We start from the raw sequence: 57,307 nt of genomic DNA on the forward strand, positions 1-57,307 counted from the left end.
GTGATCGACTGGTCCAAGTACTGCAACCGGCTGGAGTCCGTGGACCCGGACGCCCGCACCTGTGTCGTCCAGCCCGGCATCGTCCTGGACGACCTCAACCGCCGACTCGCGCCGCACGGGCTGCGGTTCGGCCCCGAGCCCGCGACCCACGCCAACTGCTGCCTCGGCGGCATGATCGGCAACAACTCCTGCGGCGCCACCGCGCAGGCGTACGGCAAGGTCGTCGACAACATCGCCCGCCTGGAGGTGCTGCTCTACGACGGCACCCGCTTCTGGTGCGGGCAGACCAGCGACGAGGAGTACGCCGAGATCGAGCGGCAGGGCGACCTGCGGGCCGCCGTCTACCGGCGGTTGAGGGCCTTGCGGGACCGGTACGGCGACGAGGTGCGCCGCCGCTACCCGGACATCCCGCGCCGGGTCTCCGGCTACAACCTGGACTCGCTGCTTCCCGAGCACGGCTTCGACGTGGCCGGACTCCTCGTCGGCAGCGAGTCGACGCTGGTCACCGTCCTGCGGGCGGAGCTGGAACTGGTGCCGGTGGTGCGGGAACGGACGCTGGTGGTCCTCGGGTTCCCGGAGATCTCCGTTGCCGCCGACGCCGTACCGACGATCCTGCCGTACGAGCCGATCGCGCTGGAGGGCGTCGACGCGCTGCTGCTGAAGGACGAGCGGATCAAGGGCCTCAACCCGAAGGCGCGCGCCGAACTGCCCAAGGGGAACGCCTTCTTGATGGTGCAGTTCGGCGGGGACACGGCCGAGGAGGCCGACGAGGCGGCACACCGGATGCTGGAGGGACTGCACGAGTCCGAGCACGACGCCGACGTCGCCTTCCTCGACGACCCCACCCACGAGGACGAGTTGTGGCAGGTCCGGGAGGCCGGACTCGGCGCCACCGCGCACATCCCCGGCAGGCCGGACACCTTCGAGGGCTGGGAGGACTCGGCGGTGCCGCCGGACCGGCTCGGCGACTATCTGCGCCGACTGCGCCGCCTGTACGACGAGTTCGGCTACCTCAGCGACACCGGGCCCAGTCTCTACGGCCACTTCGGGCAGGGCTGCGTGCACACCCGTATCCCCTTCGACCTGTACAGCGCGGACGGCGTGGCCACCTACCGCCGGTTCATGGAGCGGGCTGCGGACCTGGTCGTCGAGTTCGGCGGGTCCTTCTCCGGGGAGCACGGCGACGGACAGAGCCGGGGCGAGTTGCTGGGGCGGATGTTCGGGGACGATCTCGTCGAGGCGTTCGGGCGGCTCAAGGCCGTCTTCGACCCGCTCGACCGGATGAACCCCGGCAAGGTGGTGGCCCCCTACCGGCTCGACGAGAACCTCCGCCTCGGCGGCGACTGGGCGCCGTACGTCGAACGCGACCTGCACTTCCGCTTCCCCGGCGACGGCGGGACGTTCGCGCAGGCCGCCAACCGCTGCGTGGGCGTGGGCAAGTGCCGGCAGCTCACCAACGCGGGCGGCTCGGTGATGTGCCCCTCCTACCAGGTCACCCGCGAGGAGGAGCACTCGACGCGGGGCCGGGCCCGGCTGCTGTTCGAGATGCTCGACGGGCACGGGGACAGCGCGATCCGGGACGGCTGGCGGTCGGAGGCGGTACGGGACGCGCTCGACCTCTGCCTGGCCTGCAAGGGCTGCAAGAAGGACTGCCCGGCCGACGTCGACATGGCCACCTACAAGGCGGAGTTCCTCTCCCACCACTACGCGGGGCGGCCCTGGCGCAGGCCGCGCTCCGACTGGTCGATGGGCTGGCTGCCGGCCGTGGCCCAGGCCGTCGGCCGCGCCCGGCTCGGGCCGGCCGTCAACGCGCTCACCCACACGCCGGGGCTGTCCAGGGCCGCCGTCGCCGTCGCCGGGGTCGAGAACCGGGAGGTGCCGCTGTTCGCGCGCCGGACCCTGCAGCAGTGGTTCGCGGGACGGCGGGAGACCTACGGCGACGGGACGCGCGGGAGCGTACTGCTGTGGCCGGACACCTTCACCAACTTCTTCCACCCGCACATCGGTCAGGCCGCCGTGGAGCTGATGGAGCGGGCCGGATGGCGGGTGGTGCTGCCGCAGGAACCGCTGTGTTGTGGCCTGACATGGATCTCGACCGGTCAACTAAGCGTTGCCGAGCGGGTGTTGAAGCGGACCGTGCGGGCGCTCGCGGGGCATGTGCGGGCCGGCGGACTCGTGGTCGGGATGGAACCGAGCTGCTCCACCGTCTTCCGGTCGGACATGGGCGACCTGTTCCCCGGCGACCGGGACGTGCGCCGGCTGAGTGATCAGACGGTGACGCTCGCGGAACTGCTCGTCGACCACAGCCCCGGCTACGAGCCGCCCCAGGTGCCGGACCGGTCGGCGCGGGCGGTGGCCCAGGTGCACTGCCACCAGCACGCGGTGCTCGGCTGGGACTCCGACCAGGAGTTGCTGCGGCGGGCCGGCGTGGACGTCGAGCGCCTGGAGTCCGGCTGCTGCGGGCTGGCGGGCAACTTCGGCTTCGAACGAGGGCACTTGGAGGTCAGCGAGGCGTGTGCCGAGCGGGTGCTGCTGCCGCGGCTGCGAAAGGAGGACGCGTCGACCGTGGTGCTCGCGGACGGGTTCAGCTGCCGCACCCAGGTGCACGAGTTCGACAGCGGCGGCCACGAGGCGGTGCACGTGGCGGAACTGCTCGCCTCGGCCCTGCCGGACGGGCGGTACGGCAGCGCGTACGGCGTCGGTCCCGAGACCCGGCCCGCCCCGCCGGGGCGCCTGGGCAGGACCCTGGCGCTCGGCGGGGTCGGCGCGGGCGTCGCGGGAGTCGCGGCGGGCCTGGTACGAGGCCTGCGCCGGTGACGTGACCCGAGGAGGCGGCGGCTAGGCGAGCTGCAGCTCACCCGCCAGGGTGGCCCGTGCTCTGGCCACCCTGGAGCGGACCGTTCCCTCCGGGCAGCCGCTCAGCGCCGCCGCCTCCGCGTACGGCAGTCCCAGCAGCTGGGTGAGGACGAAGGCCTGGCGCCGTTCGTCCGGGAGGGCGGCGAGCAGGTCCAGGAGGACGATGCCGTCGTCGAAGCCCGGCAGGCCCCTGGGCTGGGCGTGTTCGGCCGCCAGCTGCCAGTCCGGGCGGTCCGCCAGGCGGGGCCTGGCCGAGGCGCGGCGGTAGCCGTCGATCACCGCGCGGCGGGCGATGGACAGCAGCCAGGCGCGGGCCGAGCAGCGGCCCTCGAAACGGTGCAGGCTGCCGAGGGGGCGCAGGAAGGTCTCCTGGGCCAGGTCGTCGACGGCCTGCGGATCGGCGCACAGGTGGGCGACGTAGCGCAGGACGTCGCGGTGCAGCGCGCGTACGAAGTGCTCCACGGCGTCCGGGTCACCGGCTCGCGCGGCCAGCGCCCAGGCCGTCGTCGCCTCGTCGAGCGCGGCCGACTCGGCACGTGGGCTGGTTCTTTTCGGGCATGCCGCAGGCAGGGCAGGGGTGATCATCCGATGTCCTTCTCGGGTGAGTGGGTGGGAGGTTCCGGCTGTCGTCAGGCGACAGCGGTCCCCACCGGTGGTCCCCGAGAGGTGATCGCGTGGACGAGGAGAAGCAGGCGCGGCGCCCGGTCGGAGCGTGGGCGGCCGAAGCGCGGGAGGGGGTGGTGCGGGGTCGGCGGCGGGGCGAGCGGCAGTCGCAGGGGTGCGGCCAGCCGGGCCCCGACGGCGCGCAGGACGCGGAAGGCGGCCCGCTCGCCGTGCGCCAGCCACAGACCGCACAGCAGGGCGGCCAGCAGGTGCGCGGCGAGCATGCCGAGGGACGGGGAGCCGCCGACGGCGTGGTCCATGTGCATCCCGCCCATGGAGCCCTGGCTGCTCATGTCCATGGCGCCCATGGGGGCCGCGGAGTTCCCGCCGCTCATGTCCATCGCGCCCATGACGGCCGCGGACTTCCCGCCGCTCATATGCATGGCGCCCACGGAGACCGCGGAGTTCCCGCCGCTCATGTGCATGGCGGCCACGTAGTCCGCCGCGTGGCCGCCGCTCTCCGGCGTCGCCGACCGCGCGTAGGAGAACGCCGAGTGCAGGACCGCCTGGGCGCCGACGACGACGGGCACGATCAGCGCGGGGCCGCGTTCCCGGCCCGCCAGGCACCAGCCGGCGGCGCCGGTCGCGGCCGCGCCGGCGGCCAGGGCCCACCCGGGCACCCGGCCGCCGGACATCAGCTCGTGCGCCAGGGCGGCGAGCAGCACGCAGACGGCCGCGAACACCGCGGCCCGTGACGTGCGTGCACACCACCCTGCTGTCATGGCGCCTCATCCTCGCACCGGGAATCCGGCCGTCGGCGGAAGGTACGGAAACCCACAGGCATCGCGCTCAACTCACAGCCTGACTCCGGGCCATGAGGAAGAGGCGACGCGTTCGCTACTCGGGACGAGCACCGCCGTTGCGGCCGCGTGCGAGCGCGAAGCCGGCCGCCGCCAGCCCCAGTACGCCGACGACGAGTCCGGCGACGCCGAGTCCGCGCGCGGTCGAGTCGGTGGCCGACGCCTTGGACTCGGTGCTCGCGGAGCTCTTCGAACTCTCCGGCAGCGGGGTCGTGCCACTGGCGCCCACGTCGGTGCCCTTGGCGGTCAGCTTCAGCACCGGTGCCGGGCTCTCCGGCTCCTCGTCGCCCTGCGCGGGCTGCTCGATCCAGCGGGTGGTCTTGCCGTCGGAGTAGGTCTGCAGCGTCTTGAAGACCAACTGGTCCGTGTCATCGGGAAGTTGACCGAAGGCCACGTTGAAGTCCGCGTAGTGGCCGGGGTCGATCCTGCCGCCGGTCCAGGTGATCTCGGAGACGGCGTCGGTGATGGTGCCGTCGTCGGTCTTGACCGGCTTCTTGAGCTTGGTGTTGGTGACCTTCGCCGTCCAGCCGTCCTGCGGGGAGACGAGCACGCCGAGCAGCGGGTGGTCGGTGGGCAGATAGACCTGCACCTTGGTGGTGCCGGCACCGTCCTCCTCGTTGGGGACGCGGAAGGTCAGGACGCCGTCCGTGGCGCCCTTGGCGTAGCTCTCGGGGTGGACGGTGACGTGCGCGGAGGCGATGCCCGCCGCGGCGAGCAGCCCGGCGGCGGCCAGGGCGGTGACGGTTCCGGCGCGGCGCAGGGTGGCGCGTACTGAGGACATGGGTGGGTGAATCTCCGTACTGGGGAAGTGGGTCGGTGATCAGATCGGGTACGGAGTCCCCGGTGGCGGCCCGCGCCGCTGCACCGTGTGCCGCAGCGGCGTCCGCCGCGGCGGCCGCGCGTCCCACGTGTACGGGCGTACGACGTCCCGCGGGTCCGGCACGAGACCGGCACCGCCGCGCACCCGCCACCAGGCCCGCAGGCCCGGCACCAGTGCGGCGGTGCGGCGGAGCAGCGACCACACGGCGGCCTCGCCGCGTCCGAGCCACCAGGTCAGCACCAGGGCGGCGACGACGTGTGCGGCGCCGGCGTGCGGTGTCACGGTGTGCGCGTGGGACATGCGCATGCCGTGCATGATCATCGTCGGGTGCGGTGCCACGGCGTCGAAGGCGAGGTGCAGCCCGCCCTGGGCGAGGAGCGTCCCGGCGCCGATGGCGCCCAGGGACCGCTGCCGGCCGCCCAGCAGGCACCCGGCGGCGAAGACCGGCGCGAATCCGGCGGCCTGCACCCACACGGGTGGCGTCGTCCCGATCGCCAGCGCGTGCCCGCCGACGGCGAGCAGCACGCACAGCGCGGCGAACACCGCCGCGCGCAGCCCGCGGACCGGAGCAGACGCCGTCATGGCGCCCGATCCTGTCACGCGACGCGCCGGGCCTGCCGGGCGGATCCCCGAGCCCACAGGTATGGGCCGGAAATCCACAGGCGGACGGCCTGTGCGGGGACCGCGGCGGCGGTCGGCTCGGTCGAACGGCCTGATGGGCAAGGGGAGTTCCGAAAGGGTCGGTCTGCTGTCCGTCGTATGGATACGGCCGGCTTCACCGGTGCGTTCATCCCGCGGTGCCCTTTCGGCCGATCATGGGTCACCGTCCGCGCGGCCGCGGCGGTCTGCGTAACATGAGCGCCGTGACAGCCCGCGCACAGCAACGCCCCACGCCACCGCCCTCCGTGCGGTGGCGGGCGTTTGTGGTGCTCGCCCTGCTGGCCGGGCTGTTCGGCATGCACGGCCTGGCCCCCGGCGGCTCCGTCGAGGCGCACTCCGTCTCCCGGCACATGACGGTGACGGCCGTCTCGCACGACAGCTGCGTGGACGACGACTGCGGCGGCGGCCATGCCCGGCACGCCGACCAGATCTGTGCGTCGGCCGCGGTGAGCGGCGGACCGACGCTCCCGGCACTGGCACCGGACCCGATGGCCGCCCCCGGGCCCGCCGACATCGTTCACCCGTACGCGGGGACGGCACCGGACGCGGCACGCGCCCCGCCCTCCCTGGCGGAACTCCAACTCCTGCGGATCTAGACGCGCCCCGTACCGCGACCGCGAACCGGCGCCGCGGTGCGCTCCGGCACGTCAGCACTCACTTCGCACAGCAGGAGTTCCAGCATGCGCAACACTCGTACGTCTCTGGTCCGCCGTACCGCCCTGGTGGCCACGGCCGTCACCGCGGCCCTCGTCCTGGCCGGCTGCGGCAACGACGGCGGCGGCGACAGCGGGAGCGGCGGCCACCACGCCTCCGCCTCGGCCTCGGCCTCGTCGGGCGCCGCCGCTCACAACGACCAGGACATGGCCTTCGCGCAGGGCATGATCCCCCACCACCAGCAGGCCCTGGAGATGGCCCGTCTCGCGGCCGGCCGGGCCTCCTCGCCGCAGGTCAAGGACCTCGCCTCGCGCATCGAGAAGGCGCAGGACCCGGAGATCCGCACCATGAACGGCTGGCTGAAGAGCTGGGGCATGGGCATGTCCTCGGGGATGCCCGGGATGGGCCACTCGTCGATGCCCGGGATGATGGACGCCAAGGACATGGCCGGGCTGAAGAAGATGTCCGGCAAGGATTTCGACTCGATGTTCCTGACCATGATGATCGAGCACCACAAGGGTGCCGTGGCGATGGCCGGGACGGAGAAGGCCAAGGGCTCCTACGGCCCCGCCAAGTCCATGGCCGGTGACATCGTCGACGCGCAGACCGCCGAGATCACGGAGATGAACAAGCTCCTCGGCAAGGGCTGACGCATTCCGAGGGGCCGGCACTAGCCGGCCCCTCTTCCTCGCCTCTCGTGCTCGCGGTCACCCGCCGAGCGCCGCCAGTACCTCGGCGCAGATCGCCAGTGCCGTCTCCGCCGGGGTGCGGGCACCGATGTCCAGGCCGATGGGGCCGTGCACCCGGGTCAGATCGGAATCGGTCAGGCCCGTGCGGAGCAGGGCGGCGGCGCGGCGGGCCTGGGTGTGGCGGGAACCCAGGGCGCCGACGTACGGGACGCCCCTGGTCAGGGCGGTGCGCAGGGTGGGCACGTCCACGTCGGGATCGTGACTGAGCATGATCAGACAGGCGGCGGCGGGATGCTCGGCGAGGAGTTCCTCGGCGTCGCGCCCGACGCCCGTCACGGTGGCCTGCCAGCCGAGCAACCCGGCCTGGGCGACGAGGAGTTCGGCGAGCTCGCCACCGCCCACGACGACGAGGTGCGGGACGGCCGGGCAGGTCTCGACGAGGACGAGCCCGGCGTCGGCCGCGTGCACCTCGCGTCCGGCGCGATGACGGCCGAGCAGCGAGCGCGCCTGCACGGCCGCCTGCGGCGGGACGTCCGGCCCGTCGACCGCCTCCTGCGGTGTCACTACGGTGCTGACTGCGTGCGTGCGCCCCTCGTCCAGCCAGGTCACCAGCGCCACGTCGGCCCCCGCCGCGAGCAGCTGCCACCAGCGGGGCGGGACGGCGCCCAGCGGCTGGAGCAGGATCTCGGCCTGTCCCCCGCAGGTCAGCCCCGCCCGCGCCACGCCCTCCTGGTGCACGCCCACCTCGCACACGCGGGCGGTGTGGCCGGGCGGCACCGCGCAGGCCTCGGCGACGATCCGCTGGTCGAAGGCGCCCCGGTACAGCCGCCCGGTGTACTGCCCGTCCGAGTCGATCAGCATCGCGTCGGCCGGCTGCCGCGCCCCGAACCCGCGCTCGGTGAGGGGCCGCGCGAGCACCGCCGCCCGGCCTTCGGCCGCCCACCGCCGTGCTGTCTCCGCCAGGTCACGCATGCACCCAGCGTAGTCAGTAGACGTCCCGGACGTACCTCTTGTCGGCCGCGAGCTGCTTGACGTACGCCGCCGCCCCCGCCTCGTCCAGTCCGCCGTGCACCTGGGCGATGTCCCGCAGCGCCCGGTCGACGTCCTTGGCCATGCGGGACGCGTCGCCGCAGACGTAGAAGTGGGCGCCGTCCCGCAGCCACGACCACAGCAGCGGCCCGTGTTCGCGCATGCGGTCCTGGACGTAGACCTTGACGCGCTGGTCGCGGGAGAAGGCGGTGTCGAGGCGGTCGAGCGTGCCGTCGGCCAGGAACGCCGTGAGCTCCTGCTCGTAGTAGAAGTCGGTGGCCCGGTGCTGCTCGCCGAAGAACAGCCAGTTGGGGCCCCGGTGGCCGAGGGCGCGGCGCTGCTCCAGGAAGCCCATGAAGGGGGCGACGCCGGTGCCGGGGCCGACCATGACCATCGGGGTGGCGGGGTCGGCCGGCGGGCGGAAGTGGGCGGAGCGCTGGACGTGGACCGGAACCGGGGTGCCGGTCTCGGCGTCGGCCAGGAAGGGCGAGCAGACGCCCTGGCGGGGGCGGCCGGCCAGGTTCTCGTAGCGGACGACGGAGACGGTGAGGGAGACCAGGTGGGGGTCGGTCAGCGGGCTGGACGATATGGAGTACAGGCGCGGCTGGAGGCGTCCCAGCACCTCGGCCCACTCCTGCGCGGTGGCCCGCACCCCGTGCTCGGCGATCACGTCGACGGCCTGCCGGCCCCAGGACCACCGGGCCAGCTCACCCTTGTTGTCGGGACGCAGGAGCTTCTTCAACTCCCGTGAGTCGCGCGCGCGTTCGGCGGCGAAGCGGAGCAGTCCGGGCGTGATCCGGGTGATGTCGAGGTGTCGTGAGAGGGCTTCGCCCAGGGCGACCTCGCCGACGCCGCCGACCTCGACGGCCGCGTCCGCGTCCAGTCCGGTGACCGTCAGCCACTCCGCCACCAGCGCACGGGAGTTGAGCGGCTGTACGCCGAGTGCGTCGCCCGCTTCGTACAGCAGCGGGATCTCGCTGTCGCGGGTGTCGAAGGTGAACCGGCGGACCTCCTTGCCGGCACCGGGGAGGCTCAGGAGACGGTTGCCGGTGAGGCGGGCGACGACGGGGGCGGGCTTCCTCACGCGCGCCGGGCGGGGCGCGGCGGACGGCGGGGCGAGGGTGGACGCGGGGGCCGGGGCGGGCACCGCCGCGGGGGCGGGCGCCGGGGCGGGTGCTTCGGACAGTGCGGTCAGGATCCGGTCGAGCCAGGCGTGGGCCGTGTCCTCGTAGTCGGGCTCGCAGTCGGTGCGCGGGGCGAGGCGCAGCGCCCCCAGTTCGTCCAGCCGCCGGTCGAGACGGCGGCCGTGGCCGCAGAAGTCGTCGTAGGAGGAGTCGCCGAAGGCCAGGACGGCATAGCGCCGTCCCTCCATGCGCGGGGTGTCGGCGGCGGCCAGGGTCTCCCAGAAGCCGGCGCCGTTGTCCGGTGCGTCGCCGTCGCCGAAGGTGCTGGTGATCAGCAGCAGGTCCGCGCCGGCGGGCAGCAGCGCGGGGTCGGCCTCGTCCATGCCGAGCACGGAGGCGGCGTGGCCGTCGGTCTTGAGCCGCTCGGCGGTGGCGGCCGCGAAGTCCTCGGCGTTGCCGGTCTGCGAGGCCCAGAGGATCACCACCTCACGGCCGGGCGCCGGCGGCGCCGGAGCGGATGCCGTGCCGCGGGAGTACATGCCGGCCAGCACGCCGTTCACCCACAGCGCGTGCTCGGGGCTGAAGGGCGCCGAGGGCGGCAGCACGGGCACGCCCGGCGCGCCGGCCGGGATGCCGGCGAGGAACCCCACGAGGTACTGGCGTTCCTGGGCGGTGAGCACCGGCGGCGGCGCGGGTTCGAGCCCGAAGGGATCGGAGCCGTAGGCGACGGCGGCGGGTTCGACCGCCGTCCGCACGGCCGGTGTTCGCACCGTGACCGGCGTCGGCACCTTGGTGAGGGACACCGCGCACACCTTCAACTCCGGCTGGAAGGAGAGCGGGTCGACGGCGTCGCCGGTGACGGCGTTGACGCTGAGGTACTCCCCGAACAGGTCGTTCCAGTGGAAGGGCGCGAAGCAACTCCCGGGCCGGACGCGGTCGGTGACGACCGCCGGCAGCACGGCCCGGCCGCGCCGCGAGGCGACCTCCACCGAGTCGCCGTCGGTGATCCGCAGGCGTTCGGCGTCCTGCGGATGCAGTTCCACGAAGGGGCCGGGGTTCAGCTTGTTCAGCTTGGCCACCTTCGCCGTCTTGGTCAGCGTGTGCCACTGGTGCTGCAAACGGCCGGTGTTGAGGACGAACGGGTAGTCGTCGTCCGGCATCTCGGCGGCCGGCAGGTGCGGCCGGGCGAAGAAGGCGGCTCGCCCGCTCGCGGTGGGGAAGACCGGCGAGCCGTCCTCGCCGAGGTACCTGATCGGGTTGCGGTCGGGCCCGTCCTGGCTCGCCGCCGGCCACTGCACAGGGGTCTCGCGCAGCCGCTCGTAGGTCACCCCGCTCAGGTCCCACCCGGTCTTCGGGTTCCGGAACCGCTTGATCTCCTCGAATACCTCCTCGGCGCTGTCGTACGAGAAGTCCTGCTCGTAGCCCATCTCCCGGGCGACGGCCGCGATGATCCGCCAGTCGGCCATGGCCTCGCCGGGCGGGTCGGTGGCGGGCCGGGCGAGGGTGAGGTTGCGCTCGCTGTTGACGAGGACGCCCTCGGTCTCGGTCCACAGGGCGCCGGGCAGGACGACGTCCGCGTACGCGTTGGTCTCGGTGTCGGCGAACACGTCCTGGGTGACGACGAACTCGGCGGCCTCCAGGCCCTCGATGACCGTCCTGCGGTTGCCGACGGAGGCGACGGGGTTGGTGCAGATGATCCAGCAGGCCTTGATCTCGCCGTCGGTCATCTGCCGGAACATCTCGACGGTGCCCCTGCCGACGCCGTCGGCGCGGACACCGCCCGCCTCCAGTCCCCACACCTCCTCGGCGAACGCCCGGTCCTCGTCGACCAGCACGGACCGCTGTCCGGGCAGACCGGGCCCCATGTAGCCCATCTCGCGGCCGCCCATGGCGTTGGGCTGCCCGGTGAGGGAGAACGGGCCGCTGCCCGGACGGCAGATGGCCCCCGTCGCCAGATGCAGGTTGACCAGGGCGTTGGTGTTCCAGGTACCGTGCGTGGACTGGTTGAGGCCCATCGTCCAGCAGCTGGTCCACTCCCCCGCCTCGCCGATCAGCCGGGCGGCCTCGCGGATGTCGTCCTCCGGGATGCCGGTGATGCCGGCGACGACCTCGGGCGGGTAGTCGGCGAGGAAGGCGGGCATCTCCTCCCAGCCCTCGGTGTGCCGCTCGATGAAGTCGGGGTCGGTGTGCCCGTTCGCGTGCAGCAGGTGCAACAGGCCGTTGAGCAGGGCGAGATCGGTGCCCGGCGCGATCTGCAGGAACAGGTCGGCCTTCTCGGCGGTGGCGGTGCGGCGCGGGTCGACGACGATCAGCCTGGCGCCCGCCGACTTCACCCGGTCCATCATGCGCAGGAAGAGGATCGGGTGGCAGTCGGCCATGTTGGAGCCGATGACGAGGAAGACGTCGGCGCGGTCGAGGTCCTGGTACGACCCGGGCGGCCCGTCGGCCCCGAGCGAGAGCTTGTAGCCGGTGCCCGCGCTGGCCATGCACAGGCGGGAGTTGGACTCGATCCGGTTGGTCCGCACGAACCCCTTGGCCAGCTTGTTCACCAGGTACTGGGCCTCCAGGCCCAGCTGCCCGGAGACGTAGAAGGCGAGAGCGTCGGGTCCGTGCTCGTCGACGACGGCGCGCAGCCGCCGGGCGGTCTCGGTGATCGCCGCGGCGACCCCGGTCGGCACGGGTTCCGCTCCCCGCTCGGGCCGGACCAGGGCCGTGGTCAGGCGCCCGGGAGCGGAGAGCAGGTCGGCGGTGGTGGCCCCCTTGGTGCACAGCCGTCCGAAGTTCGCGGGGTGGTCCTTGTCGCCGGACGCCTTCAGGACCGTACGGCGTCCGTCGGGCCCGAGGCAGACGTCGAGGACGATGCCGCAGCCCACACCGCAGTAGGAGCAGACCGTCCGCACCTTCCTCGTGTCGGCGTTCGGCGAGTCCGGCGCGGCCACGGGCACCCCCTGCTTCTCATGATCGTCCCGTACGGGTGGAGCTTCCGTGACGGTACGAAATGCCCATTACACGGGTGTCTCCTGAGCCGGTCATCAGGGGTTACACCGGGCGCACAGGGGTGCGGTGGGCGCTGTGAGAGATCTTGCGGCGGGCCCGCGGCCGGTGTCGGCCCGACGGCACGCCACCAAACTTGCACAGTTCGCTTTCTTGAATCGTTCGTGTTTAAGGCTGTAGGTTGATCCCCATGACTTCACCCCAGCTTCCGACCACCGCCGAGGAGCTCCGCGGTGCCGGCCTGCGGGTGACGGCCGCACGCGTCGCACTGCTCGAGACCGTCCGCGAGGGTGACCACCTCGACGTCGAGACGATCGCCTCGGGTGTGCGCGAGCGAGTGGGCCACATATCCCTTCAAGCGGTGTACGAGGCACTCCACGCACTGACCGGCGCGGGCCTCGTACGGCGCATCGAGCCGCCCGGCAGCCCGGCCCGGTTCGAGGGGAGGGTCGGTGACAACCACCACCACCTCGTCTGCCGGTCCTGCGGCGCCGTCTTCGACGTCGACTGCGCGGTCGGCCACGCACCTTGTCTCACCCCGTCCGACGACCGCGGCTTCGCGCTCGACGAGGCCGAGGTCATCTACTGGGGCCTGTGCCCCGACTGTTCCTCCGCACGCACGGCCTGAGCACCAACCCCGGAAGGATTCCCATGTCTGAGAACAACGCCGCAGAGGCCAAGTGCCCGGTGGCGCACGACCGCGCCCTGCACCCGACCCAGGGCGGGGGCAACCAGCAGTGGTGGCCGGAGCGGCTCAACCTGAAGATCCTTGCCAAGAACCCCGCCGTGGCCAATCCGCTCGGTGAGGAGTTCGACTACGCCGCTGCGTTCCAGAGCCTCGACCTCCCGGCGGTCAAGCGCGACATCGCCGAGGTGCTGACGGACTCCAAGGACTGGTGGCCGGCCGACTTCGGCAACTACGGCCCCCTGATGATCCGTATGGCCTGGCACAGCGCGGGCACCTACCGCATCAGCGACGGCCGCGGCGGCGCCGGCGCCGGCCAGCAGCGCTTCGCCCCGCTCAACAGCTGGCCCGACAACGTCAACCTGGACAAGGCCCGCCGTCTGCTGTGGCCGGTGAAGAAGAAGTACGGCAAGAGCCTGTCCTGGGCCGACCTGATGATCCTCGCCGGCAACGTCGCCCTGGAGACCATGGGCTTCGAGACCTTCGGCTTCGCCGGTGGCCGTGAGGACGTCTGGGAGTCGGAGGACGACGTCTACTGGGGTCCCGAGAAGGTCTGGCTCGACGACCAGCGCTACACGGGCGACCGTGACCTGGAGAGCCCGCTCGGCGCGGTCCAGATGGGTCTGATCTACGTCAACCCCGAGGGCCCGAACGGCAACCCGGACCCGATCGCCGCGGCCCGCGACATCCGCGAGACCTTCCGCCGCATGGCGATGAACGACGAGGAGACCGTCGCCCTCATCGCCGGTGGTCACACCTTCGGCAAGACCCACGGCGCCGGCCCGGCGGACAACGTCGGCCCCGAGCCCGAGGCCGCCCCGATCGAGCAGCAGGGCCTGGGCTGGAAGAGCACCTACGGCACCGGCAAGGCCGGCGACACGGTCACCTCCGGCCTGGAGGTCACCTGGACCGCCACGCCGACCCAGTGGAGCAACGGGTTCTTCAAGAACCTCTTCGAGTACGAGTACGAGCTGACCACCAGCCCGGCCGGCGCCCACCAGTGGGTCGCGAAGGACGCCGAGGCGATCGTCCCCGACGCGCACGACGCGACGAAGAAGCACCTCCCGACGATGCTCACGACCGACCTGTCGCTGCGCTTCGACCCGGTCTACGAGCAGATCTCGCGCCGCTTCTACGAGAACCCGGACGAGTTCGCGAAGGCCTTCGCCCGCGCCTGGTTCAAGCTGACCCACCGCGACATGGGCCCGAAGGCGCTGTACCTCGGCCCGGAGGTCCCGGAGGAGACCCTGCTGTGGCAGGACCCGCTGCCGGAGGCCGAGGGCGAGCCCATCGACGCCGCCGACATCGCGTCGCTCAAGGCCAAGCTGCTCGACTCGGGCCTCACGGTCTCCCAGCTGGTGACCACCGCCTGGGCGTCCGCCTCCACCTACCGCAACAGCGACAAGCGCGGCGGTGCCAACGGCGCCCGCATCCGCCTGCAGCCGCAGGCCGGCTGGGAGGTCAACGAGCCCGACAAGCTGGCTCAGGTCCTGCGCGTCCTGGAGGGCATCCAGGCCGGGTTCAACACCGGCGCCAAGAAGGTCTCCCTGGCCGACCTGATCATCCTCGGCGGTGCCGCCGCCGTGGAGAAGGCCGCCAAGGACGCCGGCTTCGACATCGAGGTGCCCTTCACGCCGGGCCGCGTGGACGCCACGGACGAGCACACCGACGCGGAGTCCTTCGCCGCGCTGGAGCCCTCCGCCGACGGCTTCCGCAACTACCTGGGCAAGGGCAACCGCCTGCCGGCCGAGTTCCTGCTGCTGGACAAGGCGAACCTGCTGGGCCTGAGCGCCCCGGAGATGACCGTCCTGGTCGGCGGTCTGCGGGTGCTGGGCGCCAACTACCAGAGCACCGCCCACGGCGTCCTCACCGAGACCCCCGGCAAGCTCACCAACGACTTCTTCGTCAACCTGCTCGACCTGGGCACGACCTGGAAGTCGACCTCGCAGGACCAGACGACCTTCGAGGGCCGTGACGACGCGACCGGCGAGGTGAAGTGGACCGGCACCCGTGCCGACCTCGTCTTCGGCTCGAACTCCGAGCTGCGCGCCCTCGCCGAGGTCTACGCGGCCGACGACGCGAAGGAGAAGTTCGTCAAGGACTTCGTCGCGGCGTGGGTGAAGGTGTCGAACGCGGACCGCTTCGACATCGCCTGATCCGCACGGTCACCGAGCCGGGCCACTGACGTCCGGGCCGTCCCTCAGGGGGCGGCCCGGACGTCGCCGTTTCCGGCCGTGCGCCCCGCGTCAGGCGTAGGGCAGCCGGACGGTCGACAGGTCGCCGGTGTCCAGCGTGCTGGGGGTGGTGCCCAGGGCGCTCCAGACCCTGACCCGTACGGTTCCGTTCTTCAGGTCGCAGGGGGTGCCGGTCGCCTTGGCCAGGCCGGCGCTCTCGGTGTAGTGCTCCCAGCCGGGGAGCGGGTCGGTCGCGAAGTACCGGTAGGTCTCGACGCGGTCCCATGAGCCCGCGCCCGTGCAGTCGTACGACACCTCCATCTGGACCGCGTTGCCGACGGTCCGCCCGGCGTCGACGGCGAGGTCGAAGCGAAGGGTGCCTCCGGCGTACTTCAGGTCGATCCCGGAGGCCGTGAAGGTCAGCGGTTTGTACGGGCTGCCGTCGTGGTTGACGCCGTCGGCCGACGCCACCGTCACACTGCCCGCGGTCCCGGCGGTAGCCGACAGCGTTCCGTCATCCATCAGGTGCAGGGTGGGGGACGAACCCGTGCCGCCGGACGGCGTGGGGGTCGGGGTCGGCGTGGGGGTGGGGGTCGGCGTGGGCGTGGGGGTGGGTCCTCCCGTGCCGCCGGGTGCGCTGCCTCCGCTCCAGGTGTGGGCGCCGGCGGTCACCGTCCTGCCCGCGGGCACCTGCACGGTGGTTCCGTCGGAGAAGTGCACGGTGGTGTCGGTGGCGGTCGGGTTGGCGGCGACGTAGGTGCGTTCGCCGTTCTTGGTGAAGACCGCGGTCAGCGGATCGTCGGCGGTGACGGCGGTGTCCACGGTGCCGAGGGCGGCGAGGTTGCGGATCCAGTGGAAGGTGTGGGCCTTGCTCTCGCCCTCCTCGGAGGTGAGGGAGCTGTCGGCGCGGAAGTCGGCCAGGGCCGCGTCGCCGTCGCCGAGGGCGAGGTACTCGTACCAGATGTCGGGCCAGATGCCGGGCTTGGTCTTGCCGGCCTGGTCCAGCATCTCCTGGTAATTGGCCCTGACGTAGGCCGGGTTGTCGCCGAGGTAGAGGTGGCCACCGGTCACCGGCAGCAGATTGATGCCCTGGATCTGCTCGGGGGCGCTGGAGAACCAGGTGGAGTAGGCGCCGCCGTTGCTCCAGACCATGCCGACCTCCTTGTGCGGGAAGTCGGCGGGGTAGACCTGGTCGTGGGTGTCGAACCAGTAGTCCTCGATGGCGGCGGCCTGCGTGGTGTACATGTAGATGCCCGCGTCCCGGACGGTCTTGTCGCCGGTGGCGGCGCCCCACTGGATGAGCGCGTTGTCGAAGTTCATGCCCTCGGACGAGGACTCCTGGTTGTTGCCCGCGGCGAACGAGCCGTGGCCCGAGGCCCAGTCGTGGCCGGCGTAGATGTCGAAGTCCCTGAGGTAGGGGAAACGTTTGTCCGCACGGTCGTAGTTGTCGGCGTCCCTGATGAGCAGGTCGACCATTCCGCCGTAGTGGTCGGCGTCGGCCCAGGTGGGGTCGAACCTGGCGAGGGTCGCGGCCGCGGCGATGTAGTAGCCGTAGTGGAAGTGGTGGTCGTTCAGCTCCTGGTCGGACCCGTAGGAGGCCGGATAGCCGATCAGCGTGCCCCAGTTGCGGTCGTAGTAGAACTGGTGGCCGGTCTTGCCCTGCGACGCGGTGAACCAGTCCGTGAGCTTGGACCTGATCGCGGACAGGGCGGCGTCGCGGACGTCGGTGTTGCCGGTCTGGTCGGCGATCTCCGCCAGTCGTGCGGCGCGTCCGAGGCCCTTGCCGGTCCAGTAGGTGTCGTCGCTCTGCTGCCGGGTCGGGTCGGCCTTCTCCGCGTCGAGGTACGCCTGCAGCGTGGTGGCGTCCGCGCCGGAGTCGTCGGCGACGGCCGGAACCTCGGGAAGCACTCCGTGGAAGACCATCGACGTCGTGAAGGACGTGACGCCGGTGAGCACCTTCAGCGGGCCCCGGGAGGAGACATAGGTCTGCGGCAGCGGGCTGCCGTCGGACAGGTGCCGCCACTGGTGCGGCAGCAGCGCCGCGACCGTCCCGGTCGCCGACCCTTCGAGGGCGGTGGTGGTGAGGCGGTACGTGGTCGTGACGGTGCTGTCCGCCTCGTCGTAGCGGTAGGACACGGCCGTACCGGTGACCTCGTCGTAGGCGTACTTGGCGTACTCCGCCGCGAGGGCGGCCCGGTCGTCGGCCGACGTGGCCGACGTGGTGGGCAGCACGGCGACCGAGAAGTAGTCCTTGCCCGCGAGCGAGGAGGTCAGGGTGGAGCCGCTGACGGACCAGGTCGCGCCGCCGGGGGCGAAGGCGACGTAGTCGTGTCCGTGGACGGTGTAGCCGATCATGGGCCCGTCGTGGGACCAGACGTCCACGGTCGCGTCGGAGGCGGCCTTGATCTGCGCGTCACCGCCCGTCGCACGGAAGTGGACGAACGGCAGACCCGAGCCGATGGTCGCCCGCAGCGTGTGGGCGCCGTCGCTGAGGAGGGGGCTGACGGTCCAGTCGGTCCAGTCGTCGACCTTCACCTCGGGGGCGGACAGACCGGAGACGCCGGCGACGAAGTCCTCGCGGTAGTCGAAGTGGTACTCCCCCACGCCCTTGCCACTGCCGGAGATCGTCGGCTTGGTGCTGTAGGAGACGCCCAGCCCGCCCGACTGGGCCCGGAAACCCAGTGGTTGGGCGAACAGGGGCTCGCCGTAGGCACAGTTGGTGCGTTTCCACAGGATCGACGACCACCAGTCGTTGGTGGGTACGGCGCCCGAGGGGGCGTCGGCCGTCACCCAGTGGCGCGGATTGGTGGACAGGTCCGCGCACCCCGAGGGCAGCGGGCCCGGGGCCGTGGTGGTGTAACTGCCCGCACCGACCGTGTCGGCTCTCGCCGCCGCGGAGTCGAAGGCCGCGAGGACGGCGCCGAGCAGGGCGGCGACGGCGAGGAACACCGCGGCTCGCCGCAGGACCGCGGGCCGCGGCGCGGTTCTCGGTGGCTGAGCACTGTCTCTTGCCATGGGGACCCTTTCAGCAGGGAGGCGAGGCGTGCGAACGGAGCACCACGCAGCGCGACTTTCATATCCCAGGCCATAGCGGGAAGGAGCCCGTGATTGCCGCGCTTGAGAGCGCTCTCAAGCTGGGAACATAGAGGGGCCCCATGAGGCCGTCAATACAGAGAGCGGTGATCGTTCAACGAATGGTCACCGACCCATGTGGTTGCGCTCGTCGTCCAGTGGCTCGTTGTCAGCCATGACGAAAGGCGGCGGCCGGCCTCACTCGGGTGAGGCCGGCCGCCTGCGGGTACACAGCCCGGTTCAGCGCTGCAGGGTGAGGACACCCGGCCGCCAGGGCAGTTGGTCGTAAGGACCGCTCGCGGAGGGGGACTTGCCCTGGTAGAGGAACTGCAGGTTGCAGGGATCGATGGTCATCGTCTGGTCGGGGTTGTTGCGGACCAGGTCGCCGTGGCTGATGTCATTGGTCCAGCCGGCGCCGCTGTTGGCCTTGCCCGCGAAGGGGTTGCTCTCGGTGGCGGCCTGCGGGGTCCACGAGCCGCTCAGGCTGGAGGCCGTGAAGGAGCGGAAGTAGCGCCCGTTCGCCCCCATCGCCTCGACGATCATGAGGTACTGGTTCTGACCCTGGACCTTGTACACCTGCACCGCCTCGAAGAGGTTGGCCGTCGAGTCACTCATGACGGTCGTGTACGACGAGCCGAAGTTGCCCGGGAAGTTCCCGATCGGCATGCTCGCCCGGTAGATCTTGCCGTTGTCACCGGCGAAGAACAGGTACATGTTCTGGCCGTCACCGATCAGGGTCTGGTCGATCGGACCGGTACCGGAGCCCGAGATGCTCCCGGTGAACAACGGCTGCGGCGCGGACCAGCCGTTGGGATTCGTGGGGTCGCTCGACGTGCGGTAGATGAAGGGCCACGCGCCCCACTGGTACGCCAGGACCCAGATGTTCTTGGGCGCGAAGTAGAACAGCGTGGGCGCCACCGCGGACTGGCTCATCCCGGTCTGGCGGGCCGACGCCATGTCGGACCAGTTGGTGAAGGGGGCGAACGCCATCGAGCCGTACGACGATCCCGACACGTTCGACGCGTAGACCAAGTGCTTGCCGTTGTACACCACGTCGGTGAAGTCCTTCAGCGAGACCCACCCGTTCGCCGGCTGCGCCAACGCACCCGTCGACGTCCACTGATACCTCGACGGAAGAGAACACGTGCCGTCCGGCGGGGTCGGGGTCCCGGACAGGCCGGTCCACTTCTGGTTGCTGCCGCCGTTGCACGTCCAGATCTGCACCGCTGTGCCGTTGGCCGTACCGGAACCCGCGGCCTCCAGGCACAGCCCGGACTCCACGCCGACGATCGTGCCGTCGGAGTTCACCCGCCACTGCTGGTTCGCCCCGCCGGAACAGGTCCAGATCTGCACGCGGGTGCCGGCCGTGGTGGCATGACCCGGAACGTCCAGGCACTTGTTGCCGTACACGGTGAGCTGGTTGCTGTCGGTCGACGTCCACTGCTGGTTGGTGCCGCCCCAGCAGTCGTAGAGCTGCAGATTCGTGCCGTCGGTCTGGCCGGCGCCCGGCACATCCAGACACCGGCCGGAACCGACACCGCGCAGGGCGCCGCTGGAAGCCGCCTGAGCCGGGGCGGCGACGAGCATCGCCGCCAACGCGGCCAGGGCGGCAACGACGGCCAGCACCACAGAGTGGTGCCTGCGACTGAAACTTCCTCTGCGCATGGACACTTCCTCAGCTTGGCAGGGTCATGACATATGCGAATGAGCGGCTCGATGTGTTCGCTGGGTCGAACGAGTGTCGAAGAGTCGAGCAACCCGAATGATAGGGAGCCAGTGAACGGCGTCAATACCTCTCGCATGTATCGCCGCAAACCTCGAAACCTTTCGGTCCGCTACAGGCAGGACAGCGCACGCCGCCCCACCAAAAGGCTGGCTTGTACGCAACTTGACCCAGGAACGGAGCGCTGAGCGGACGATCCGAGCACTCGGCGAACCCCGCCTCCGCCGCCGACGGCGCGTCGAAATTTCCCCGATGCCACGGGAAATCTCCACCCCGCTCTTCGCGTGATCGCAAAGAGTGTCGCGCCGACCGGATGAACACCGGAATCCCGAATGTTTCGTAAGGCAATCGGAAATTTCTTCTGTGAAGAGTATTGACGATCCTCGGTCAACCCGCCAATCATCCCTGTCTGGGAAACCGGCTCTGGTTCGAGACTCCGGTTCAGGACTCCGAGCTGCGCCACCCCATCCCCATCCGCTCAGTTCCGGTGAGGTTCGCACCTCATGGGCGGACGAACGCGGTCCCCTGCGCTCTCCCTGTGCTCCCCCGCGCTTCAGTCCATCCGTGATTTCTACCCCGGAGGAACAGTCATGGGCTCGTATGCCCTTCCCAGATCCGTTGTCCACCGGAAGGCCCGCGGCCTGCTGCCGGCACTGGTCGTCGGCGTCCTCGGTGTGGTCACCGCACTGGTCGCGCCGTCGCCCGCGCACGCCGCCGAGAACACGCTCGGCGCCGCGGCGGCACAGAGCGGCCGCTACTTCGGCACCGCCATCGCGTCGGGCAGGCTGAGTGACTCGGCGTACACGACGATCGCGAACCGCGAGTTCAACATGGTGACGCCCGAGAACGAGATGAAGATCGACGCCACCGAACCGCAGCGGGGCCAGTTCAACTTCAGCGCCGGCGACCGTGTCTACAACTGGGCGGTGCAGAACGGCAAGCAGGTGCGCGGCCACACCCTGGCCTGGCACTCCCAGCAACCCGGCTGGATGCAGAGCCTCAGCGGCAGCCAGCTGCGCCAGGCGATGATCGACCACATCAACGGCGTGATGGCCCACTACAAGGGCAAGATCGCCCAGTGGGACGTCGTGAACGAGGCGTTCGCCGACGGCAGTTCGGGCGGCCGGCGGGACTCCAACCTGCAGCGCACCGGCAACGACTGGATCGAGGTCGCCTTCCGCACCGCCCGCGCCGCCGACCCGGCGGCCAAGCTCTGCTACAACGACTACAACATCGAGAACTGGACCTGGGCCAAGACCCAGGGCGTGTACAACATGGTCCGGGACTTCAAGCAGCGCGGCGTGCCGATCGACTGCGTCGGCTTCCAGTCGCACTTCAACAGCGGCAGCCCGTACAACAGCAACTTCCGTACGACCCTGCAGAACTTCGCCGCCCTCGGCGTCGACGTGGCCATCACCGAGCTCGACATCCAGGGCGCCTCGTCCTCGACCTACGCCAGCGTGACCAACGACTGCCTGGCCGTCTCGCGCTGCCTCGGCATCACCGTCTGGGGCGTACGCGACACCGACTCCTGGCGATCCGGTGACACCCCGCTGCTGTTCAACGGCGACGGCAGCAAGAAGCCCGCCTACACTGCCGTCCTCAACGCGCTCAACGGCGGCGGCTCCACGACGCCGCCCCCTGCGGACGGCGGACAGATCAAGGGCGTCGGCTCGGGCCGTTGCCTTGACGTGCCCAACGCCGGCACCACCGACGGCACCCAGCTCCAGCTGTGGGACTGCCACAGCGGTACCAACCAGCAGTGGACGTACACCGACGCCGGCGAACTCAAGGTCTACGGCAACAAATGCCTCGACGCCGCCGGCACAGGCAACGGCTCCAAGGTGCAGATCTACAGCTGCTGGGGCGGCGACAACCAGAAATGGCGCCTCAACTCCGACGGGACCATCGTCGGCGTCCAGTCCGGACTCTGCCTCGACGCCGTCGGAGGCGGCACCGCCAACGGCACCCTGATCCAGCTCTACTCCTGCTCGAACGCCAACAACCAACGCTGGACCCGCACCTGAGGGGGCTTACCAGGAACGCGGGCCCGGGTCGCCCGCGGTGGTGGACGTGCCGATGCTCACCGGAGCGGTGAACTGCGCCGGGCCGCCGTCGGCCGCGGCGCCCGGGTACTCGGTCATCCGGCCTACAGCGCCGGGAAGCCGGTGTCCTGTACGTCGCCCGGAGAGGCGTTGGTCGGGTGATGATGTGGCGAAGGATTTCCGGGAGCGGCGGGTGACGCCTCCCTCCGAACAGCTCGAAGGCCTCGGCCCGTTGAGCTGAAGCGCCACCGGGCCGGCTGCGACGAGACCGAGTCCCGTCTCAGCCGGCCTCGGCCGTGCCCACCATCCCTGCCCCTCGGAGAGGATCCCACTCCATGACCCGGCCCTACGACCAGCACCACCTCGAGGCCCTCGGCGCTCAGCTGCACTTGCCCGTGACCGAACGAACCTGCCCGATCTGTGGCCGCACGACCATGCGTATCTACCACCACACGAAGTACGGCCGGAGCGAGCCTTCGTGGATCAACTACCTGTGGTGCGGCAACTGCCATGCCTACTCGTCGTCGTTCACGGGTGCCGGCCGCAAGATGGTCGAAAGTGACCCGCTCCTTGAGCAGTACGGCGATCGGATCGCCGAGGTCTTCCGTGCCCCCGAGCGCCTGCTCAAGATCCTCGACGGCCACTGGAAGACGGGAAAGCTCCCTCAGACGATCTCCCGCCGCCCCCGCGGACACTGAAAGCCTCATCCGGCCGGCTCGCCGGTACGCCACTTGGCGGCAGGGCTTCGAGAAGTTCGGCGTCGAGATATCGCGCGTAACGCCTCGCCCACACCGCCCATAATGCGCACGCACAAAACCGCAGTTCAGGCGCCCTTCGCGGCCGGCTCCAGAATCGCCACGCACTCCACGTGATGCGTCATCGGGAACAGGTCGAACGCCCGCAGCGTCCGCACCCGGTAGCCGCCGTCACGGAAGTAGCCCAGGTCGCGGGCCAGTGCCGCCGGGTCGCAGGCGACGTAGGCGATCCTGCGGGCGCCCAGTGAGGCCAGGTGTTGCACCGTGGCGCGGCCGGCGCCCGCCCTCGGCGGGTCCAGGACGATCAGGTCGACCTCGGTGATGCCGGTGCGGGGCAGTACGGTCTCCACCTTGCCCTGCTCGATGCGGACCCGGTCGAAGTCGGCGAGGTTGTGCCGGGCGTCCTCGACGGCTCGCTTGCCGGACTCGATGCCGAGGACCGCGCCCTTGTCGCCGAGGCGGTCGGCGAGGGCGCCGGCGAAGAGGCCCACACCGCAGTACAGGTCCAGCGCCATGTCGCCCTTGCGCGGCAACAGGCCCTGCATGACGGCCTTGACGAGGGTGTCGGCGGCCATCGGGTGGACCTGCCAGAAGCCGCCGCTGCCCACGCGGTGGGTCCGGCCGTCGGCCCGCTCACGGACGAAGGCGCGGCCGTGGACGCGGTGGATGCCGCCGTCCTTCTCCTCGACGCGCATCACGGAGACGGGCTTGTTCAGCTCGACGAGGGGCAGCCGGGCGCCCGGCCGGGGCTCCAGGATCACCATGCGGTCCTGGGAGCCGGTGGCGGCGATCGCGTCGACGGAGGCCATCCCGGACCAGTCACGGTCCTCGATGCCCAGTTCGCTCACGCCCGGCGCCGCGATCATGCAGTGGTCGATCGGCTCGACCTCGTGCGAGCGGTGGCGGCGCAGACCGGCCCGTCCGGAGGAGGCGTCCACCGCGTACTGGACCCGGGTGCGCCACTGCGGCACCTCGCCGGCCGGCAGCTTGTCGCCCTCGGCCGGCATCACCGTGCCGTCCCAGCCGGCCTCCTCGGGCGTCAGCCCCGCGAGCCGCCGCAGCTGTTCGGCGATGACCTCGCCCTTGAGCCGGCGCTGGGCCCCGGGCTTGGCGTGCTGCCAGTCGCAGCCGCCGCAGCGGCCGGGACCGGCGTAGGGGCAGGGCGCCTCGATGCGGTCCTTGGACGCCTCCAGCACCTCGACCGCGTCCGCGCGCAGGAAGCGCGCGCCCTCCTCGCCCTCGGTCACCCGGGCCACGACCCGCTCACCGGGCAGCGTGTGCCGGACGAACAGCACTTGGCCGTCCTCGGTGCGCGCGACGCAGTGCCCACCGTGGGCGACGGGGCCGATCTCGACCTCGTACTCCTCCCCCACCAGCGACTTCTTCTCTTGTGCCTGCATGGTGGGGTGACTCCAGAATTGAGAGAGAACGACGGCCGGACAACAGCCCACCAGTCTACGTGGGTGTCGCCCGGCCGTTGACCGGCGAGGGGGTCAGCCCTTGCCGCCCGAGGTGCCGGAGGTGCCGGAGTGCTCCTTCGGCCGGCCCTGCTCGGCGGGACCGCGCCGTACCGAACCGGGAGCGTTCCACTCCTGGCGCCTGCGGGCCCGCTTCTTCGCCGCCTCGGAGGACTGCAGCTGGTAGGGCACCGAGGTGACCATGATGCCCGGCGTGAACAGCAGCCGGCCCTTGAGGCGGAGGGCGCTCTGGTTGTGCAGCAGGTGCTCGTACCAGTGGCCGACCACGTACTCGGGGATGATCACCGAGACCGCGTCGCGCGGCGACTCCCTGCGCAGGCCCTTGACGTACTCGATGATCGGCCGCGTGATCTCGCGGTACGGCGAGTCCAGGACCTTCAGCGGTACCTCGATGCCACGCCGCTCCCACTCCTCCTTCAGCAGCTTCGTCTCCGCCGGGTCGACGTTGACGGTGAGCGCCTCCAGGGTGTCGGAGCGCATCAGCTTGGCGTAGGCGAGGGCGCGCAGCGCGGGGCGGTGGATCTTGGAGATCAGTACGACCGAGTGGACGCGGGAGGGGCGCAGGCTGTCGTCGCTCGGGCCCTCGGGGGCGGCGAGCTCCGCGGCCACGCCGTCGTAGTGCTTACGGATGGCCGTCATCGTCGCGTAGAAGATGCACATGCCCAGCAGCGCGACCCAGGCGCCGTGGGTGAACTTGGTGACGAGGACGACGACCAGCACCAGGCCGGTGAAGAAGGCGCCGAAGGTGTTGATGGCGCGGGAGCGCATCATGTGACGGCGCTTGGCCTGGTCCTTCTCGACGGCGAGGTGGCGGTTCCAGTGGCGGACCATGCCGGTCTGGCTGAGCGTGAAGGACACGAACACGCCGACGATGTACAGCTGGATGAGCCGGGTGGAGTCGGCGCCGTAGATCACGACCAGGAAGGTCGCCGCGCCGGCCAGCAGCACGATGCCGTTGGAGAAGGCGAGGCGGTCGCCGCGGGTGTGCAGCTGTCGGGGCAGGTAGCGGTCCTGGGCGAGGATCGAGCCGAGCACCGGGAAGCCGTTGTAGGCCGTGTTGGCCGCCAGGAACAGCACCAGCGCGGTGGCCGCCGCGAGCACCACGAAGAAGAAGCTGCCCTTGCCGAAGACGGCCTCGGCGACCTGGGTGATCACCGGGTTCTGTACGTAGCCGGCGCCGACCGCGACACCGTTGTGGAGCAGGTCGGTGGCCGGGTTCTCGGCCATGCGGACCTTGGTGGTCAGGGCGAGGGCGATGATGCCGCAGAACATCGTGACGGCCAGCAGGCCCATCGCGGCGAGCGTGGTCGCCGCGTTCTTCGACTTCGGCTTGCGGAAGGCCGGCACGCCGTTGGAGATCGCCTCGACACCGGTGAGCGCGGCACAGCCGGAGGAGAAGGCGCGCAGCATCAGGAAGACCAGGGCGAAGCCGGCCAGCCCCTGGTGCTCGGCCTTGATCGTGTACTGGGCGGTCGGCGCGTGCATGGCGTCGTTCAGCACCAGCCCGCGGAAGGCGCCCCACGCGATCATCACGAAGACGCCGCCGACGAACACGTACGTCGGGATCGCGAAGAGCTTGCCGGACTCCTTCACGCCGCGCAGGTTCATCAGGGTGAGCAGCACGATCACCGCGACCGCGCACAGCACCTTGTGCTGGACCACGAACGGCACCGCCGAGCCCAGGTTCTCGATGCCGGAGGCGATCGAAACGGCCACGGTGAGGACGTAGTCGACGAGCAGGGCGCTGGCGACGGTCAGCCCGGCCTTGGCGCCGAGGTTGGTGGTCGCCACCTCGTAGTCGCCACCGCCGCTGGGGTACGCGTGCACGTTCTGCCGGTAGGAGGCGACCACGGTGAACATCAGCACGACGACCGCGAGCGCGATCCAGGGGCTGAAGTGGTACGCCGACACGCCCGCGATGGACAGGACCAGCAGCACCTCTCCGGGGGCGTAGGCCACGGAGGACAGCGGGTCGGAGGCGAAGACGGGGAGGGCGATGCGCTTCGGCAGGAGCGTTTCACCCAGCCGGTCACTGCGCAGTGCGCGCCCGATCAAGATCCGTTTGGGCACGTCGGTCAGTTTGGACACAACTGAGCATCGTAGGCGTTCGAACGGGTGCGCAACCACCCGCCACCCCCGATCTGCCCACCGGGTGAAATCGGAGACGTCTCCGGCTGCGGATTCCGCAGCTCAGCGGGTGCGCGTGCCTATATGACAAACACCGCCCACTTTCCCGGCCGTCGCCGACCTCTGGAGGTTCCATGCACGCCCCCGCAGAACTGATCGGCGCCGTCGCGACCCTCGTGGGCCTCGGATTCCTGACACTTGCGAGCGTCCGCAGCATCAGTCGTCGCTGAGATCACGGACATGACAGCAACCGTGCACGGGGCTCCCGGCGTCGTACCGCGCGTGTGTAGCTTGGGCGTCGGTCTGAGACCCTGATGCCGAGCAGTAGTTTTTGGACATTCGGAAGGACGGTCGTGCACATCGTCATCATGGGCTGCGGAAGAGTGGGTTCCGCTTTGGCCCAGACATTGGAGCAACAGGGGCACACGGTCGCCGTGATCGACCAGGACCCCACCGCCTTCCGCCGCCTCGGCCCGGGCTTCGGCGGCCGCCGGGTCACCGGCGTCGGCTTCGACCAGGACACCCTGCGCGAGGCCGGCATCGAGGAGGCCGGCGCCTTCGCCGCCGTCTCCAGCGGCGACAACTCCAACATCATCGCGGCGCGCGTCGCCCGCGAGATGTTCGGCGTGGAGAACGTCGCGGCCCGGATCTACGACCCCCGCCGTGCGGAGGTCTACCAGCGCCTGGGCATCCCGACCGTGGCCACCGTCCGCTGGACGGCCGACCAGATGCTGCGCCGGCTGCTCCCCTCGGGCGCCGAGCCGCTGTGGCGCGACCCCACCGGCGGAGTGCAGCTCGCCGAGGTGCACGCCTCCGCCGCCTGGGTCGGTCACAAGATCAGCAAGCTGCAGGAGGAGACGGGCATCCGCGTGGCGTTCCTGACCCGCCTCGGCGAGGCGATCCTGCCCACCTCGCAGACGGTGCTGCAGGAGGGCGACCTGGTGCACGTGATGATGCGCACCGACGAGGTCGACAAGGTCGAGGCGTCCTTCGCCAAGGGTCCCGAAGAGGAGGGCGGTCACTGATGAGGGTCGCCATTGCCGGTGCCGGCGCGGTGGGTCGCTCGATCGCGGGCGAGCTGCTGGAGAACGGTCACGAGGTCCTGCTCGTCGACAAGGCGCCGACCGCCATCTCGGTCGAGCGTGTCCCCCAGGCGGAGTGGCTGCTCGCCGACGCCTGCGAGATCACGTCCCTGGACGAGGCGGCGCTCCAGCGCTGCAACGTCGTCATCGCGGCGACGGGCGACGACAAGGTCAACCTGGTCGTCTCCCTGCTGGCGAAGACGGAGTACGGCGTCCCGCGCGTCGTGGCCCGGGTGAACAACCCCAAGAACGAGTGGCTCTTCAACGAGTCCTGGGGCGTGGACGTCGCCGTCTCCACCCCCCGCCTGATGTCGGCCCTGGTCGAGGAGGCGGTGAGCGTCGGCGACCTGGTCCGCCTCCTGCGCTTCAGCCACGGCGACGCCAACCTCGTCGAACTGACCCTCCCGGAGGAGTCGGCCCTGGCCGGCACCCAGGTGGGCGACGTGGAGTGGCCGGAGGACACCTCCCTGGTCACGATCATCCGAGGCACCCGGGTCCTCACCCCCTCCCGCGACGACTCCCTGGAACCGGGCGACGAGCTGCTGTTCGTCGCCGCCCAGGCCCGCGAGGAACAACTGGAGGACCTGCTGTCGGTACGCCGGGAGGACACGGCGGGCTAGCGGCCGCGCACGATACGACGGAAAGGGCGCCCCTGATCCCAGGAGCGCCCTTTCACACGCGGCTCATTTTCAGCCCGTCCGGCGTTTGAGGACGAGGCCCGAAGGGCCGAAGCGGGGGCCTGGGGGCGGCAGCCCCCAGCGACGCCCACTCCGACGCCGAGCTCAGACCTCCCGACGGTGCCGCCCACCCGCCGCCTCAGCCTCCGCCGCAGCGCCCCGCTCCTTCTCGGCCGCCTCCTCCGCTTCCATCTCCGCGAACACGTCAATGGGCGCGGGCGCCTTCGCCAGGAAGACCCACGTCAGCCAGACCGCCAGCAGGAACGGCGGAATCTTCAACGCGACGAGCACCCAGCCCAGTTGCGCGGTGTTGGCCCACCAGTACAGCGGGAAGAGGATCGCGCACTTGGCCAGCAGGATCAGGCCCCAGGCCCAACTGGCCTTCGCGTACGCCTTCTTGCGGCCGGGGTTGCGGGTGCGCCAGGAGAGGTTCTCCTTGAAGACCGGGCCGAGGATCAGACCGATCAGGGGGACACCGCACAGGGTCGTGACGATGTACGCCAGCGCCAGGCCCAGCGTGTAGAGCATGCCGGGGAGGTAGAAGTCCTTGGCGTTGCCGGTCATCATCGCGAACACGACACCGAACGCGACGCCGAAGACGCCGCTGAACGCGTGCTTGACGGTGTCCCGCATGACCAGCCGGACCACCACGAGCAGCAGGGACACGGCGAGGGCGGCGATGGCCGACCAGTGCAGGTCCTTGTTGATCGTGAAGATGGTGACGAAGAGCAGGCCGGGCAGCACCGTCTCGACCATGCCCCGCACTCCGCCGAACGCCTCGAACAGGGCGGCCTCGGTGACCGCCCGCGCGTCGTCGGCTTGAGTGTCTTCGGTCGGCTTGTCGAGCGACGTCACCGGCTACTCCCGTCCGAGGGGTCTCAGTTCGTATTTCGGATTGAACAGCACCCGGCGGCCCCGGCTCATCGAGATCCGGCCGGATGCGATCAGTCTGCGCCCGGGCTCTATCCCGACGATGGAACGCCGCCCGAGCCACACCACGTCCAGCGCGGCGGAGCCGTCGAAGAGCTCAGCCTCCAGGGCCGGGACGCCCGCGCGCGGCCGCAGGGTGACCGTGCGCAAGGTACCAGTAACCGTGACGATCTGTCGGTCGTGGCAGTCACCGATCCGCGTGCATCCCGCTGTCTCGGCATCCTCCCGCAGCTCCTCGGACTCCAGGTCCTCCTGCGAGGAGGAGAGCCGGTCGAGCATGCGCCGGAACCGGCCCACCGGCTTTTCGGAACGAGGAACAGCACTCATATCTGAAGCGTACCGGGGTGCACTGACACCTTCGTACCCGCGGGGCACCGCCGCGAACCGGGCCGGTGCCCGCCGCCCCCGGGCCCGCGGCCGCTACTTCTCGAACCGGTAGCCCATGCCCGGTTCGGTGATGAAATGCCGGGGATGTGACGGATCGGACTCGAGCTTCCGGCGCAGCTGCGCCATGTACACCCGCAGGTAGTTGGTCTCCGTCCCGTACGACGGCCCCCACACCTCCTGCAACAGCTGCCGCTGGCCGACCAGCCGTCCCGTATTGCGGACGAGCACCTCCAGCAGATGCCATTCCGTGGGCGTCAGCCGGACGTCCTTGCCCCCGCGGTTGACCTTCTTCGCGGCCAGGTCGACGGTGAACGCCTCGGTCTCCACGGTCGTGACCTCGTCCTCGCCGGCCCCGACGGGCTCGGCGCGGCGGACGGCGGCGCGCAGGCGGGCGAGGAGCTCGTCCATGCCGAAGGGCTTGGTGACGTAGTCGTCGGCGCCCGCGTCGAGGGCCTCCACCTTCTCGTCGGAGGTGTGCCGGGCGGAGAGCACCAGGATCGGCACCCGGGTCCAGCCGCGCAGGCCGCGGATGACGTCGACGCCGTCCATGTCGGGCAGGCCGAGGTCCAGGACGACCACGTCGGGGTGGCGGGCGGCGGCCAGCTGGAGGGCGGTGGTGCCGTCGTGCGCCGCGTCGACCTCGTACTTGCGCGCCTTGAGGTTGATCACGAGGGCGCGCACGATCTGCGGCTCGTCTTCGATCACGAGCACCCGGGTCATGTGGCCTGCCTTTCCGGCTGTTCCTGCGGCGACGGTAGGGGCTGCGGGGCGTGCGGTGCCTGCGCACGCAGGGTGAGGACCATGGTGAGCCCGCCGCCGGGGGTGTCCTCGGCCTCGAGGGTGCCGCCCATGGCCTCGGCGAAACCGCGGGCGACCGCGAGGCCGAGGCCCACGCCGGCGCCGCGCGGGGCGTCGCCGTAGCGTTGGAAGGGCGCGAAGATGCGCTCCTTGGCCTCGTCGGGGACGCCGGGGCCGCGGTCGACGACCCGGACCTCGACCCGGTCGGCGAGGGCGCTCGCGGCGACCAGCACCGGCTTGCCCGGCGGGCTGTACTTGACGGCGTTCTCGACCAGGTTGGCCATCGACCGTTCGAGGAGGCCTGCGTCGACGGCGACCATGGGCAGGGTCTCCGGGATGTCCAGCCGGACGCCGTCCTCGTCCACTCCGACCAGCGCCATCGGCACCACCTCGTCGAGGTCGACCTCGCGGATCAGCGGGGTGACCGTGCCGGTCTGCAGGCGGGACATGTCGAGGAGGTTGCCGACGAGGTGGTCGAGGCGGTCGGCGCCCTCCTCGATGCCCTCCAGCAGCTCCGCCCGGTCTTCCTCGGACCAGGCCACGTCGTCCGAGCGCAGGGACGACACGGCGGCCTTGATTCCGGCGAGCGGGGTGCGCAGGTCGTGGCTGACGGCGGCGAGGAGGGCGGTGCGGATCCGGTTGCCCTCGTCCAGCGCGCGGGCCCGGTCGGCCTCCTCCATCAGGCGTCTGCGGTCCAGTACGACGGCGGCCTGCGCGGCGAACGCGGCCAGCACCCGGCGGTCCTCGGCGGGCAGCACCCGGCCGGTCAGCGCGAGGGCCATGTGGTCGCCGACCGCCACGTCCACGTCGGCCTCCTCCGGCCGTCCGACCGGCGGTCCGATGCCGGCCCGGCCCGCGCAGGTCCAGGGTTCGTGGTCGCCGGACCGCTCCAGCAGGGCGGCGGACTCCATCCCGAAGGTCTCGCGGACCCGCTCCAGCAGCTCCTCCAGGCCGGTCTCGCCGCGCAGCACGTTGCCCGCGAGGAAGGACAGGATCTCCGACTCGGCGCGCAGCCGGGCCGCCTGATGGGTGCGGCGGGCGGCGAGGTCGACGACCGAGGCGACGGAGGCCCCGACGGCCACGAAGATGACGATGGCGACGATGTTCTTCGGGTCGGCGATGGTCCAGCGGTGCAGGGGCGGTGTGTAGAAGTAGTTCAGCAGCAGCGAGCCCAGCGCCGCGGAGGCGAGAGCGGGCAGCAGGCCGCCGAGCAGCGCCGCCGCGACCGTCACCGACAGGAACAGCAGCATGTCGTTGGCGAGGCCGAGGTGGACGGTGTTGAGCAGCACGGCCATGATCGCGGGCCCGGCCACGCCGACCGCCCAGCCCCCGATGATCCGGGACCGCCCCAGCCGCGCGCCGCGCGCCACGGGCAGCCCGCGGCCCTTGCCGGCCTCGTCGTGCGTGATGAGGTGGACGTCGATGTCGGTACCGGAGTCCCGGGCCACGGTGGCGCCGACGCCGGGCCCGAAGACGTACTGCCAGCTCTTGCGACGCGAGACGCCGAGCACGATCTGGGTGGCGTTGACCCCGCGGGCGAAGGCGAGCAGGGCGGCCGGTATGTCGTCGCCGACGACGTGGTGGAAGGTGCCGCCCAGGTCCTCGACGAGGGTGCGCTGCACGGCCAGTTCGTCGGGCGAGGCGGAGGTCAGGCCGTCGCTGCTGGCTATGTAGACCGCCAGTACCTCGCCGCCGGCGCCCTTCTCGGCCAGCCGTGCGGCCCTGCGGATCAGCGTGCGTCCCTCCGGGCCGCCGGTCAGCCCGACCACGATCCGCTCCCGCGAACCCCAGATCTTGGACACCCGGTGCTCGCTGCGGTACCGCTGGAGGTACTCGTCGACCCGGTCGGCCACCCAGAGCAGCGCCAGCTCGCGCAGGGCGGTGAGGTTGCCGGGCCGGAAGTAGTTGGACAGGGCCGCGTCGACCTTGTCCGGGGTGTAGATGTTGCCGTGCGCCATACGGCGGCGCAGGGCCTCGGGGGACATGTCGACCAGCTCGATCTGGTCGGCCCTGCGCACCACCTCGTCCGGCACGGTCTCCCGCTGCCGCACCCCGGTGATGGACTCGACGACGTCGCCGAGTGACTCCAGGTGCTGGATGTTGACGGTCGAGACGACGTCGATGCCGGCCGCGAGGAGTTCCTCCACGTCCTGCCAGCGCTTGGGGTTGCGGGAACCGGGGATGTTGGTGTGGGCGAGTTCGTCCACGAGGGCGACGGCGGGTGCGCGGCGCAGCACGGCGTCGACGTCCATCTCGGTGAAGACGGCCCCGCGGTGCTCCAGCTCGCGGCGCTCCACCTGCTCCAGGCCGTGCAGCATCACCTCGGTGCGCGGCCGCCCGTGGTGCTCCACGAAGGCGACCACGCAGTCGGTGCCGCGTTCGACGCGCCGGTGGGCCTCGGAGAGCATGGCGTAGGTCTTGCCCACGCCCGGTGCCGCACCGAGGTAGATCCGAAGCTTGCCGCGTCCCATGGCCTCATTGTCTTCCGGTCACTGTCGCCCACGCAGCGTCGACCTTACGGCCATCAATCGCGGCATATCGTCCCGTGACCGGCCAGGAGGCCGTCTTTGACGCAACTCTGACGCGCGGCGCCTCAGTGCTCGACGATCTCGCCGTCGCTCAGCTCCAGCACCCGGTCGGCGAGGTCGAGCAGGGTGGCGTCGTGCGTGGCGACCAGCGCGGTGACGGTCTCGCTGTGGACGACGGCGCGCAGCAGCTCCATGACGGCGTGCCCGGTCTCGGCGTCGAGCTGGCCGGTGGGCTCGTCGGCGATGAGCAGCGCGGGGCTGTTGGCGAGGGCGCGGGCGATGGCGACCCGCTGCTGCTGGCCGCCGGAGAGCTCGCCGGGCCGCTGCCCGGCGTGGTCGGCGAGGCCCACCAGGGCGAGCAGCAGTTCGACGCGTTCCTCGCGCTCGCGCACCTCGGTCCGGCGCAGCCGCATCGGGACGCCGACGTTCTCGGCGGCGGTGAGGATGGGGATGAGCCCGAAGGACTGGAAGACGAAGCCGATGCGGTCCCGGCGCAGGGCCAGCAGGCCGTCCTCGCTGAGTTCCGCCAGGTCGAGGCCGTCGACGACGATCCTGCCCGCGTCGGGTGCGTCGAGTCCGCCGACGATGTTGAGGAGCGTGGTCTTGCCCGAGCCCGAGCGGCCCTTGAGGGCGACGAGTTCGCCGCGCGGGATGTCGAGGGAGACGCCGCGCAGCGCGTGCACGGCGGCGGCTCCGCGCCCGTAGGTCTTGTGGACGTTCTCGACGCGCACCATGGTCTCGGTGACCACCTGGCTGTCCATGTCTTCTCCCCCGTCGGACCGGGCGCCAGTATTGCCGCCGGCGCCCGGCCGATCAACGGGTTCAGGCGGGGTTGTCGCCGTGGGTGAGGGTCTCCCAGGCGACGAAGAGGTTGTTGCTGCCGGCCGGGCGCTGCTGCTGGGTCAGCGTCTGGGTGTTGTTCATGGCGATGCCCAGCCGGTTGTGCAGGGCGTTGTAGCCGACCTCGGTGACGGGACCGAGGCCGAGGTCGAGCGATCCGCCGCACAGCCAGCTCGGGACGGCGGCGCCAAGCTGGTACTTGGACTGGAAGCCGAGGGCCTGGCGCAGCCGTTCGCCGACGTCGGTGCCGTACAGGTCCTGGCCCTGGATGCGGCTGGTCTCGGCGATGTGCGAGATCGCGGAGATGCCGTACCCGGTGTGGGTGAAGTCGCGGCAGGTCTCCTGGGTGAGGCCGGTGACGAAGGTGGGCTGCCCCTGCCAGTAGTTGACGATCTTCGCCTTGGTGTCGAGGTTCTGGCTGGGGACGGTCTTGGGCAGGTCGCCGTCGGAGGAGAGGTAGACGTAGGCGGCGGTGCGGGTGCGGAACTTCGCCATGGCCTTGTCGTAGGAGGTCTTGTCCTCCAGGAAGACGGAGATGCCGACGGCGGCCTCCATCATCGACAGCTCCCAGTTGCCGTTGGAGTTGGAGCCGTTGATCACCTCGGGGAGGTAGACGTCGCGGAGCATGGTCGCGAAGCGGCCGGAGTTCGCCCAGCCCCCGGTGTAGGTGTACTTGATGATCTCGGCGGCCTTGGGCCAGGAGGAGCCGGCCCAGCCGGTCTGCAGGGGCGCGTTGCTGTTGGTGTGCTCCTTGATCACGGCGGACCAGGCGTCCATCAGCTGGATCGACTTCTTGGCGTAGCGGTCGTCGCGGGTGATGTACCAGGCGAGGGCGTCGGTGTAGGCCGCGATGGCGTCCTGGCGCTCGTCCGTGCAGCCGTAGTCGGGGTTGGAGTAGGAGCCGCACTCGACCGTGGCCCGCGGTTTCGGGGTGCGGTTCAGGTCGGCGTACTTGCTCGCCATCATCTGGTCGAAGGCGCCCTTCCAGGGCTGGGCGCCGGAGTCGACCTTGCTTCGGGCGAAGTCCAGCTGGGCGGCGGAGACGGTGACGCCGGGGTGGACGAAGGCGGCGGGGGCGGCGTCGGCGTGGCGCGCGGCCGGCCAGGCGATCATGCCCACGACAAGGGCGGAGACGGATGCGAGGAGAGCGGATCTACGCATACGTGGGGGGCCTTCCGTTCTCGTATGTGAACGTGAAGCGCCTTTATGAACAGACGCGTTGGCTCGAGACGGTAGGTACAGACCAATGCGCCGTCAAGGGGTCACGCACATGAAAGAGCCGCACCCCGAAGGGTGCGGCTCCACGTACTGCTCCCGATCAGCGGACCTCGGTGATCTCCGGACCGCGCTGCAGCTGGCCCATGCCGCCGGAGAAGCGCGAGGACTCCTCCTGCTGGACGCCCTCGGGGACCATCTGCGCGTCGTTCGGCAGCTTCAGGACGATCGGGTCGCGCGGCGCCATCGGCCCCTCGCCGCGGACGACGACCGTGTCCCGGAAGATCTGCTCGAGCAGCCCGGCCGCCTGCGGCTGCACCGCGCCCTGGCCCGAGATCACGCCCCGCAGGAACCAGCGGGGACCGTCCACACCGACGAACCTGACGACCTGGAAGCCGCCCGTGCCGTCCGGCAGCTGCACCGGCACCTGGGCGCGCAGTTCCCACCCGAGGGGGCCCTCGACCTCGTCGACGATGCCACCCTGCTGAGTGATGCCGGCGCCGATCTCCTCGCGCACCTCGCCCCAGATGCCCTCGCGCTTGGGCGCCGCGAAGGCCTGCAGCTGGATGGCGCTGTCGCGCAGCACCACGGTCGCCGCGACGATCGCGTCACCGGCGACCTCGACCCGCAGTTCCATGCCGTCGACCCCGGGGACGAAGAGTCCGCCCAGGTCCACGCGGCCCTCAGCGGGGTCGCGCACCTCGGTGCTGTCCCAGGGCCCGTCGGGCCGCGGCTCCGGCTCGAGCCGTACGCGCTCGCGCTCGGCCTCTTCCGCTACGTCGTCCGCCTCAGTGTCGACACTGTCGACGACCTGCTCGGCCTCGCCGGCCGCGTCGTCGGCGGCACCCTTCTTCTTGCGACGTCCGAACACGTCACTGTCCTTCCCGGTCGGATACGACCGAAGCGTATCGATTCCCACCCGTAGTGCCGCCCACGGCGGCCTGACCGCTTGTGCTGTTCGTACCGGTCACCACCGCATGTCCTCCGGTGGACCCGAAGCCCCCTTCGGCCCGCACCGAGTCGGGCAGTTCCGCCACCTCCTGGAAGCGGACCTTCTCGACCTGCTGGACGACCAGTTGGGCGATCCGGTCGAAGCGCTCGAACCGCACGCTCTCGCGTGGGTCGAGATTCACCACGATCACCTTGATCTCCCCACGGTACCCGGCATCAACCGTCCCCGGGGCATTCACGAGAGCGACACCGCAGCGGGCGGCGAGACCGGAACGGGGGTGCACGAAGGCCGCGTACCCCTCGGGGAGGGCGATCGACACCCCGGTGGGCAGCACGGTCCGCTCGCCGGGCGCCAGCTCGCACGCCTCGGTGGTGCGCAGATCGGCTCCCGCGTCGCCGGGGTGCGCGTACGACGGAAGCGGTACGTCCGCGTCGACGCGCCGGATCAGCACGTTCAGGGGGTCACGGCTCACGGGTTCACCTCGAAGGCGCGGGCGCGCCTTTGCTGGTCGGGGTCGCTCATGGCGGCCCGGATCTCCTCCGGACGGCCGTTGTCGATGAAGTGATCGACCTTGACCTCGATGAAGAGGGCGTCCGCGCGGACCGCGACCGGCCCGTCGGGACCGTCCAGCCGCCCGACGGCCGTGGAGTAGATCTTGCGGCCCGCCACCGCCGTCACCTCGGCCGTCAGATGCAGGGTGGTGCCGACCGGCACCGGCCGCACGAAGTCCGTCTCCAGCCGGCCCGTCACGGCGATCGTCCGCAGCAGCCAGTTCAGGGAGCCGAGGGTCTCGTCCAGCGCGGTCGCGAGCACCCCGCCGTGCGCGAGGCCCGGGGCGCCCTGGTGGGCGGCCTGCACGGTGAACTCGGCGGTGATCGTGACGCCTTCGCCGGCCCGGGCCTCCAGGTGCAACCCGTGGGGCTGCTCGCCGCCGCACCCGAAACACTGTCCGTAGTGCGCGCCGAGGAGCTCACCGGGCGCGGGAGCATCGGGGTGCCGTACGGGATTCACCGCGTCGGCCGGGGGCTTGAGAGCTGCGGAAGTACCACTCACAGCCGCAGACCTTACCCGCGCGTCGGCGATATCCGGACACCGTGCCAAGCTTGGCTCCATGCAGCTCTCCACCGCCCCTTACGAGGAACGCCTCACCGCCCCCCGCTCCTGGTGGGTCGTCTCGTTCCTGATCGGTGTCTCCTTCGCCCTGATCCTGCTGCCCTTCGGCACACTGCCCCTGCTCGGCGGCCTGGTCGGCGGTACGGCGGCCGCGGCCGTCGTGGCGAGCTCGTACGGGTCGGTCCGCATCCGTGTGGTGGGCGGCTCGCTGATCGCGGGCGAGGCGAAGGTCCCGGTGACGGCGCTGGGCGAGGCGGAGGTCCTGGAGCCGGAGGAGGCGCGGGCCTGGCGCACCTACAAGGCCGACACACGCGCCTTCCTGCTGCTGCGGGCCTACATCCCGAGGGCGCTGAAGGTGGAGGTCACGGACCCCGAGGACCCGACGCCCTACCTGTATCTGTCGACGCGGGAGCCCGAGCGGCTCGCCGAGGCCATCAAGGCGGCCCGGGAAGCGGCCGCACAGGGCCTGTGAGCGAGGCGACGGGCCGCTAGCCCAGCGAGCCGTCCTCCAGCTCCAGCGGGTGTCTCGGCGCTTCCAGGGGCGGCTGCTGCGGCAGCGCGTCCCAGGGCACCTGCATCTTGCGCAGGTCCTTGCGGATGCGCTCGGCGACCCTTCTGGTGTCCCTGCGGTTCATGACCGCGCCCACGGCGGCGCCCACCATGAACGGCATCAGGTTGGGCAGGTCGCGCACCACGCGCTTCATGATCTGCTGGCGCAGCTGCTGCTTCATGCGGGTGTTGACCGCTCCGCCGAAGCTGGCCGGCTTCGTCACGTCGACGCCGCGCTCCCCCGACCACGAGTTCACGTAGGCGGTGCTGCGCTCCTTGAGGTTGCCGGGCGGGCGTAGGCCGTAGACCTCGTGGAGTTCGGCGATCAGCTTCAGCTCGATCGCGGCCACGCCGGTGATCTCGGCGGCCAGTTCGGTCGGCATGGCGGGCGGCACCGGCAGCATGGCGGCGGCCCCGATGCCCGCTCCCACGGTCGCGGTGGCGCTCACCGCACCCGCCACGAGCTTGTCGGCGAGCTCTTCGGGTCCCAGACCCGGGAACTGCCTGCGGAGCGTCGCGAGGTCGCGTACGGGGATCCGAGGGGCGTTGTCGATGATGCGGTCGGCGAGGTACGTCAGGCCCGCTCTGGCCCGGCTGCTGCCCTTGCGCACGCCTTCGCGTGCCTTGTCGCGGATGGCCGAGGCCTTCCCCCGGCCTCGGCTGCGCAGGGCCGGGGGGACTCCCGTCCGTGCGACGGGCGCGGTCTCGTTCTGGTACGGCTCCGGGAGGTCAGCCCGGTCGGCCGATGCGAGCGAGGCAGATCCGGTGATCCCGGTGTCACCGGGTGTCGTACCGGATGAGCCTCGCTCGTCGTCACGCGCGTGGGGACCGTCCATCGGTCCCTTGTCCGCTCCCGGCAGGAGGAAGCGGCGCTTCCGAGGTGGGGTCGAGCCAGTCACGGCCGACCCGGCCTCAGTCGCAGTCGCGGCAGATCGGCTGACCGTTCTTCTCCCGGGCCAGCTGGCTGCGGTGGTGCACCAGGAAGCAGCTCATGCACGTGAACTCGTCCTGCTGCTTGGGCAGTACCCGGACGGCCAGCTCCTCGTTGGAGAGGTCGGCTCCGGGCAGTTCGAGGCCCTCTGCTGCCTCGAACTCGTCGACGTCGACCGCCGAGGTCGACTTGTCGTTCCTCCTGGCCTTGAGCTCTTCAAGGCTGTCAGAGTCGACATCGTCGTCGGTCTTGCGTGGGGTGTCGTAATCCGTTGCCATTTCGCTCTCCCCCTCTGGGTGTCTGCGGGTGTCTCCAGCGCACGTAACGCGTGAGAGGCCGGACTTGTGCCCGCCTCGAGGCGGAGATTTTGCCTCACATCAAGGTCTGTTACTCAATCGACACCCAATCGGACCCCTCAAGAGTGATCGGCTTGGATGGCGAACCGGACCGTACACGGTCCTTGTGCCGCACTTCAAAGGCGTCTCCACCTGTACTTCCCGTGATCAAGACACCCGAAAACCCGGATTTTCCCGGCTTTACGACGGTCTTCATGATCACGGAGAGTAGATGGCCGGAAAATCGCCCTTGTGATCGATCACACACGGACCCACCTCTTCCGCGGTCATTTCCAGGTCGGAAAATTCCGCGCAAAGCGAACAGTCCCGTATGTCGGCGACATGATCTCAGATGGGGAGCGCGACCCGCATCACCAGTCCACCCCCCTCACGAGGCCGAGCCGAGATGTGCCCGCCGTGCGCCCGGGCAACCGACCGGGCGATGGAAAGGCCGAGGCCGACGCCCTTGTCGCTGCCGGTGCGCTCGGTGCGCAGTCGCCGGAAGGGCTCGAAGAGATTGTCGATCTCGTAGGCGGGTACCACCGGGCCGGTGTTCGACACCACCAGGACCGCCTGGCCGTGCTGGACCTCGGTGGTGACCTCCACCCAGCCGTCCTCGGGAACGTTGTACCGCACGGCGTTCTGCACCAGGTTCAGCGCGATCCGCTCCAGCAGTACGCCGTTGCCCTGGACGACGGCCGGCTTCTGGTCCCCGCGGATCACCACGCCCTTGGCCTCCGCCTCGGCGTGCACCTGGTCGACCGCCTGCGCGGCCACCTCGGCGAGGTCGACGGGCTTGCGCTCGACGATCTGGTTGTCGCTGCGGGCGAGCAGCAGCAGGCCCTCCACGAGCTGCTCGCTGCGCTCGTTGGTGGCCAGCAGTGTCTTGCCGAGCTGCTGCAGTTCCACCGGCGCCTGCGGATCGGAGAGGTGGACCTCCAGCAGGGTGCGGTTGATCGCCAGCGGTGTCCGCAGCTCGTGCGAGGCGTTGCCGACGAAACGCTGCTGGGCGGTGAAGGCGCGCTGGAGGCGCTCCAGCATGTCGTCGAAGGTGTCGGCCAGCTCCTTGAGCTCGTCGTCCGGTCCGTCCAGCTCGATACGGCGGGACAGGTCCGAGCCCGCCACCGCGCGCGCGGTGCGGGTGATCCGGCCGAGCGGCGACAGGACCCGGCCGGCCATCGCGTAACCGAAGGCGAAGGCGATCACGGCGAGGCCGAGCAGGGCGAGCAGGGAGCGGCTGAGGAGGTCGTCGAGGGCGTGCTGGCGCTGGACGGCGTCACACTGCTTGAGGATCGCGTTGATCTCGCTCTGCGGCGCCGAGTTCACGGCGGGACAGGTGGAGCTGTTGATGTCGAGGCCGGTGCCGGACACCGAGAACGACTGGCCACTGCCCTCGTGCAGGGCCTGTGCCGCCAGCAGATAGATGATCGACAGCAGGAGGATCCCGGCGATCAGGAACATGCCGCCGTACAGCAGCGTGAGCCGTATGCGGATCGTCGGGCGCAGCCACGGGAACGGCGGTTCGGGCTTCCTGGGGTCCCAGGTGGGTTTGGGGGGTGCCGTGGGGAGAGCGGGGGTTGCAGCCATCGGGCATCAGATCCGGTAGCCGGAGCCGGGCACGGTGACGATGACGGGGGGCTCACCCAGCTTGCGGCGCAGGGTCATCACGGTCACGCGCACGACGTTGGTGAACGGGTCGGTGTTCTCGTCCCAGGCCTTCTCCAGGAGCTGCTCCGCCGAGACGACGGCGCCCTCACTGCGCATCAGCACTTCCAGTACGGCGAACTCCTTCGGCGCCAGCTGGACCTCCTTGCCGTCGCGGAAGACCTCGCGGCGGTTGGGGTCGAGCTTGATGCCGGCGCGCTCCAGGACCGGCGGCAGCGGGACGCTGGTGCGCCGGCCGAGGGCACGCACGCGTGCGATCAGCTCGCTGAAGGCGAAGGGCTTGGGGAGGTAGTCGTCGGCGCCGATCTCCAGACCCTCCACCCGGTCGCTGACGTCACCGGACGCCGTGAGCATCAGCACGCGGGTGGGCATGCCGAGTTCGACGATCTTGCGGCAGACGTCGTCGCCGTGCACCAGCGGGAGGTCACGGTCGAGAACGACCACGTCGTAGTCGTTGACGCCGATGCGCTCCAGGGCGGCCGCGCCGTCGTACACGACGTCGACGGCCATGGCCTCCCGGCGCAGTCCGGTGGCCACCGCATCGGCGAGCAGCTGCTCGTCCTCGACGACGAGTACGCGCACGTCGTTTTCCTTCCTGTGTCCACCCGCGCGGGCCGAATCGGCGCACAACGGGCAGGGGTCTTCCGGGGTGTGTGCCTCCATCCTGCCTTTTTCGCCCGTAAGTCGGCTGTAAGGCGGGACGGGGTGCGCGCAGCGCTGGTGGAACGGGGGTTGTCTCGAGATGAAGGACAGGTGTGGGACGCGGGAATGCGGGAGTTTTTCGTCCGGTTGAGGTTTCCGTGGAAGGGACCGGGGGGAGGACGGTTCATACCCCGCGATCACGCTCTGCTTGTGCCGCAACACCATGCGGCACGGCGCAATCCGCTTTCCGCAGAGTGGGCGTGGGTGTTCGGCACCGTCGCCGCCCGGCGCGCGGCTGTGCCGGGCACCTGATGGAGACGTGATCGCCCCTTCCGAACGGCACACCCCCGTGCCACCGACCCACGACCCAGGACGAGGGGGCGCAGCATGGACGCATTCACCACGGGACTTCTGCAGCGCATAAAGGCGACCGAGTCCGACCTGACGCGGGCTCGTGACGAGGGCGACGACTTCCTCGTCGAGGTCGAGCAGGGCGAACTCGACGACCTGCGCCGCCTCGCCGCCGAGCACGGTGTGGAAGTTGGCGCATAGCGTCTGATCGGCCCGTGAGCGAGCGAAGGGACCCCGGCGAATCCAGCGCCGGGGTCCCTTCGCGTGTGCGTGCCCGTGTGCTTCCGGTCGCGGTCGGCCGCCCTCAGTCGTGCCAGGCGCCGAAGTCCTCCAGGAGGCGCTGGAGGGGCTCGAAGACGCCGGGGGTGCCCGCGACCGTCAGGGCGGTGGAGGGGCGTTCTCCGGGGCGTCCACCGGTCAGGGCGCCCGCTTCCCGGGCGATCAGGTCACCGGCGCCGTAGTCCCAGGCGTTGAGGCCACGCTCGTAGTAGCCGTCCAGGCGGCCCGCCGCCAGGTCGCAGAGGTCGACCGCGGCCGAGCCGCCGCGGCGGATGTCGCGGAGCAGGGGGATGAGCCGTGCGGCCACCTCGGCCTGGTGGGTGCGGACCTCGGAGACGTAGTTGAAGCCGGTGGAGACCAGGGCCTGGTCCAGGGGCGGGGCCGGGCGGCAGGACAGGGCGCGTTCGCCCTCCCACGCGCCCGTGGCCCGGGCGCCGCCGCCGCGCACCGCGTGGAAGGTCTCGCCGCGCATCGGGACCGCGACCACCCCGACGACCGTCTCGCCGTCCCGTTCGGCCGCGATGGACACCGACCAGGTCGGCAGCCCGTAGAGGTAGTTGACCGTGCCGTCCAGGGGGTCGATCACCCAGCGGACGCCGCTGGTGCCCGGGGTGTCGGCGCCCTCCTCGCCGAAGAAGCCGTCGTCGGGGCGGCGGGCGGAGATCAGGTCGGTGATCAGCTTCTCCGCCGCGATGTCCATCTCGGTGACGACGTCGATCGGGCTCGACTTGGTCCGCGCGACCGCCAGGTCGGCCGGACGGCCGTCCCGCAGGAGGTCGCCCGCGTGGCGGGCCGCCTCCCGGGCCAGGTCGAGGAGTTCCTGGTGCAGGGCGTCGCTCACTTGGCTCCTCACGCGTAGGGGCTGTCGACGCCGGCGGCGGCCGGCTTGGGGGCGCGGGCGGGGCAGCAGCCGACGGGGCACACGTTGTGACTGGCGCCGAGGGTGCCGAGCGCGCAGGGGGTGGGCTGTTCGCCGCGCTCCGTGGCCGCGCGCTCCAGGATCAGGTCGCGGACGGCCGCCGCGAAGCGCGGGTCGGCGCCCACCGTGGCCGAGCGGCGCATGGGCAGGTTCAGCTCCTCGGCCTTGGCCTTCGCCTCCGTGTCGAGGTCGTAGAGGACCTCCATGTGGTCCGAGACGAAGCCGATGGGGGCGATGACGACGGCGGGCGCGCCCGACTCGTGCAGGGTCTGCAGGTGGTCGCAGATGTCCGGCTCCAGCCACGGGATGTGCGGGGCTCCGGAGCGCGACTGGTAGACGAGCTGCCAGGGGTGGTCGACGCCGGTGCGCTCGCGGACGGCGTCGGCGATCAGCCCGGCCACCTCCAGGTGCTGCCTGACGTACGCGCCGCCCTCGCCGTGGCCCTCGACCGGGCCGGAGGTGTCCGCGGAGGCCGTGGGGATCGAGTGGGTCGAGAACGCGATGTGGGCGCCCTCGCGGACGTCGTCCGGGAGGTCGGCCAGCGAGCGGACCACGCCCTCGATCATCGGCTCCAGGAAGCCCTCGTGGTTGAAGTAGTGGCGGAGCTTGTCGACCTTGGGCAGGTCGAGCCCCTCGGCTTCGAGGGCGGCCAGGGAGTCGGCCAGGTTCTCGCGGTACTGGCGGCAGCCCGAGTACGACGCGTAGGCGCTGGTGGCCAGGACCAGGATGCGGCGGTGACCGTCGGCGGTCATCTCGCGCAGGGTGTCGGTCAGGTACGGGGCCCAGTTGCGGTTGCCCCAGTAGATCGGCAGGTCCAGACCGTGGTCCGCGAAGTCCTTGCGCAGGGCGTCGAGGAGCGCGCGGTTCTGGTCGTTGATGGGGCTGACCCCGCCGAAGAGGAAGTAGTGTTCGCCGACTTCCTTGAGGCGTTCCCTGGGGATACCCCGGCCGCGGGTGACGTTCTCCAGGAACGGGATCACGTCGTCCGGGCCTTCGGGACCGCCGAAGGACAGCAGGAGCAGGGCGTCGTAGGGGGTGGCGTCGAGCACGTCTCGCATGGGTCGAATCCTGTCATCCGGTACTGACAGCCGGGAAACGGTGGGGTGACGGGCCGGGTTCCCGGTTTGTAAGCTGTATCGGCGCTGTACGCGCCTTACGTCTGCCTTCCTCCCGTGCTTCCCTCCCGCACCTTCCCTCCCGCCCGACCGGAGCCCGCCGTGCCGAGTCCCTATCGCGCCCTGTTCGCCGCACCCGGCTCCAGACGCTTCTCCGTCGCGGGCTTCCTCGGCAGGATGCCGCTGTCCATGATGGGCATCGGTGTCGTCACGATGATCTCGCAGATCAGCGGGCGGTACGGCCTAGCGGGCGCCCTGTCGGCCACCATCGCGCTGGCCGCCGCGGCCATCGGTCCGCAGATATCGCGCCTGGTGGACCAGTTCGGGCAGCGCCGGGTGCTGCGGCCGGCCGCGCTGGTCGCCCTCGCGTCGGCGGCCGGGCTGCTGCTCGCCACCTCCTTCGGCGGACCGGACTGGGTGCTGTTCGTGTGCGCCGCCGGGATCGGGGCCGTGCCCAGTCTCGGGGCGATGGTCCGGGCCCGGTGGGCGAACCTGTACCGCGGGACCCCGCTCCTGCACACCGCGTACTCGTTCGAGTCGGTGGTCGACGAGGTGTGCTTCATCGTCGGGCCGATCATCTCCATCGGGCTGTCGACCGCCTGGTTCCCGGAGGCCGGCCCCCTTCTGGCGGCCTGTTTCCTGGCGGTCGGCGTCTTCTGGCTGACCGCGCAGCGGAGCACCGAGCCGGAGCCGCATCCCCGGGCCAGGCACGGTGGCGGGTCGGCGCTGCGCTCCCGTGGACTGCAGGTTCTCGTCGCCACGTTCGTGGCGACCGGGACGATCTTCGGAGCGGTGGACGTGGTGACGGTGGCCTTCGCCGACGAGCAGGGCCACAAGGGGGCCGCGAGCGTGGTGCTCGCCCTGTACGCGGCCGGATCCTGCGTGGCGGGAATCGTCTTCGGGCTGCTGCGTCTCCCAGGAGCCCCACAGCGTCGCTGGCTGCTGGGCATATGCGCGATGGCCGTGAGTATGATCCCCCTCCTACTGGTCGGAAACTTGCCGTTTCTGGCCGTGGCGCTCTTCGTCGCGGGCCTGTCCATCGCTCCCACGATGATCACGACGATGTCCCTGATCGAAGAGCACGTACCACGCGCGCAGTCGACCGAGGGCATGACCTGGATCAGCACCGGGCTCGCGGTCGGCGTCGCGCTCGGCTCCTCCATGGCAGGCTGGGTCATCGACGCGGCCGGCGCGCGGGCCGGGTACGGGGTTCCGGCGGTGTCCGGGGCCGTCGCGGTCGCGGTCGGTTTCCTGGGGTACCGCCGGCTCAGCAGGCCGGCTCCGCGTCGGGGAGGCACCGTTGAGCAGCACAGCGAGCGGGAAGAACGGCACGTGGCGTAACTGGGGCGGCAATGTCGTCTCCCGCCCCGCGCGGGAGGTCACGCCCGCCTCGGTGGAGGAGCTGGCGGCGGCCGTCCGGCAGGCCGCGGAGGACGGGCTGACCGTGAAGCCGGTCGGTACCGGGCACTCCTTCACGTCCATCGCGGCCACCGACGGCGTGATGATCCGCCCTCAACTGCTGACCGGCATCCGCAAGATCGACCGCGATGCCATGACCGTCACGGTGGAGGCCGGCACCCCGCTCAAGAGGCTCAATTTGGCGCTCGCGCGTGAGGGGCTCTCGCTCACGAACATGGGCGACATCATGGAGCAGACCGTCTCCGGCGCCACCAGCACCGGCACCCACGGCACGGGACGCGACTCGGCCTCCATCGCCGCGCAGATCAAGGGGCTGGAGCTGGTCACCGCCGACGGATCGGTGCTCACCTGCTCCGAGAAGGAGAACCCGGAGGTCTTCGCGGCCGCCCGGATCGGCCTGGGCGCCCTCGGCATCGTGACCGCGATCACCTTCGCCGTGGAGCCGGTCTTCCTGCTCACGGCCCGCGAGGAGCCGATGCCCTTCGAGCGGGTGCTCGCCGAGTTCGACGCGCTGTGGGCCGAGAACGAGCACTTCGAGTTCTACTGGTTCCCGCACACCGGCAGCACCAACACCAAGCGCAACAACCGCAGCGCGGGCCCGGAGAAGCCGGTCGGCCAGGTCGCGGGCTGGTTCGAGGACGAGTTCCTCTCCAACGGCGTCTTCCAGGTGGCCCAGTGGGTCGGCCGGGCGGTGCCGGCCACCGTCCCGACGATCGCCCGGGTCTCCAGCAGGGCCCTGTCAGCGCGGACGTACACCGACATTCCCTACAAGGTCTACACATCGCCGCGTCGGGTGCGGTTCACGGAGATGGAATACGCCGTTCCGCGCGAGGCCCTGACCGAGACGCTGCGCGAACTGAAGGCGATGGTCGACCGCTCCGACCTCAGGGTCAGCTTCCCCGTCGAGGTGCGCACGGCGCCCGCCGACGACATCACCCTGTCCACCGCGTCGGGCCGCGACAGCGCCTACGTCGCCGTCCACATGTTCAAGGGCACGCCCTACCAGGCCTACTTCACGGCCGCCGAGCGCATCTTCACCGCACACGAGGGACGTCCGCACTGGGGCAAGGTGCACACCCGCGACGCCGAGTACTTCGCGGGCGTCTATCCCCGCTTCGGCGAGTTCACCGCGCTGCGGGACCGGCTCGACCCCGACCGGCGGTTCCAGAACGACTACCTGCGAAGGGTGTTGGGCTCGTAGTGCGGCCGAAGCCATTGGTTCCATTTCTGGCGATTGCGTGAAGTACGCCACGTTCAAGATCCGGAAAACGGGCAACGGGCGGTCAACTCCGGTCCGTTGCCAGAAGTTGGGTGGCGTGCCAATCCACGCACGTGGTCCAAATGGAGTACTGTTGCGAGCCCTGGGTCCGGTCTCCCGCCAGGGCGTCCGGGGCTTGAAGGACCGCCGGGAGGGGGCTAGTTGCACAGGGTGACGGAGTTGGTCACTTAGCGTTGCGAATAGGTAACCGTGCCATAACGGCGATCCAGGGCCCGTGCCCGACACGCCGGGCAACTCGGCAAGGTTGTGGCAGGCTGCACCCGGGCAGGCCACACTCGACTAGCGGAAGCAGCGACGCACGTGACGTCGGCAGGCACCACCCGGGAGGTCCCCATGCCCGAACTGCGTGTCGTGGCCGTCTCCAATGACGGCACACGGCTGGTGCTGAAGGCTGCCGACTCAACGGAGTACACGCTGCCGATCGACGAGCGGCTGCGTGCCGCCGTCCGCGGTGACCGACCCCGCCTCGGCCAGATCGAGATCGAGGTCGAAAGCCATCTCCGCCCCCGCGACATCCAGGCGCGTATACGCGCCGGAGCCACCGCGGAAGAGGTCGCCCAGCTCGCAGGCATCCCCGTCGACCGGGTACGTCGCTTCGAGGGCCCTGTCCTCGCCGAGCGCGCGTTCATGGCCGAGCGGGCCCGCAAGACACCCGTCCGCCGCCCCGGCGAGAACGCCGGACCCCAGCTCGGCGAGGCCGTCCAGGAGCGGTTGCTGCTGCGCGGCGCCGAGAAGGACACGGTGCAGTGGGACTCCTGGCGCCGCGACGACGGCACCTGGGAGGTCCTGCTGGTCTACCGGGTCGCGGGCGAACCGCACTCGGCGAGCTGGACGTACGACCCGCCCCGGCGGCTCGTCCAGGCCGTCGACGAGGAGGCGCGCTCGCTGATCGGCGAGTCCGACGACCTCGCCGCGCCGGAGCCCAGCTTTCCCTTCGTACCGCGCATCGCACGGCTGCCGCGCGACCGTCCGCTGGACCGTTCCCTGGACCGGCCGAGCCTGCCGGCCCAGGCGTCCGAGCCCGCCGAGGAGAGCACCGCGAGCGAACGGGACTCGCTGACCAGCCTGTTGGAGGCCGTACCGAGCTTCCGTGGCGACCTGGTCGTCCCGGAGCGCCCGCCGGAGACCGCGCCTCCTGAGGAGGAGCCGCCCGCCGTCGAGCCCGAGGAGGAGGAGCCCCCGGCCCCCGCGGCCTCGGCCGGTTCCGCCTACGCGGACGTTCTCATGCCCCGCTCCGTCGGCAGCCACCGCGACCGCCTGATCGGCGCCACGGACCGCCAGGCGGAGGCCGACGGCGTCCGCCCCGGCCGCCGGGCCGCGGTCCCGAGCTGGGACGAGATCGTCTTCGGCACGCGACGCAAGAAGCAGGAGTAACCGGGCGTACGGCGGTTGACGCCCGGTCAGCACGGCAGGAGGCCCGCACCGACGACGGTGCGGGCCTTCCCGCTCGGTGGGCGGACTACTGCGGATCCGGCCCCACCGCGATCGGCCGCTTCGGGTCCGACGACCATTCCGACCACGACCCGACGTACAGCGCCGCCGGAATGCCCGCCACCGCCAGCGCCAGCACCTCGTGCGCCGCCGAGACTCCCGAGCCGCAGTACACGCCGACGTCCGAACCGCCGCCCGCACCGAGGGACTTGAAGCGCTCGGCCAACTGCTCGGCGGGCAGGAAGCGCCCGTCCGTACCGACGTTCTCGTTCGTCGGCGCCGACACCGCCCCCGGGATGTGCCCGCCGACCCGGTCGATCGGCTCCACCTCGCCCCGGTACCGCTCCCCCGCCCGCGCGTCGAACAGCACCCCGGAGCGCGCCAGCGTCGCGGCGCCGTCGGCGTCCAGCAGCCCCATGGCACCCGGCACCGGCTCGAAGTCGCCTGCCGCCGGCGTCGGTGCGGACGTCTGCAGTTCCCCCTCCCACGTCGGCAACCCGCCGTCGAGGACCCGCACGTCCGGGTGACCCGTCCAGCGCAGCAACCACCAGGCGCGAGCCGCCGCCCAGCCAAGCCCGCCGTCGTACACGACCACCGGCGTCCCGGTGGAGACACCGGCCCGGCGCATGGCGGCGCCGAAGACGTCGAGGTCGGGCAGCGGGTGCCGGCCGCGTTCGTCGGGCGCAGCGGCCAGCTCCGAGTCCAGGTCGACGTACACGGCGCCGGGGATGTGCCCGGCCGCGTACTCGGCGCGCCCGTCGAAGGGCGCCTGGGCGAGGCTCAGCTGCCAGCGGACGTCGAGCAGGACGGGCGGGTTGGCGCCCGCGAGGCCGCTCGCGAGTTCGGAAGCGGAGATGATGGCGTTCATGGCCACCATCCTCGCGCACGGGGTGGCCGCATCGTCGATGTCCGGCTACTCTGCTCCGCCGGGCAGGCCCGATCACGAGGCGTACGGGTTCGGGCACATGCTGTACAGCGGATCGACATCCGCCGACACTGCGCGGAAACGACGGGAAGCCGCACCCGGCATGCTCCGGACACGGGGCTCGGCGTGGCGAGCGCGCCCGCGGCGCACGGCACCGCGGGTGGTGCGAGCATCGGCACGGGGATCCGGTAAGCGGACGCGACACGGCCACCGCGAGGGGTCGAGGAGAGAGTGACGATGACGGAGGCACTGGAGTCGGCCGGCCCGAACGGCGAGAAGCGGGCCGGGCACAGACCGGGTACGCCCTGCTGGGTGAGTCTGATGGTGCACGGGCTGACGGCGACCGAGGAGTTCTACGCGGCGCTGTTCGGCTGGGAGTTCGAACCGGGCCCGCACCAGCTCGGCCCCTATGTGCGGGCCCTGCTGGACGGCTACGAGGTCGCCGGCATCGGCCAGCTGCCCCCGGACCGCCAACTCCCCATCGCCTGGACGCCCTACCTAGCCTCGGACGACGTGGACCTGACCGCGGAGACGGTACGGCTGTGCGGCGGCACGGTCGGGGTGGGCCCGCTGGACGCGGCCGAAGCGGGCCGGCTGGCGATCGGCTCCGACCCCTCCGGCGCGGTCTTCGGGATCTGGCAGGCCGCCGCCCACGGCGGCACGGCCCTCACCGGCGTGCCCGGCACCCCCGCGTGGAACGAGCTGGTCACCTATGAGACGGCCGGTGTGGCCAAGTTCTACGAGACGGTCTTCGGCTACGAGGAGAGGAAGGTCGTCTCCGCCGACTTCGACTACGTCACCCTGCACATCGACGGCCGCCCGGTCGCCGGCCTGCACGGCGTCGGCAACGCACTCCCCCGGGACCGGGGCCCGCACTGGACGACGTACTTCGAGGTGGCGGACGCGGACGAGGCGGCGGCCCGGCTGACCGACCTCGGCGGGCACGTCCTCAGGCCGCCGAAGGACAGCGTCCACGGCCGCGTGGCGACGGTGGCGGACCCGGAGGGAGCGCTGTTCTCCCTGATCCAGAGCCCGCGCTGAGCCGCGGGCGGCGGCCGTATCAGGCCGGGGAGACCGGCAGCACGTCCGGCGACAGCGCCGCCGCCCGTGCGGTGGCCGCCGTCATGCGGCGGCGGTGGTGACGGCGGCACAGGACCTCGTAGCCGACGGCCTCGGCCTGGTTGACGTCGCCGACGACCACCTGGGCGCCCTCGACGACCATCTCGCCGCCTATCGTGCGGGCGTTGTGGGTGGCGCGGGCGCCGCACCAGCACAGGGCCTCGACCTGCAACACCTCGACGCGGTCGGCGAGTTCGACCAGGCGCTGGGAGCCGGGGAAGAGCTTGGAGCGGAAGTCTGTGGTGATGCCGAAGGCGTAGACGTCCAGGCCCAGGTCGTCGACGACGCGGGCGAGCTGGTCGATCTGCTCCGGGGCGAGGAACTGCGCCTCGTCTGCGATGACGTAGTCCGCGCGGCCGCCCTGCGAGAGGTGGTCGACGAGGTGGGCGTAGAGGTCCTGGCCGTCCTCGACCTCCACAGCGTCGGTGACCAGGCCCAGTCGCGAGGAGAGTTTGCCCTCGCCGGCGCGGTCGTCGCGGGTGAAGATCATGCCCGCCAGGCCACGCGCCGAACGGTTGTGCTCTATCTGCAGAGCCAGCGTGGACTTCCCGCAGTCCATCGTTCCGGAGAAGAACACCAGCTCGGGCATGGGAGGTCGAGCACCTTTCGGCGGGCGGGGCGGCGGGAGGGCGGGCAGCGCTTCAGGAGCGTACTTCGAGCAGCGGGACCAGTTGTTCGGCAGGGGTCATCGAGCCGTGGTTGCCGACCATCGCCGACTCCTTCGGCTCCCGCTCGGAGGCGATGATCAGGACGTCGTCGCGGGCGGCCGCCACGACGTCGCCGATGCGGGCGCGGACGCGGTCGTCGATGTGCGGGCCGAACCAGCCCGCCGCGATCGCCTCCTCCCGCGAGGCCACCCAGAACTGCTCGCCGAGCACCTCGCGCCAGCACGTCAGCACGTCGTTCTCGGCGCCGGGGACTGCGTAGACGTGACGGGCCCGGCCCTCGCCGCCCAACAGGGCGACCCCGGCGCGCAGTTCCCAGTCCTCGTCGAAGTCGATGCGGTGCTCCTCGTCGAAGGGCACGTCGATCATGCCGTGGTCGGCGGTGACGTACAGCGCGGTGCGCGGCGGGAGTTGCTCGGTCAGCCGCTGGACGAGCCGGTCGACGTGCATGAGCTGGCCGCGCCAGGTGTCGGAGTCGACGCCGTAGCGGTGGCCGGCGCCGTCGAGTTCGGCGTAGTACGTGTAGACCAGGGAGCGGTCGCCGGCGGCGAGTTGCTCGGCGGCGAGGTCCATGCGGTCCTCGCCGGACAGCCGCCCGTGGAATGTTCCGCCGCTGAGCGCGACCTTGGTCAGCGGGGTGTTCTCGAAGGTCGGGGAGGACACCTGGGCCGCGTGCACGCCGGCCCGGTGGGCGAGCTGGAAGATCGTCGGGTACGGCTGCCAGGTCTGCGGCGGCGTCCACGGCTGCCAGCGCAGCTGGTTCATCAGCTCGCCGGTCTCCGGGTTGCGCGCGGTGTATCCGGGCAGGCCGTGCGCGCCCGGGGGCAGGCCGGTGCCGACGGAGGCGAGGGAGGTCGCGGTGGTCGCCGGGTAGCCGGTGGTCAGGGGACGGCCGGTGCCGCCGCGCGAGCTGCCGAGCAGCGAGGTCATGAAGGGCGCCTCGTCCGCGTGCGCCTTCAGCTGCTCCCAGCCCAGACCGTCGACCAGGAACACGCAGTTGCGGTCGGCGGGGGTCAGTTCGGTGATCGCGGCCTTCGTGTCCGGTACGCCCATGCCCGCGGCCAGGGTGGGCAGCAGGTCGGCGAGGGAGCCGCTGCCGTACTCGGGCAGGGGCGCGGAGGCGACGGAGAGGGGTTCGGGATGGGCGTCCCAGGGAGCATCAGGTGGTGTGGGCGCGGAGCGCCCTCGATCATGGGCGGCGGGGCGCGGCGGGTGGGCCATCAGCGGGTGGTGTCCGCGGTCGCCTCGGAGAGCGACTGGGCGAAGGCGAGCGCCTGGCGCACCGTCTCCGGGCCGTCGCCGGCCTCGCTGACCCGCAGGCTGAGGTCGTCGGCCGTGGAGCTGCCCGTGTAGCCGTGGTCGGCCTCGCAGTTGGGGTCGCCGCAGGCGGCGGGTTCGAGGTCGATGCGGGAGACGGCGCCCCAGCCGATGGTGAGGACGACCTCGCGGGGCAGGGTGCCCGGCGTGTACTGCTCCGGGTTGGCGACCACGCGGCTGACCACGACCGAGGAGATCCGGCCGAGCTTCACGGACTCGGTGGACGTCGTCGCGTACGGCGTCGGGGAGGTGCTGTCGGCGGCCTGCTCGTCGGTGTGGCTGACGATGAAGCGGTTGCCGGTGAGGACGAGCACGGTGACGTGCCGCCGGACCTCGTTCTGGTCGAACGTCGTCTCCTGGTGGACCAGGTACGACCGGATGGGCTCGCCGCCCACGGCGGCCTCCACCGCCTCGGCCACGAGGGCCGGGTAGTAGCCGCTGCGCTCGATCGCCGCACGCAGCCCCTGGGTCGTCGTACTGGTCTTGGCCATGACGTCCATCCTACGGTGGCGCGTCGGCTGCGAGGCACCGCTCAGGCCGTACGGGTGCACCTCTCAGTAGACGGGGAGCGTGCGCGGGCCGAGGTCGTCCCGGGCGGGCGGGGGCGCCAGCCGGACGGAGGCACCGAGAACGCTCAGGCCACGGGGGGCGACGACGACCGGCTCCAGGGTGACCGCGACGACCTCGGGGTGGTCGTCGACCAGCCGTGACACCCGCAGCAGCAGTTCCTCCAGCGCAGGCGTGTCGACGGGGGTCGAGCCGCGCCAGCCGAACAGGAGGGGTGCCGTCCGGATGGACCGGACCAGGGAGGCCGCCTCCCGGTCGGTGACCGGGACCAGCCGGTGCGCCATGTCACCGAGCAGCTGGGAGGCCGGTCCGGCCAGGCCGAACGAGACCACGGCCCCGGCCGCCGGGTCGATGACGGCCCGCACGATGGTGTCCACGCCGCGTGGCGCCATGGCCTGCACCACCGGGCGGAGCTCCGCCGGCTCGCCGAACAGCTCCGTCAACTCGGTGTACGCCCGCCGCAGTTGTTCCTCGTCCGCGAGATCGAGGCGCACGCCGCCCAGGTCGGCGCGGTGGCGCAGGTGCGGGGCGGTGGCCTTGAGGGCGACGGGGTAGCCGATGGCGTCCGCGGCCCGGACCGCGTCCTGCGGGGTGAAGGCGGGGACGGCCCTGCGGACGTCGATGCCGTACCGGCCGAGGAGCTGGTGTGTCTCCTCGGTGCCGAGGGTGAGGCCCTGCCCGCGCGCGAGCATGCCGTCGATCTGCTCGGCGGCCCCCTTCTCGTCGATGTCCTCGTACTCGGGCACCCTGCCGGGCTCGGCGGCGTCGCGCCGCCACTGGGCGTAGTTCACGGCTTCGGCGAGGGCCCGTACGGCGCGCTCGGCGGCGGGGTAGGCGGGGATGAGGCGGGATTCCGCGGGGGCGCTCGTGGCGGGGGCCGCCTGGGTCGTCGGGGGCAGCATCTGCGAGGGGCGGAGCCGGGCGCCGGAGGGGGTGCTCGAACCGGTCTGGGGTGCGGTGCTCGCCGCGGCGGACAGGGCTTGCGCGAGCCCGCCGAGCTCCACGTGGACCACCAGCACGGGCTTGCCGGGGACGGCCTGGGCGGCCGACCGCAGCGCCTCGGCCAGCTCCGCGTCGCCGGGCGAGGCCTCTCCGATGGCCGGGATCGCCGTCACCACGACCGTGTCGCAGGAGTCGTCCTCCAGCGCGTGCAGCAGCGCCGTGTGGAAGTCCGCGGCGGAGGCCTCGGTGGTCAGGTCCAGCGGCCGCTGCGGCCTCAGGCCCTCGGCGAGGCAGGCGTCGTACGTGAGCAGGCCGAGCGACTCGGAGTTGCCCAGGATCGCCACCCGGGGTCCGGCCGGAAGCGGCTGGCGGGCGAGCAGCAGTCCGGCGTCGACCAGTTCGGTGATCGTGTCGACGCGGATGACGCCGGCCTGCCTGAGCAGCGCGGAGACCGTGGCGTGCGGCAGCCGGGTGGCGCGTACGGCGTGGCCCTGCGGCGCCGAACCGGCGCCCTGGACGACGACCAGCGGCTTGGCGGCCGCCGTGCGCCGGGCGAGGCGGGTGAACTTGCGGGGGTTGCCGATGGACTCCAGGTACATCAGGACGACGTCGGTGTCCGGGTCGTCGTACCAGTACTGGATGAGGTCGTTGCCGGAGACGTCGGCGCGGTTGCCGGAGGAGACGAAGGTGGACACGCCGGTGACGCCGGTGACTCCGCCGCCGCGTCGGTGCAGCCGGGAGAGCAGGGCGATGGCGATGGCGCCGGACTGGGCGAACAGGCCGATGCGGCCGGGGCGGGGCATCTGGGGGGCGAGGGAGGCGTTGAGCCGTACCTGCTCGGAGGTGTTGATGACGCCGAAGGCGTTCGGGCCGATGATCCGCATGCCGTACGTGCGCGCGTGCCGGACGAGTTCGCGCTGGCGCTCGCGTCCCTCGGGGCCGCTCTCGGCGTACCCGGCGGAGATCACGACGAGTCCCTGGACGCCGTGCTCGCCGCACTCGGTGACGACCTGGGGGACGTGGTCGGCGGGGACGGCGACGACGGCGAGGTCGACGGGGCCGTCGATGTCCCGCACGGAGCGGTGGGCGGGGACGCCGGCGAGTTCCTTGAGGTCCTCTGGGAAGGCGCCGTTGACGGCGTACAGGCGCCCGGCGTAACCGGCGTCCCGGATGTTGTCGAGAACGCTGCGGCCCACTCCCCCGGGTGCGCGGCCGGCGCCGATGACGGCGACGGAGCCGGGTGCCAGCAGGCGGCGTACGGAACGCCCCTCGGCGCGCTGCTCGCGCGCGCGTTGCACGGCGAGGGAGCGGTCGGTGGGTTCGAGGTCGAACTCCAGGCGGACGACGCCGTCCTCGAAGTGGCGCTTCTGGGTGTACCCGGCGTCCGTGAACACCTTGATCATCTTGGTGTTGGCGGGCAGCACCTCGGCGGCGAAGCGGCGGATGCCCCGCTCGCGCGCGACGGCGGCGATGTGTTCGAGGAGGGCGGAGGCGACGCCGCGGCCTTGGTGGGCGTCCTGGACGAGGAAGGCGACCTCCGCCTCGTCGGCGGGCGCGGACGCGGGCGTTCCGTCGGCGCCGATGCGGTCATAGCGTACGGTGGCGATGAACTCGCCGCCGACCGTGGCCGCGAGTCCCACCCGGTCCACAAAGTCGTGGTGCGTGAAGCGGTGGACGTCCTTTGCGGACAGGCGAGGGTAGGGCGCGAAGAAGCGGTAGTACTTCGACTCGTCCGAGACCTGCTCGTAGAAGCTGACCAGGCGATCTGCGTCATCGACGGTGATGGGGCGGATGCGCGCGGTGCCGCCGTCGCGCAGCACCACGTCGGCCTCCCAGTGGGCGGGGTACTCGTGCCGGTCCGACGCGGTCTGCATGGGCCCCAGAGTACGGCTCGCGTCCGACAGCGGCGCGAGGCAGTCTGTGGAGAACCGAAGAGGACGTCGATCGGGCCGAGGCCGCGGCCCGAGCATCCACCCCGGACGGAACGCGAGAACCGCTCCGGAGACTCTTCACGTTGTGGGAAACTGGTCTAGACAACCCTGAACACCGAAGGGCAGCATCACATGGCTGAGCGCCGCGTCAACGTCGGCTGGGCCGAGGGCCTCCACGCCCGCCCCGCTTCCATCTTCGTCCGGGCCGCCACGGCCGCAGGTATCCCGGTGACGATCGCCAAGGCCGACGGCAACCCCGTCAACGCGGCCTCCATGCTGGCCGTCCTGGGTCTGGGCGCCCAGGGTGGCGAGGAGATCGTCCTCGCCTCCGACGCCGAGGGCGCCGACGCCGCCCTCGACCGTCTGGCCAAGCTGGTCTCCGAGGGCCTCGAGGAGCTTCCCGAGACCGTCTGATCGCGGCACCGCAGAAGGGCTCGTCCGAATTACCGGGCGGGCCCTTCGCATTTCCTGTGCCGGGGTCGGGAATTCTCGACGGCGGGCAGCATGAATTAGCCCCCTCGAATTTCCTGCTCTTTGTATACGGCGCTCGTGTTAATGCCGCAGGCTCGACATGTTTACGGCATGTTGCGAGTTCCTCACACCGTTCGCGCCGCCGAATCGCAGCCGGTGCGCGGCGGTCGAGCGCTCGGTGTGCAGGCTCGTGATCGCCCGCGCGCGCTCGGCGTCGCCCCGGGCCACGGCGTCGACGATCGCGCCGTGCTCCGCCCAGGACTCCACGGGGTTGGCCGGCGCGTCCACCGCGTACATCCAGGTGATCTTGTGGCGCAGCTGGGTCAGCATCGAGGTCAGGGCGGGGCTGCCGGAGGCCTGGGCGAGCGTCTCGTGGAACCAGCCCCCCAGAGAGCGCAGATCCTCGCTGCCGCCCCTCCTGGCGCGCTCCTGGCCCAGTCTGACCAGGCCGCGCAGGACCTTGAGGTGGGCCTCGGTGCGCCGCTGGGCTGCCCGGGAGGCACCCAGCGGCTCCAGCAGCATGCGCATCTCCAGCAGGTCGGCGGCCTCCTGCTCGGTCGGTTCCGCCACGCACGCGCCCGCGTGCCGGCGGGTCACCACGAAGCCCTCGGCCTCCAGGGTGCGCAGGGCCTCACGGACGGGGACGCGCGAGACGCCGTAACGACGGGCGAGGAGTTCCTCGGTGAGACGGCCGCCACGCTCGTAGACACCCGCGACGATGTCGTCCCGGATGGCCGTGCACACCGAGTGCGCCGGAATACGCATGACCGACCTCCGTCTTAATCCCCGTGAAACGTCGACGATTGACGTTGTGTCCAGCGACTCTATTGCAATGAGCCGGAATTTCCGACGGGGGGCCGGAATCCATGGATATTTTTTGGACAGAGGGGTGACAGAAACGACGAAAACCCCGGCTCGGGGGAGCCGGGGTCCTCGGAGTCTGGCGGCGCGTCGCTAGACGTTCACACCGTGCGAGCGCAGGTACGCGACCGGGTCGATGTCCGAGCCGTAGTCGGGGGTCGTACGGGCCTCGAAGTGCAGGTGCGGTCCGGTGGTGTTGCCGGTGGAGCCGGAGAGACCGATCTGCTGGCCGGTGACGACCTTCTGGCCGACCGAGACGCCGATGGACGACAGGTGGCCGTACTGGGTGTACGTCCCGTCGTTCATCTTGATCACGATCTGGTTGCCGTAGGCCCCGCCCCAGCCGGTCTGGACGACCGTGCCGTAGCCCACCGCGTGGACGGACGTGCCGCTCGCCGCGTGGAAGTCGATGCCGGTGTGGCTGCCGGAGGACCACAGGGAGCTGCTGGCCTTGTAGCCGGTGGAGACGTACGAGTTGGAGATCGGCGCGACGAAGGAGTTCAGGCGCTTGCGCTCGGCCTCACGGGCGGCGCGCTCCTTGGCCTCGCGCTCCTTCTTGGCGAGCGCTTCGGCCTTCTTGCGGGCGGCCTCCTCGGCGGCCTTCTTGCGGGCGGCCTCCTCGGCGGCCTGCTTCTGGGCCTCGGCCTGCGCGTCGATCTTCTCGGCGATCGAGTCGCCGATGCTGATGACGGGGGTGAAGCCGGTCTGCTCGACGGCGTCGACG

At 71.1% G+C, this 57,307-nt stretch carries 48 protein-coding genes (2 of these 48 cut by a window edge); 16 read left to right on the forward strand and 32 right to left on the reverse strand.

What is annotated here, in order from left to right:
* Positions 1-2,817 carry the 3' portion of an FAD-binding and (Fe-S)-binding domain-containing protein gene (locus ACIGDI_RS29365; RefSeq protein ID WP_399902741.1) on the forward strand. Its footprint begins 306 nt before the window's first position, so 2,817 of the gene's 3,123 nt are visible here — the last part of the coding sequence; the start codon falls outside the window, past its left edge; its stop codon occupies positions 2,815-2,817.
* Positions 2,818-2,838: 21 nt separating this feature from the next.
* Here ACIGDI_RS29365 and ACIGDI_RS29370 read toward each other — a convergent pair whose 3' ends face one another.
* From ACIGDI_RS29370 to ACIGDI_RS29385, 4 genes are all read right to left on the reverse strand, one after another.
* A complete protein-coding gene (locus tag ACIGDI_RS29370; RefSeq protein ID WP_399902743.1) occupies positions 2,839-3,441 on the reverse strand; it encodes a sigma-70 family RNA polymerase sigma factor in 603 nt (200 codons plus the stop codon).
* Positions 3,442-3,485: 44 nt separating this feature from the next.
* Complete coding sequence (locus ACIGDI_RS29375) at positions 3,486-4,241, reverse strand: hypothetical protein (protein ID WP_399902745.1); 756 nt, start codon at positions 4,239-4,241, stop codon at positions 3,486-3,488.
* Between the two features lie 115 nt (positions 4,242-4,356).
* A complete protein-coding gene (locus tag ACIGDI_RS29380) occupies positions 4,357-5,100 on the reverse strand; it encodes a YcnI family protein (protein ID WP_399902748.1) in 744 nt (247 codons plus the stop codon).
* Positions 5,101-5,139: 39 nt separating this feature from the next.
* Positions 5,140-5,721 carry a hypothetical protein gene (locus ACIGDI_RS29385; protein WP_399902751.1) on the reverse strand — a complete coding sequence of 194 codons (582 nt, stop codon included), beginning with the start codon at positions 5,719-5,721 and terminating at the stop codon, positions 5,140-5,142.
* 272 nt (positions 5,722-5,993) lie between these two features.
* Here ACIGDI_RS29385 and ACIGDI_RS29390 point away from each other — a divergent pair, with 272 nt between their 5' ends.
* Both ACIGDI_RS29390 and ACIGDI_RS29395 read left to right on the forward strand, forming a co-directional pair.
* Complete coding sequence (locus tag ACIGDI_RS29390; protein WP_399902754.1) at positions 5,994-6,395, forward strand: DUF6153 family protein; 402 nt, start codon at positions 5,994-5,996, stop codon at positions 6,393-6,395.
* Between the two features lie 84 nt (positions 6,396-6,479).
* A complete protein-coding gene (locus tag ACIGDI_RS29395; protein ID WP_399902757.1) occupies positions 6,480-7,103 on the forward strand; it encodes a DUF305 domain-containing protein in 624 nt (207 codons plus the stop codon).
* A gap of 57 nt (positions 7,104-7,160) precedes the next feature.
* Here ACIGDI_RS29395 and ACIGDI_RS29400 read toward each other — a convergent pair whose 3' ends face one another.
* Both ACIGDI_RS29400 and ACIGDI_RS29405 read right to left on the reverse strand, forming a co-directional pair.
* The gene (locus ACIGDI_RS29400) at positions 7,161-8,114 is read right to left on the reverse strand and encodes an XdhC family protein (protein WP_399902760.1); all 954 of its coding nucleotides are present in this window, start codon (positions 8,112-8,114) and stop codon (positions 7,161-7,163) included.
* A 13-nt stretch (positions 8,115-8,127) separates the two neighbouring features.
* Positions 8,128-12,234: a molybdopterin-dependent oxidoreductase gene (locus tag ACIGDI_RS29405; RefSeq protein WP_399902762.1), complete on the reverse strand. Its 4,107-nt coding sequence runs from the start codon at positions 12,232-12,234 to the stop codon at positions 8,128-8,130.
* 245 nt (positions 12,235-12,479) lie between these two features.
* On the opposite strand from ACIGDI_RS29405, the gene ACIGDI_RS29410 reads away from it, so the two are divergent.
* Together ACIGDI_RS29410 and katG are read left to right on the forward strand one after the other, a co-directional pair.
* Positions 12,480-12,917, forward strand: a complete 438-nt coding sequence (locus ACIGDI_RS29410) for a Fur family transcriptional regulator (RefSeq protein WP_142143199.1) — start codon at positions 12,480-12,482, stop codon at positions 12,915-12,917.
* A gap of 23 nt (positions 12,918-12,940) precedes the next feature.
* Complete coding sequence (gene katG, locus ACIGDI_RS29415; protein ID WP_399902765.1) at positions 12,941-15,130, forward strand: catalase/peroxidase HPI; 2,190 nt, start codon at positions 12,941-12,943, stop codon at positions 15,128-15,130.
* 90 nt (positions 15,131-15,220) lie between these two features.
* Here katG and ACIGDI_RS29420 read toward each other — a convergent pair whose 3' ends face one another.
* Both ACIGDI_RS29420 and ACIGDI_RS29425 read right to left on the reverse strand, forming a co-directional pair.
* A complete protein-coding gene (locus ACIGDI_RS29420; protein WP_399902768.1) occupies positions 15,221-18,163 on the reverse strand; it encodes a glycosyl hydrolase in 2,943 nt (980 codons plus the stop codon).
* 297 nt (positions 18,164-18,460) lie between these two features.
* Positions 18,461-19,885, reverse strand: coding sequence for a non-reducing end alpha-L-arabinofuranosidase family hydrolase (locus ACIGDI_RS29425; RefSeq protein WP_399902771.1), 1,425 nt, complete (start codon positions 19,883-19,885; stop codon positions 18,461-18,463).
* Between the two features lie 648 nt (positions 19,886-20,533).
* Here ACIGDI_RS29425 and ACIGDI_RS29430 point away from each other — a divergent pair.
* Together ACIGDI_RS29430 and ACIGDI_RS29435 are read left to right on the forward strand one after the other, a co-directional pair.
* Positions 20,534-21,970, forward strand: coding sequence for an endo-1,4-beta-xylanase (locus ACIGDI_RS29430; protein ID WP_399902774.1), 1,437 nt, complete (start codon positions 20,534-20,536; stop codon positions 21,968-21,970).
* A 353-nt stretch (positions 21,971-22,323) separates the two neighbouring features.
* Complete coding sequence (locus ACIGDI_RS29435; protein ID WP_399902777.1) at positions 22,324-22,686, forward strand: hypothetical protein; 363 nt, start codon at positions 22,324-22,326, stop codon at positions 22,684-22,686.
* Positions 22,687-22,811: 125 nt separating this feature from the next.
* Here the strand turns inward: ACIGDI_RS29435 and ACIGDI_RS29440 are convergent, their stop codons facing one another.
* Together ACIGDI_RS29440 and ACIGDI_RS29445 are read right to left on the reverse strand one after the other, a co-directional pair.
* Positions 22,812-24,143, reverse strand: coding sequence for a class I SAM-dependent RNA methyltransferase (locus ACIGDI_RS29440; protein ID WP_399902780.1), 1,332 nt, complete (start codon positions 24,141-24,143; stop codon positions 22,812-22,814).
* Between the two features lie 93 nt (positions 24,144-24,236).
* Positions 24,237-26,309 (reverse strand): APC family permease, encoded by a 2,073-nt coding sequence (locus ACIGDI_RS29445; RefSeq protein WP_399902784.1) that lies wholly within the window; start codon positions 26,307-26,309, stop codon positions 24,237-24,239.
* A gap of 392 nt (positions 26,310-26,701) precedes the next feature.
* On the opposite strand from ACIGDI_RS29445, the gene ACIGDI_RS29450 reads away from it, so the two are divergent.
* Complete coding sequence (locus ACIGDI_RS29450; protein WP_142143186.1) at positions 26,702-27,373, forward strand: TrkA family potassium uptake protein; 672 nt, start codon at positions 26,702-26,704, stop codon at positions 27,371-27,373.
* Positions 27,373-28,050, forward strand: a complete 678-nt coding sequence (locus tag ACIGDI_RS29455) for a TrkA family potassium uptake protein (protein WP_200699747.1) — start codon at positions 27,373-27,375, stop codon at positions 28,048-28,050. The genes ACIGDI_RS29450 and ACIGDI_RS29455 overlap by 1 nt, the downstream gene beginning before the upstream one ends.
* A gap of 162 nt (positions 28,051-28,212) precedes the next feature.
* On the opposite strand, the gene ACIGDI_RS29460 is transcribed toward ACIGDI_RS29455, so the two are convergent.
* From ACIGDI_RS29460 to ACIGDI_RS29500, 9 genes are all read right to left on the reverse strand, one after another.
* Positions 28,213-28,962, reverse strand: a complete 750-nt coding sequence (locus tag ACIGDI_RS29460; protein ID WP_399902787.1) for a DUF3159 domain-containing protein — start codon at positions 28,960-28,962, stop codon at positions 28,213-28,215.
* Positions 28,963-28,965: 3 nt separating this feature from the next.
* Positions 28,966-29,364, reverse strand: a complete 399-nt coding sequence (locus ACIGDI_RS29465; RefSeq protein ID WP_142143182.1) for an OB-fold nucleic acid binding domain-containing protein — start codon at positions 29,362-29,364, stop codon at positions 28,966-28,968.
* A gap of 93 nt (positions 29,365-29,457) precedes the next feature.
* The gene (locus ACIGDI_RS29470) at positions 29,458-30,144 is read right to left on the reverse strand and encodes a response regulator (protein ID WP_399902789.1); all 687 of its coding nucleotides are present in this window, start codon (positions 30,142-30,144) and stop codon (positions 29,458-29,460) included.
* Positions 30,141-32,693, reverse strand: a complete 2,553-nt coding sequence (locus ACIGDI_RS29475) for an ATP-binding protein (protein WP_399902792.1) — start codon at positions 32,691-32,693, stop codon at positions 30,141-30,143. Before ACIGDI_RS29475 ends, ACIGDI_RS29470 begins: the two co-directional genes overlap by 4 nt.
* A 122-nt stretch (positions 32,694-32,815) precedes the next feature.
* Positions 32,816-33,511, reverse strand: coding sequence for an ABC transporter ATP-binding protein (locus ACIGDI_RS29480; RefSeq protein ID WP_399902795.1), 696 nt, complete (start codon positions 33,509-33,511; stop codon positions 32,816-32,818).
* 61 nt (positions 33,512-33,572) lie between these two features.
* Positions 33,573-34,751: an alginate lyase family protein gene (locus tag ACIGDI_RS29485; protein WP_399902797.1), complete on the reverse strand. Its 1,179-nt coding sequence runs from the start codon at positions 34,749-34,751 to the stop codon at positions 33,573-33,575.
* Positions 34,752-34,908: 157 nt separating this feature from the next.
* Complete coding sequence (locus tag ACIGDI_RS29490; protein ID WP_200699741.1) at positions 34,909-35,676, reverse strand: DUF3710 domain-containing protein; 768 nt, start codon at positions 35,674-35,676, stop codon at positions 34,909-34,911.
* 1 nt (position 35,677) lies between these two features.
* A complete protein-coding gene (dut, locus tag ACIGDI_RS29495; RefSeq protein ID WP_399902800.1) occupies positions 35,678-36,229 on the reverse strand; it encodes a dUTP diphosphatase in 552 nt (183 codons plus the stop codon).
* Positions 36,226-36,810, reverse strand: coding sequence for a PaaI family thioesterase (locus tag ACIGDI_RS29500; protein ID WP_399902803.1), 585 nt, complete (start codon positions 36,808-36,810; stop codon positions 36,226-36,228). The genes dut and ACIGDI_RS29500 overlap by 4 nt, the downstream gene beginning before the upstream one ends.
* A gap of 58 nt (positions 36,811-36,868) precedes the next feature.
* Here ACIGDI_RS29500 and ACIGDI_RS29505 point away from each other — a divergent pair, with 58 nt between their 5' ends.
* Positions 36,869-37,342: a DUF3093 domain-containing protein gene (locus tag ACIGDI_RS29505; protein WP_058922501.1), complete on the forward strand. Its 474-nt coding sequence runs from the start codon at positions 36,869-36,871 to the stop codon at positions 37,340-37,342.
* Positions 37,343-37,358: 16 nt separating this feature from the next.
* On the opposite strand, the gene ACIGDI_RS29510 is transcribed toward ACIGDI_RS29505, so the two are convergent.
* The 4 genes from ACIGDI_RS29510 to ACIGDI_RS29525 all read right to left on the reverse strand — a co-directional run bounded on the left by ACIGDI_RS29510 (position 37,359) and on the right by ACIGDI_RS29525 (position 40,932).
* Positions 37,359-38,318 carry a hypothetical protein gene (locus tag ACIGDI_RS29510; RefSeq protein ID WP_399902805.1) on the reverse strand — a complete coding sequence of 320 codons (960 nt, stop codon included), beginning with the start codon at positions 38,316-38,318 and terminating at the stop codon, positions 37,359-37,361.
* Between the two features lie 13 nt (positions 38,319-38,331).
* Positions 38,332-38,628 (reverse strand): DUF4193 domain-containing protein, encoded by a 297-nt coding sequence (locus ACIGDI_RS29515; protein WP_005481602.1) that lies wholly within the window; start codon positions 38,626-38,628, stop codon positions 38,332-38,334.
* 405 nt (positions 38,629-39,033) lie between these two features.
* Entirely contained in the window at positions 39,034-40,272 is a 1,239-nt protein-coding gene (locus ACIGDI_RS29520; RefSeq protein ID WP_200699737.1) for a HAMP domain-containing sensor histidine kinase, read from the reverse strand.
* Between the two features lie 6 nt (positions 40,273-40,278).
* Positions 40,279-40,932 (reverse strand): response regulator transcription factor, encoded by a 654-nt coding sequence (locus ACIGDI_RS29525; RefSeq protein WP_003993508.1) that lies wholly within the window; start codon positions 40,930-40,932, stop codon positions 40,279-40,281.
* Between the two features lie 447 nt (positions 40,933-41,379).
* On the opposite strand from ACIGDI_RS29525, the gene ACIGDI_RS29530 reads away from it, so the two are divergent.
* On the forward strand, positions 41,380-41,544 hold the full coding sequence (locus tag ACIGDI_RS29530) for a hypothetical protein (RefSeq protein ID WP_174267099.1): 165 nt from the start codon (positions 41,380-41,382) through the stop codon (positions 41,542-41,544).
* 103 nt (positions 41,545-41,647) lie between these two features.
* Here ACIGDI_RS29530 and ACIGDI_RS29535 read toward each other — a convergent pair whose 3' ends face one another.
* Entirely contained in the window at positions 41,648-42,463 is an 816-nt protein-coding gene (locus ACIGDI_RS29535; RefSeq protein WP_399902809.1) for an inositol monophosphatase family protein, read from the reverse strand.
* Between the two features lie 8 nt (positions 42,464-42,471).
* Positions 42,472-43,599 carry a ferrochelatase gene (locus ACIGDI_RS29540; RefSeq protein WP_399902812.1) on the reverse strand — a complete coding sequence of 376 codons (1,128 nt, stop codon included), beginning with the start codon at positions 43,597-43,599 and terminating at the stop codon, positions 42,472-42,474.
* A gap of 159 nt (positions 43,600-43,758) precedes the next feature.
* Between ACIGDI_RS29540 and ACIGDI_RS29545 the strand changes: the two genes are divergently transcribed.
* The 3 genes from ACIGDI_RS29545 (at position 43,759) to sepH (ending at position 47,728) form a co-directional block, all read left to right on the forward strand.
* A complete protein-coding gene (locus tag ACIGDI_RS29545) occupies positions 43,759-44,997 on the forward strand; it encodes an MFS transporter (RefSeq protein WP_399902814.1) in 1,239 nt (412 codons plus the stop codon).
* Positions 44,957-46,276, forward strand: coding sequence for a D-arabinono-1,4-lactone oxidase (locus tag ACIGDI_RS29550; RefSeq protein WP_399902817.1), 1,320 nt, complete (start codon positions 44,957-44,959; stop codon positions 46,274-46,276). Before ACIGDI_RS29545 ends, ACIGDI_RS29550 begins: the two co-directional genes overlap by 41 nt.
* 411 nt (positions 46,277-46,687) lie before the next feature.
* Positions 46,688-47,728 carry a septation protein SepH gene (gene sepH / locus ACIGDI_RS29555; RefSeq protein WP_399902820.1) on the forward strand — a complete coding sequence of 347 codons (1,041 nt, stop codon included), beginning with the start codon at positions 46,688-46,690 and terminating at the stop codon, positions 47,726-47,728.
* A gap of 85 nt (positions 47,729-47,813) precedes the next feature.
* Here sepH and ACIGDI_RS29560 read toward each other — a convergent pair whose 3' ends face one another.
* Entirely contained in the window at positions 47,814-48,653 is an 840-nt protein-coding gene (locus ACIGDI_RS29560; RefSeq protein WP_399902822.1) for a sulfurtransferase, read from the reverse strand.
* Between the two features lie 294 nt (positions 48,654-48,947).
* On the opposite strand from ACIGDI_RS29560, the gene ACIGDI_RS29565 reads away from it, so the two are divergent.
* Positions 48,948-49,751 carry a VOC family protein gene (locus tag ACIGDI_RS29565; protein WP_399902824.1) on the forward strand — a complete coding sequence of 268 codons (804 nt, stop codon included), beginning with the start codon at positions 48,948-48,950 and terminating at the stop codon, positions 49,749-49,751.
* Positions 49,752-49,770: 19 nt separating this feature from the next.
* Here the strand turns inward: ACIGDI_RS29565 and ACIGDI_RS29570 are convergent, their stop codons facing one another.
* From ACIGDI_RS29570 to ACIGDI_RS29585, 4 genes are read right to left on the reverse strand one after another with little or no spacing between them, the layout of a single operon-like run.
* Entirely contained in the window at positions 49,771-50,418 is a 648-nt protein-coding gene (locus ACIGDI_RS29570) for a thymidine kinase (RefSeq protein WP_142143146.1), read from the reverse strand.
* Between the two features lie 52 nt (positions 50,419-50,470).
* On the reverse strand, positions 50,471-51,715 hold the full coding sequence (locus tag ACIGDI_RS29575) for an alkaline phosphatase family protein (RefSeq protein ID WP_399902828.1): 1,245 nt from the start codon (positions 51,713-51,715) through the stop codon (positions 50,471-50,473).
* Entirely contained in the window at positions 51,715-52,311 is a 597-nt protein-coding gene (locus ACIGDI_RS29580; RefSeq protein ID WP_399902830.1) for a DUF5998 family protein, read from the reverse strand. Before ACIGDI_RS29580 ends, ACIGDI_RS29575 begins: the two co-directional genes overlap by 1 nt.
* 54 nt (positions 52,312-52,365) lie before the next feature.
* Entirely contained in the window at positions 52,366-55,194 is a 2,829-nt protein-coding gene (locus ACIGDI_RS29585; RefSeq protein WP_399902834.1) for a GNAT family N-acetyltransferase, read from the reverse strand.
* A gap of 189 nt (positions 55,195-55,383) precedes the next feature.
* Here ACIGDI_RS29585 and ACIGDI_RS29590 point away from each other — a divergent pair, with 189 nt between their 5' ends.
* Positions 55,384-55,665, forward strand: coding sequence for an HPr family phosphocarrier protein (locus ACIGDI_RS29590; protein WP_016432192.1), 282 nt, complete (start codon positions 55,384-55,386; stop codon positions 55,663-55,665).
* Between the two features lie 138 nt (positions 55,666-55,803).
* Here ACIGDI_RS29590 and ACIGDI_RS29595 read toward each other — a convergent pair whose 3' ends face one another.
* Positions 55,804-56,487, reverse strand: coding sequence for a GntR family transcriptional regulator (locus tag ACIGDI_RS29595; RefSeq protein ID WP_399902837.1), 684 nt, complete (start codon positions 56,485-56,487; stop codon positions 55,804-55,806).
* 189 nt (positions 56,488-56,676) lie between these two features.
* A protein-coding gene (locus tag ACIGDI_RS29600) for a M23 family metallopeptidase (RefSeq protein WP_399902840.1) crosses the window boundary here: on the reverse strand, positions 56,677-57,307 show its 3' portion. It continues 143 nt past the right edge of the window; the window shows 631 of its 774 coding nt (coding positions 144-774); its start codon lies beyond the right edge, outside the window; its stop codon occupies positions 56,677-56,679.

This window comes from Streptomyces sp. NPDC085900 (assembly GCF_044540925.1).
GTDB lineage: Bacteria > Actinomycetota > Actinomycetes > Streptomycetales > Streptomycetaceae > Streptomyces > Streptomyces gilvifuscus.

Bases quoted from the DNA above. Each gene is read 5' to 3' on its own strand.
- ACIGDI_RS29575 (WP_399902828.1), bottom strand. From the start codon at position 51,715: ATGGCCCACCCGCCGCGCCCCGCCGCCCATGATCGAGGGCGCTCCGCG.
- ACIGDI_RS29375 (WP_399902745.1), bottom strand. From the start codon at position 4,241: ATGACAGCAGGGTGGTGTGCACGCACGTCACGGGCCGCGGTGTTCGCG.
- ACIGDI_RS29570 (WP_142143146.1), bottom strand. From the start codon at position 50,418: ATGCCCGAGCTGGTGTTCTTCTCCGGAACGATGGACTGCGGGAAGTCC.
- ACIGDI_RS29540 (WP_399902812.1), bottom strand. From the start codon at position 43,599: ATGCGAGACGTGCTCGACGCCACCCCCTACGACGCCCTGCTCCTGCTG.
- ACIGDI_RS29410 (WP_142143199.1), top strand. From the start codon at position 12,480: ATGACTTCACCCCAGCTTCCGACCACCGCCGAGGAGCTCCGCGGTGCC.
- ACIGDI_RS29585 (WP_399902834.1), bottom strand. From the start codon at position 55,194: ATGCAGACCGCGTCGGACCGGCACGAGTACCCCGCCCACTGGGAGGCC.
- ACIGDI_RS29515 (WP_005481602.1), bottom strand. From the start codon at position 38,628: ATGGCAACGGATTACGACACCCCACGCAAGACCGACGACGATGTCGAC.
- ACIGDI_RS29435 (WP_399902777.1), top strand. From the start codon at position 22,324: ATGACCCGGCCCTACGACCAGCACCACCTCGAGGCCCTCGGCGCTCAG.
- ACIGDI_RS29385 (WP_399902751.1), bottom strand. From the start codon at position 5,721: ATGACGGCGTCTGCTCCGGTCCGCGGGCTGCGCGCGGCGGTGTTCGCC.
- ACIGDI_RS29560 (WP_399902822.1), bottom strand. From the start codon at position 48,653: ATGAACGCCATCATCTCCGCTTCCGAACTCGCGAGCGGCCTCGCGGGC.
- ACIGDI_RS29395 (WP_399902757.1), top strand. From the start codon at position 6,480: ATGCGCAACACTCGTACGTCTCTGGTCCGCCGTACCGCCCTGGTGGCC.
- katG (WP_399902765.1), top strand. From the start codon at position 12,941: ATGTCTGAGAACAACGCCGCAGAGGCCAAGTGCCCGGTGGCGCACGAC.
- ACIGDI_RS29420 (WP_399902768.1), bottom strand. From the start codon at position 18,163: ATGGCAAGAGACAGTGCTCAGCCACCGAGAACCGCGCCGCGGCCCGCG.
- ACIGDI_RS29470 (WP_399902789.1), bottom strand. From the start codon at position 30,144: ATGACCCGGGTGCTCGTGATCGAAGACGAGCCGCAGATCGTGCGCGCC.
- ACIGDI_RS29520 (WP_200699737.1), bottom strand. From the start codon at position 40,272: ATGGCTGCAACCCCCGCTCTCCCCACGGCACCCCCCAAACCCACCTGG.
- ACIGDI_RS29440 (WP_399902780.1), bottom strand. From the start codon at position 24,143: ATGCAGGCACAAGAGAAGAAGTCGCTGGTGGGGGAGGAGTACGAGGTC.
- ACIGDI_RS29400 (WP_399902760.1), bottom strand. From the start codon at position 8,114: ATGCGTGACCTGGCGGAGACAGCACGGCGGTGGGCGGCCGAAGGCCGG.
- ACIGDI_RS29565 (WP_399902824.1), top strand. From the start codon at position 48,948: ATGACGGAGGCACTGGAGTCGGCCGGCCCGAACGGCGAGAAGCGGGCC.
- ACIGDI_RS29465 (WP_142143182.1), bottom strand. From the start codon at position 29,364: ATGAGTGCTGTTCCTCGTTCCGAAAAGCCGGTGGGCCGGTTCCGGCGC.
- ACIGDI_RS29530 (WP_174267099.1), top strand. From the start codon at position 41,380: ATGGACGCATTCACCACGGGACTTCTGCAGCGCATAAAGGCGACCGAG.
- ACIGDI_RS29380 (WP_399902748.1), bottom strand. From the start codon at position 5,100: ATGTCCTCAGTACGCGCCACCCTGCGCCGCGCCGGAACCGTCACCGCC.
- ACIGDI_RS29475 (WP_399902792.1), bottom strand. From the start codon at position 32,693: ATGGGACGCGGCAAGCTTCGGATCTACCTCGGTGCGGCACCGGGCGTG.
- ACIGDI_RS29425 (WP_399902771.1), bottom strand. From the start codon at position 19,885: ATGCGCAGAGGAAGTTTCAGTCGCAGGCACCACTCTGTGGTGCTGGCC.
- sepH (WP_399902820.1), top strand. From the start codon at position 46,688: ATGCCCGAACTGCGTGTCGTGGCCGTCTCCAATGACGGCACACGGCTG.
- ACIGDI_RS29370 (WP_399902743.1), bottom strand. From the start codon at position 3,441: ATGATCACCCCTGCCCTGCCTGCGGCATGCCCGAAAAGAACCAGCCCA.
- ACIGDI_RS29485 (WP_399902797.1), bottom strand. From the start codon at position 34,751: ATGCGTAGATCCGCTCTCCTCGCATCCGTCTCCGCCCTTGTCGTGGGC.
- ACIGDI_RS29455 (WP_200699747.1), top strand. From the start codon at position 27,373: ATGAGGGTCGCCATTGCCGGTGCCGGCGCGGTGGGTCGCTCGATCGCG.
- ACIGDI_RS29590 (WP_016432192.1), top strand. From the start codon at position 55,384: ATGGCTGAGCGCCGCGTCAACGTCGGCTGGGCCGAGGGCCTCCACGCC.
- ACIGDI_RS29480 (WP_399902795.1), bottom strand. From the start codon at position 33,511: ATGGACAGCCAGGTGGTCACCGAGACCATGGTGCGCGTCGAGAACGTC.
- ACIGDI_RS29595 (WP_399902837.1), bottom strand. From the start codon at position 56,487: ATGCGTATTCCGGCGCACTCGGTGTGCACGGCCATCCGGGACGACATC.
- ACIGDI_RS29580 (WP_399902830.1), bottom strand. From the start codon at position 52,311: ATGGACGTCATGGCCAAGACCAGTACGACGACCCAGGGGCTGCGTGCG.
- ACIGDI_RS29430 (WP_399902774.1), top strand. From the start codon at position 20,534: ATGGGCTCGTATGCCCTTCCCAGATCCGTTGTCCACCGGAAGGCCCGC.
- ACIGDI_RS29505 (WP_058922501.1), top strand. From the start codon at position 36,869: ATGCAGCTCTCCACCGCCCCTTACGAGGAACGCCTCACCGCCCCCCGC.
- ACIGDI_RS29390 (WP_399902754.1), top strand. From the start codon at position 5,994: ATGAGCGCCGTGACAGCCCGCGCACAGCAACGCCCCACGCCACCGCCC.